The 56,714-nt window shown below is 56.3% G+C and carries 52 protein-coding genes and 9 pseudogenes (2 of these 61 running past the window's edge); 31 read left to right on the forward strand and 30 right to left on the reverse strand.

Annotated elements, in window-relative coordinates:
- The 4 genes in view from ACM5SV_RS01865 to ACM5SV_RS01880 are tightly spaced (at most 7 nt apart) and all read left to right on the forward strand, a layout consistent with a single transcriptional unit that may run on beyond the window.
- Window positions 1-849, forward strand: the 3' portion of a protein-coding gene (locus tag ACM5SV_RS01865) for a cytochrome P450 (RefSeq protein ID WP_419424972.1). Its footprint begins 636 nt before the window's first position; 849 of the gene's 1,485 nt are visible here — the last part of the coding sequence; its start codon lies off the left edge, out of view; its stop codon occupies window positions 847-849.
- Window positions 850-856: 7 nt separating this feature from the next.
- On the forward strand, window positions 857-1,180 hold the full coding sequence (locus ACM5SV_RS01870; protein WP_130663779.1) for a 2Fe-2S iron-sulfur cluster-binding protein: 324 nt from the start codon (window positions 857-859) through the stop codon (window positions 1,178-1,180).
- A complete protein-coding gene (locus tag ACM5SV_RS01875; RefSeq protein WP_419424973.1) occupies window positions 1,177-2,412 on the forward strand; it encodes an NAD(P)/FAD-dependent oxidoreductase in 1,236 nt (411 codons plus the stop codon). Before ACM5SV_RS01870 ends, ACM5SV_RS01875 begins: the two co-directional genes overlap by 4 nt.
- Window positions 2,412-2,948, forward strand: a complete 537-nt coding sequence (locus tag ACM5SV_RS01880) for a MarR family winged helix-turn-helix transcriptional regulator (protein WP_245510411.1) — start codon at window positions 2,412-2,414, stop codon at window positions 2,946-2,948. The genes ACM5SV_RS01875 and ACM5SV_RS01880 overlap by 1 nt, the downstream gene beginning before the upstream one ends.
- Here ACM5SV_RS01880 and ACM5SV_RS01885 read toward each other — a convergent pair.
- Window positions 2,920-3,342: an NAD(P)-dependent oxidoreductase gene (locus ACM5SV_RS01885; RefSeq protein WP_419424974.1), complete on the reverse strand. Its 423-nt coding sequence runs from the start codon at window positions 3,340-3,342 to the stop codon at window positions 2,920-2,922. The two genes, ACM5SV_RS01880 and ACM5SV_RS01885, sit on opposite strands and share 29 nt — an antisense overlap.
- Before the next feature lie 31 nt (window positions 3,343-3,373).
- Here ACM5SV_RS01885 and ACM5SV_RS01890 point away from each other — a divergent pair, with 31 nt between their 5' ends.
- A complete protein-coding gene (locus ACM5SV_RS01890; RefSeq protein WP_419424975.1) occupies window positions 3,374-3,820 on the forward strand; it encodes a hypothetical protein in 447 nt (148 codons plus the stop codon).
- Window positions 3,821-3,939: 119 nt separating this feature from the next.
- Here the strand turns inward: ACM5SV_RS01890 and ACM5SV_RS01895 are convergent, their stop codons facing one another.
- Window positions 3,940-4,494 (reverse strand): hypothetical protein, encoded by a 555-nt coding sequence (locus ACM5SV_RS01895; protein ID WP_419424976.1) that lies wholly within the window; start codon window positions 4,492-4,494, stop codon window positions 3,940-3,942.
- Between the two features lie 129 nt (window positions 4,495-4,623).
- Window positions 4,624-5,298 carry a transcriptional regulator gene (locus ACM5SV_RS01900; protein ID WP_419425046.1) on the reverse strand — a complete coding sequence of 225 codons (675 nt, stop codon included), beginning with the start codon at window positions 5,296-5,298 and terminating at the stop codon, window positions 4,624-4,626.
- Window positions 5,299-6,029: 731 nt separating this feature from the next.
- Between ACM5SV_RS01900 and ACM5SV_RS01905 the strand changes: the two are divergent.
- Both ACM5SV_RS01905 and ACM5SV_RS01910 read left to right on the forward strand, forming a co-directional pair.
- A pseudogene (locus ACM5SV_RS01905) lies at window positions 6,030-6,398 on the forward strand (IS66 family transposase); the annotation flags it as partial.
- Between the two features lie 617 nt (window positions 6,399-7,015).
- A complete protein-coding gene (locus tag ACM5SV_RS01910) occupies window positions 7,016-7,729 on the forward strand; it encodes a GntR family transcriptional regulator (protein ID WP_003549684.1) in 714 nt (237 codons plus the stop codon).
- A gap of 358 nt (window positions 7,730-8,087) precedes the next feature.
- Here ACM5SV_RS01910 and ACM5SV_RS01915 read toward each other — a convergent pair whose 3' ends face one another.
- From ACM5SV_RS01915 to ACM5SV_RS01980, 14 genes and pseudogenes are all read right to left on the reverse strand, one after another.
- Window positions 8,088-8,759, reverse strand: a complete 672-nt coding sequence (locus ACM5SV_RS01915) for a Crp/Fnr family transcriptional regulator (RefSeq protein WP_131586615.1) — start codon at window positions 8,757-8,759, stop codon at window positions 8,088-8,090.
- A 34-nt stretch (window positions 8,760-8,793) separates the two neighbouring features.
- Entirely contained in the window at window positions 8,794-8,952 is a 159-nt protein-coding gene (gene ccoS / locus ACM5SV_RS01920; RefSeq protein WP_003549679.1) for a cbb3-type cytochrome oxidase assembly protein CcoS, read from the reverse strand.
- Window positions 8,949-11,234, reverse strand: coding sequence for a cation-translocating P-type ATPase (locus ACM5SV_RS01925; RefSeq protein WP_131586617.1), 2,286 nt, complete (start codon window positions 11,232-11,234; stop codon window positions 8,949-8,951). Before ACM5SV_RS01925 ends, ccoS begins: the two co-directional genes overlap by 4 nt.
- Window positions 11,231-11,716, reverse strand: a complete 486-nt coding sequence (locus tag ACM5SV_RS01930) for a FixH family protein (RefSeq protein WP_131586619.1) — start codon at window positions 11,714-11,716, stop codon at window positions 11,231-11,233. The genes ACM5SV_RS01925 and ACM5SV_RS01930 overlap by 4 nt, the downstream gene beginning before the upstream one ends.
- Entirely contained in the window at window positions 11,713-13,281 is a 1,569-nt protein-coding gene (gene ccoG / locus ACM5SV_RS01935; RefSeq protein WP_419424977.1) for a cytochrome c oxidase accessory protein CcoG, read from the reverse strand. Before ccoG ends, ACM5SV_RS01930 begins: the two co-directional genes overlap by 4 nt.
- A gap of 176 nt (window positions 13,282-13,457) precedes the next feature.
- Window positions 13,458-13,642 (reverse strand): annotated as a pseudogene (locus ACM5SV_RS01940) (hypothetical protein).
- A gap of 11 nt (window positions 13,643-13,653) precedes the next feature.
- Window positions 13,654-14,517: a cytochrome-c oxidase, cbb3-type subunit III gene (ccoP, locus tag ACM5SV_RS01945; RefSeq protein WP_419424978.1), complete on the reverse strand. Its 864-nt coding sequence runs from the start codon at window positions 14,515-14,517 to the stop codon at window positions 13,654-13,656.
- 1 nt (window position 14,518) lies between these two features.
- Entirely contained in the window at window positions 14,519-14,671 is a 153-nt protein-coding gene (locus tag ACM5SV_RS01950) for a CcoQ/FixQ family Cbb3-type cytochrome c oxidase assembly chaperone (protein WP_017969139.1), read from the reverse strand.
- Window positions 14,672-14,679: 8 nt separating this feature from the next.
- Window positions 14,680-15,414, reverse strand: a complete 735-nt coding sequence (gene ccoO / locus ACM5SV_RS01955) for a cytochrome-c oxidase, cbb3-type subunit II (RefSeq protein WP_003549661.1) — start codon at window positions 15,412-15,414, stop codon at window positions 14,680-14,682.
- 8 nt (window positions 15,415-15,422) lie between these two features.
- Window positions 15,423-17,045, reverse strand: a complete 1,623-nt coding sequence (gene ccoN, locus ACM5SV_RS01960; protein ID WP_419424979.1) for a cytochrome-c oxidase, cbb3-type subunit I — start codon at window positions 17,043-17,045, stop codon at window positions 15,423-15,425.
- A gap of 401 nt (window positions 17,046-17,446) precedes the next feature.
- Window positions 17,447-17,938: pseudogene (locus tag ACM5SV_RS01965) on the reverse strand (IS5 family transposase); the annotation flags it as partial.
- Window positions 17,939-18,408: 470 nt separating this feature from the next.
- Window positions 18,409-18,555 carry a hypothetical protein gene (locus tag ACM5SV_RS01970; protein WP_155247461.1) on the reverse strand — a complete coding sequence of 49 codons (147 nt, stop codon included), beginning with the start codon at window positions 18,553-18,555 and terminating at the stop codon, window positions 18,409-18,411.
- A 324-nt stretch (window positions 18,556-18,879) separates the two neighbouring features.
- The gene (locus tag ACM5SV_RS01975) at window positions 18,880-19,713 is read right to left on the reverse strand and encodes a hypothetical protein (RefSeq protein WP_011654238.1); all 834 of its coding nucleotides are present in this window, start codon (window positions 19,711-19,713) and stop codon (window positions 18,880-18,882) included.
- A gap of 3 nt (window positions 19,714-19,716) precedes the next feature.
- On the reverse strand, window positions 19,717-20,388 hold the full coding sequence (locus tag ACM5SV_RS01980; protein ID WP_419424980.1) for a hypothetical protein: 672 nt from the start codon (window positions 20,386-20,388) through the stop codon (window positions 19,717-19,719).
- 1,056 nt (window positions 20,389-21,444) lie between these two features.
- Here ACM5SV_RS01980 and ACM5SV_RS01985 point away from each other — a divergent pair.
- The 9 genes and pseudogenes from ACM5SV_RS01985 (at window position 21,445) to ACM5SV_RS02025 (ending at window position 29,906) form a co-directional block, all read left to right on the forward strand.
- Window positions 21,445-22,296: an electron transfer flavoprotein subunit beta/FixA family protein gene (locus ACM5SV_RS01985; protein ID WP_131586627.1), complete on the forward strand. Its 852-nt coding sequence runs from the start codon at window positions 21,445-21,447 to the stop codon at window positions 22,294-22,296.
- A gap of 17 nt (window positions 22,297-22,313) precedes the next feature.
- Entirely contained in the window at window positions 22,314-23,450 is a 1,137-nt protein-coding gene (locus tag ACM5SV_RS01990; RefSeq protein ID WP_003551827.1) for an electron transfer flavoprotein subunit alpha/FixB family protein, read from the forward strand.
- Window positions 23,437-24,744, forward strand: coding sequence for an NAD(P)-binding protein (locus ACM5SV_RS01995; protein ID WP_131586629.1), 1,308 nt, complete (start codon window positions 23,437-23,439; stop codon window positions 24,742-24,744). The genes ACM5SV_RS01990 and ACM5SV_RS01995 overlap by 14 nt, the downstream gene beginning before the upstream one ends.
- A gap of 11 nt (window positions 24,745-24,755) precedes the next feature.
- The gene (locus ACM5SV_RS02000) at window positions 24,756-25,052 is read left to right on the forward strand and encodes a ferredoxin family protein (RefSeq protein ID WP_003551823.1); all 297 of its coding nucleotides are present in this window, start codon (window positions 24,756-24,758) and stop codon (window positions 25,050-25,052) included.
- A 195-nt stretch (window positions 25,053-25,247) separates the two neighbouring features.
- Entirely contained in the window at window positions 25,248-26,798 is a 1,551-nt protein-coding gene (gene nifA, locus ACM5SV_RS02005; RefSeq protein WP_131586680.1) for a nif-specific transcriptional activator NifA, read from the forward strand.
- A gap of 191 nt (window positions 26,799-26,989) precedes the next feature.
- Window positions 26,990-28,483: a nitrogenase cofactor biosynthesis protein NifB gene (gene nifB, locus ACM5SV_RS02010; RefSeq protein ID WP_131586682.1), complete on the forward strand. Its 1,494-nt coding sequence runs from the start codon at window positions 26,990-26,992 to the stop codon at window positions 28,481-28,483.
- Between the two features lie 15 nt (window positions 28,484-28,498).
- Window positions 28,499-28,693, forward strand: coding sequence for a 4Fe-4S binding protein (locus ACM5SV_RS02015; RefSeq protein ID WP_003551816.1), 195 nt, complete (start codon window positions 28,499-28,501; stop codon window positions 28,691-28,693).
- Window positions 28,694-28,828: 135 nt separating this feature from the next.
- Window positions 28,829-29,035, forward strand: a complete 207-nt coding sequence (nifT, locus tag ACM5SV_RS02020) for a putative nitrogen fixation protein NifT (RefSeq protein ID WP_017991528.1) — start codon at window positions 28,829-28,831, stop codon at window positions 29,033-29,035.
- Window positions 29,036-29,171: 136 nt separating this feature from the next.
- Window positions 29,172-29,906 (forward strand): annotated as a pseudogene (locus ACM5SV_RS02025) (hypothetical protein).
- 96 nt (window positions 29,907-30,002) lie between these two features.
- Here the strand turns inward: ACM5SV_RS02025 and ACM5SV_RS02030 are convergent.
- The 6 genes and pseudogenes from ACM5SV_RS02030 to ACM5SV_RS02055 all read right to left on the reverse strand — a co-directional run.
- A pseudogene (locus tag ACM5SV_RS02030) lies at window positions 30,003-30,304 on the reverse strand (DUF982 domain-containing protein); the annotation flags it as partial.
- Between the two features lie 3 nt (window positions 30,305-30,307).
- On the reverse strand, window positions 30,308-31,087 hold the full coding sequence (locus tag ACM5SV_RS02035) for an ABC transporter permease (protein WP_168285988.1): 780 nt from the start codon (window positions 31,085-31,087) through the stop codon (window positions 30,308-30,310).
- Window positions 31,088-31,090: 3 nt separating this feature from the next.
- Window positions 31,091-32,125, reverse strand: a complete 1,035-nt coding sequence (gene nodI / locus ACM5SV_RS02040; RefSeq protein WP_131586684.1) for a nodulation factor ABC transporter ATP-binding protein NodI — start codon at window positions 32,123-32,125, stop codon at window positions 31,091-31,093.
- Between the two features lie 37 nt (window positions 32,126-32,162).
- A complete protein-coding gene (gene nodC / locus ACM5SV_RS02045; RefSeq protein ID WP_131586633.1) occupies window positions 32,163-33,440 on the reverse strand; it encodes a chitooligosaccharide synthase NodC in 1,278 nt (425 codons plus the stop codon).
- A gap of 22 nt (window positions 33,441-33,462) precedes the next feature.
- Complete coding sequence (gene nodB, locus ACM5SV_RS02050) at window positions 33,463-34,113, reverse strand: chitooligosaccharide deacetylase NodB (RefSeq protein WP_131586635.1); 651 nt, start codon at window positions 34,111-34,113, stop codon at window positions 33,463-33,465.
- Window positions 34,110-34,700 carry a NodA family N-acyltransferase gene (locus tag ACM5SV_RS02055; protein ID WP_131586637.1) on the reverse strand — a complete coding sequence of 197 codons (591 nt, stop codon included), beginning with the start codon at window positions 34,698-34,700 and terminating at the stop codon, window positions 34,110-34,112. Before ACM5SV_RS02055 ends, nodB begins: the two co-directional genes overlap by 4 nt.
- Window positions 34,701-34,957: 257 nt before the next feature.
- On the opposite strand from ACM5SV_RS02055, the gene nodD1 reads away from it, so the two are divergent.
- From nodD1 to ACM5SV_RS02095, 8 genes and pseudogenes are all read left to right on the forward strand, one after another.
- Window positions 34,958-35,890: a transcriptional regulator NodD1 gene (gene nodD1, locus ACM5SV_RS02060; protein WP_131586639.1), complete on the forward strand. Its 933-nt coding sequence runs from the start codon at window positions 34,958-34,960 to the stop codon at window positions 35,888-35,890.
- A 656-nt stretch (window positions 35,891-36,546) separates the two neighbouring features.
- Complete coding sequence (locus ACM5SV_RS02065; RefSeq protein WP_077988156.1) at window positions 36,547-36,825, forward strand: acyl carrier protein; 279 nt, start codon at window positions 36,547-36,549, stop codon at window positions 36,823-36,825.
- Complete coding sequence (locus ACM5SV_RS02070; RefSeq protein WP_131586641.1) at window positions 36,826-38,037, forward strand: beta-ketoacyl-[acyl-carrier-protein] synthase family protein; 1,212 nt, start codon at window positions 36,826-36,828, stop codon at window positions 38,035-38,037.
- 379 nt (window positions 38,038-38,416) lie between these two features.
- Window positions 38,417-38,989, forward strand: coding sequence for a nodulation O-acetyltransferase NodL (gene nodL / locus ACM5SV_RS02075; RefSeq protein WP_003551796.1), 573 nt, complete (start codon window positions 38,417-38,419; stop codon window positions 38,987-38,989).
- Window positions 38,990-39,560: 571 nt separating this feature from the next.
- Window positions 39,561-41,387 carry a glutamine--fructose-6-phosphate transaminase (isomerizing) gene (gene glmS / locus ACM5SV_RS02080; protein ID WP_131586643.1) on the forward strand — a complete coding sequence of 609 codons (1,827 nt, stop codon included), beginning with the start codon at window positions 39,561-39,563 and terminating at the stop codon, window positions 41,385-41,387.
- A 77-nt stretch (window positions 41,388-41,464) separates the two neighbouring features.
- On the forward strand, window positions 41,465-41,950 hold the full coding sequence (locus ACM5SV_RS02085) for a MaoC family dehydratase (protein ID WP_003551781.1): 486 nt from the start codon (window positions 41,465-41,467) through the stop codon (window positions 41,948-41,950).
- Window positions 41,951-42,117: 167 nt separating this feature from the next.
- Complete coding sequence (locus ACM5SV_RS02090) at window positions 42,118-43,566, forward strand: efflux transporter outer membrane subunit (protein WP_131586645.1); 1,449 nt, start codon at window positions 42,118-42,120, stop codon at window positions 43,564-43,566.
- 202 nt (window positions 43,567-43,768) lie between these two features.
- Window positions 43,769-44,129, forward strand: a pseudogene (locus ACM5SV_RS02095) (IS110 family transposase); the annotation flags it as partial.
- Here ACM5SV_RS02095 and ACM5SV_RS02100 read toward each other — a convergent pair.
- The 4 genes and pseudogenes from ACM5SV_RS02100 to ACM5SV_RS02115 form a co-directional block, all read right to left on the reverse strand.
- Window positions 44,108-44,617, reverse strand: a pseudogene (locus ACM5SV_RS02100) (ATP-binding protein); the annotation flags it as partial. The pseudogenes ACM5SV_RS02095 and ACM5SV_RS02100 sit on opposite strands and share 22 nt — an antisense overlap.
- Window positions 44,538-44,882 carry a Mu transposase domain-containing protein gene (locus ACM5SV_RS02105; RefSeq protein WP_419425047.1) on the reverse strand — a complete coding sequence of 115 codons (345 nt, stop codon included), beginning with the start codon at window positions 44,880-44,882 and terminating at the stop codon, window positions 44,538-44,540. The gene ACM5SV_RS02105 and the pseudogene ACM5SV_RS02100, both read right to left, overlap by 80 nt.
- Window positions 44,883-45,238: 356 nt before the next feature.
- Window positions 45,239-46,093 (reverse strand): calcium-binding protein, encoded by an 855-nt coding sequence (locus ACM5SV_RS02110; RefSeq protein ID WP_003551775.1) that lies wholly within the window; start codon window positions 46,091-46,093, stop codon window positions 45,239-45,241.
- Window positions 46,094-46,406: 313 nt separating this feature from the next.
- Window positions 46,407-46,601: pseudogene (locus ACM5SV_RS02115) on the reverse strand (SfnB family sulfur acquisition oxidoreductase); the annotation flags it as partial.
- Between the two features lie 938 nt (window positions 46,602-47,539).
- On the opposite strand from ACM5SV_RS02115, the gene ACM5SV_RS02120 reads away from it, so the two are divergent.
- Window positions 47,540-48,190 carry an outer membrane protein gene (locus ACM5SV_RS02120; protein WP_131586686.1) on the forward strand — a complete coding sequence of 217 codons (651 nt, stop codon included), beginning with the start codon at window positions 47,540-47,542 and terminating at the stop codon, window positions 48,188-48,190.
- A 25-nt stretch (window positions 48,191-48,215) separates the two neighbouring features.
- On the opposite strand, the pseudogene ACM5SV_RS02125 reads toward ACM5SV_RS02120, so the two are convergent.
- Window positions 48,216-48,323 (reverse strand): annotated as a pseudogene (locus tag ACM5SV_RS02125) (IS6 family transposase); the annotation flags it as partial.
- A 362-nt stretch (window positions 48,324-48,685) separates the two neighbouring features.
- Between ACM5SV_RS02125 and ACM5SV_RS02130 the strand changes: the two are divergent.
- Window positions 48,686-49,429, forward strand: a complete 744-nt coding sequence (locus ACM5SV_RS02130) for a helix-turn-helix transcriptional regulator (RefSeq protein WP_131586647.1) — start codon at window positions 48,686-48,688, stop codon at window positions 49,427-49,429.
- Window positions 49,430-50,185: 756 nt separating this feature from the next.
- Here the strand turns inward: ACM5SV_RS02130 and ACM5SV_RS02135 are convergent.
- The gene (locus ACM5SV_RS02135) at window positions 50,186-50,773 is read right to left on the reverse strand and encodes a phage tail protein (protein WP_245505357.1); all 588 of its coding nucleotides are present in this window, start codon (window positions 50,771-50,773) and stop codon (window positions 50,186-50,188) included.
- Window positions 50,774-50,894: 121 nt separating this feature from the next.
- Window positions 50,895-51,590, reverse strand: coding sequence for a protein rhiA (locus tag ACM5SV_RS02140; RefSeq protein ID WP_419424981.1), 696 nt, complete (start codon window positions 51,588-51,590; stop codon window positions 50,895-50,897).
- Window positions 51,591-52,133: 543 nt separating this feature from the next.
- Here ACM5SV_RS02140 and ACM5SV_RS02145 point away from each other — a divergent pair.
- The 5 genes from ACM5SV_RS02145 to nifD all read left to right on the forward strand — a co-directional run.
- Window positions 52,134-52,700, forward strand: a complete 567-nt coding sequence (locus ACM5SV_RS02145) for an acyl-homoserine-lactone synthase (RefSeq protein WP_131586653.1) — start codon at window positions 52,134-52,136, stop codon at window positions 52,698-52,700.
- 336 nt (window positions 52,701-53,036) lie between these two features.
- Entirely contained in the window at window positions 53,037-53,195 is a 159-nt protein-coding gene (locus tag ACM5SV_RS02150; RefSeq protein ID WP_003551761.1) for a hypothetical protein, read from the forward strand.
- 73 nt (window positions 53,196-53,268) lie between these two features.
- Window positions 53,269-54,867 (forward strand): asparagine synthase-related protein, encoded by a 1,599-nt coding sequence (locus ACM5SV_RS02155; RefSeq protein WP_131586655.1) that lies wholly within the window; start codon window positions 53,269-53,271, stop codon window positions 54,865-54,867.
- A 589-nt stretch (window positions 54,868-55,456) separates the two neighbouring features.
- A complete protein-coding gene (gene nifH, locus ACM5SV_RS02160; RefSeq protein ID WP_003551759.1) occupies window positions 55,457-56,350 on the forward strand; it encodes a nitrogenase iron protein in 894 nt (297 codons plus the stop codon).
- A 96-nt stretch (window positions 56,351-56,446) separates the two neighbouring features.
- A protein-coding gene (gene nifD, locus ACM5SV_RS02165) for a nitrogenase molybdenum-iron protein alpha chain (RefSeq protein WP_131586657.1) crosses the window boundary here: on the forward strand, window positions 56,447-56,714 show its 5' portion. The gene runs 1,229 nt beyond the window's last position; the window shows 268 of its 1,497 coding nt (coding positions 1-268); it begins with the start codon at window positions 56,447-56,449; its stop codon lies beyond the right edge, outside the window.

The raw sequence follows: 56,714 nt of genomic DNA on the forward strand, positions 1-56,714 counted from the left end.
TTTCGTCAGAATGCCGAGATGATCATCGACGGTTTGATCGAGCGCGATAGCTTCGAAGCCGTCGCCGATTTGGCCGAAGCCTTCCCCGTCGCGGTATTCCCGAAAGCTGTCGGCATGCTGGACAGTGATCGGCGTAAGCTCGTCGATTACGGGGCCATGGTATTCAACGCGCTGGGTCCCGATAACAAGTTCAGGCGCAACGCGATGGCAATGGCTCCGGACATCGTGCCGTGGATTACGGCCGCCTGCGCTCGCGACCGCCTGACCAATGATGGACTGGGCGCATTGATCTACAGCGCAGCGGACGATGGCGAGGTGACGGAAGACGAAGCAGCCATGCTTGTTCGCTCATTCCTCTCCGCCGGCGTGGATACGACCGTCACGGGGATCGGCAACGCCTTGTGGTGTCTGGCATCCAATCTTGACGAATACGAAAAGCTGAAAGCAGATCACTCTCTGGCGCGTGCATGCTTCGAAGAGGTTCTTCGCTTTACGTCGCCCGTCCATACGTTTGCTCGCACGGCCAATCAGGATACCGAGGTCGCGGGTCACTTTGTTGGCGAGGGAACCAAGATCCTGTGTGTCTTAGCGTCCGCAAATCTGGACCCACAGAAATGGGGCGATCCGGAAGTCTTCCGGATCGATCGAAAGCCCGTAGGTCACATGGCTTTCGGAGCAGGCATTCATGGCTGCGTTGGCCAGAACTTGGCGCGTCTTGAACTGGAAACTGTTCTCACTGTTCTCGTCGAGAAGGTCGCACGCGTGGAGTTCGCCGGCGAGGCCGTATGGCGCCCCAACAATGCCATCCACGCGCTCGACCGCATGCCGCTTCGTTTCATTGCTAGATAGGGCTGCCATGACTAAGATTTTGTTTATCTCCTACGACGGCAGGGAAACTGCCGTGGACGCCGCCGACGGAGACAATGTCATGCGGGCGGCACTTGCCAATGACGTGGTTGGCATCGTCGCCGAATGCGGCGGATCAATGATGTGCGCCACCTGCCATTGCTATGTTGATGAAGCATGGTTGGAGGCAGTCGGCGATCGTGCCGATGGTGAAGAGGATATGTTGGAGAGCGCTGCCTGCGAAGTGAAGCAGACAAGCCGCCTTTCCTGTCAGATCCGCCTACGGCCGGAGCTTGATGGTCTCGTCATTCACCTGCCGGAGAGCCAGACATGAGCCATGGGGTCGTCATCATCGGAACCGGCCAGGGCGGCTTCCAATTGGCTTCCAGCTTGCGGCAGGAAGGATATAGATTGCCGATCACCATGATCGGCGATGAGGAAGCCCTCCCCTACCAGCGACCACCTCTTTCCAAGTCATATCTGAAGGACGGGCGTGCCGAGCTCGTACAACTACGACCGGCGAGCTTCTTTGAGCGAAGCGAGATCGAGCTGATAGCGCCAGAGCGGGTGATCGGCATCAACAGATCGTCCCAAACAGTTGAGACTTCGACAGGCAGGACTGTGCCTTATCAAGATTTGATCCTTGCCACCGGTGCGCGCAACTTTGTACCTCCCATACCGGCGTTGGACGCCGGTAATGTCTACAGTCTCAAAACGACAGGGGACGCGGACCGGCTCCGCGATGCTCTCACCGTACCACGGAAGGTGATCGTCATCGGCGGGGGCTTCATCGGCCTCGAATTTGCTGCGGTCGCTGTCGCTGCCGGTCATCACGTCACAGTGGTTGAAGCGGCATCAAGGCTTATGGCGCGAGCGGTTTCGGAAGCAATGTCTGAGACATTTCGCAGATATCATGAGCAAATCGGCACCGAACTCATCTTGGGTGCCTCCGTGGTCGAAGTCGAAACAGGTCACAATGGTCTGGCACGCGGCGTCCGGCTTTCCGACAGTCGCAGTATCAAAGGCGACATGATCCTGCTTGCCGCAGGCGTCCGTCCCAACACTGAGCTCGCCGAAACTGCAGGTCTTCAGGTTAACAACGGGATCGTGGTCGACAGAGCGCTGATGACGGCGGACGCATCAATTTCGGCTTTGGGCGATTGTGCAGCCTTTCCCTGCCCCACTTCAGGGACCCTCATAAGGCTTGAATCGGTACAGGCAGCAACCGATCACGCCCGTACCATTGCCATGCGGATTACCGGCAAGAGCATGGCGTACAACGCCTTGCCTTGGTTCTGGAGCGACCAAGGAAGCCTGAAGCTCCAGATTGCAGGTCTCGGTCAGTCGGCGGACGATGACGTCTCGGTGGAACGGCCAGGTGGGCGACAGCTTGTTTTTCGGTTCAAGATGGGCAAATTAGTGTGCCTTGAGACAATCAATGCCGCGGGCGAACATATGGCCGCAAGACAGCTTCTTCGACATCCGAATGGTGTGTCGCTGGACGCGCTCGCAGCTCGGGACTTCGACATTGTCGGCCTAGCAAAGGCGCTGAAAGAAACTGCCTGATGGATCGAAATGAGATGCGCGAGAAGCTTCAAGGTGCCGAACCCGATGCGATTTGCCCTGAGGCCCGGATCTCCCACCCGACAACGCTACGAGACGGGGTCGAGATTCTCGACATCACCAACTACATCCCGTTCTTTCTCTCGAGCATCAACAATGCGCTCTCGCGTGGTGCGTCGGCTATATATCGCGAACGATTTGGCATTGGCATTACGGAGTGGCGGACGATCGCGATGCTTGCCATAGAACCCGAAATCACGGCCGCAAGGATCTGTGAGGTCGTGAATCTGGACAAAGCTGCAGCCAGTCGTGCTTTGGCGACGCTCGATGAAATGGGCTTGCTCGGTTCGGTCACGTCGGAAAAGGACCCTCGTAAGCGGATCTGGTGGCTTAACGACAAAGGCTACGAACTCCACGCAACGGTCATCCGCATTGCCCTGGCGCGTGAAGACGCGCTGATAAAAGGCGTTGACCCGCAAGACCTCGAAGCAGCTATTCGCGCAATGCGGATCATGATGAGGAACGTGAGAACGATTTAGAAGCGAGTGAGACACCTGCTTTTGGTCTTAAGCAGATGAACGTAAAACAAGATCTCGATGCGAGATCGCCGGCACCCAGCCCAGTGATGCACACCAGCCGGCGGATATTCTGCTGCTCCATAACGCCGACCAGTGCGCGCGTCGCCGTGGAGAGCAGGGTCACCTCCCGGAACGGGCTCATGGCCGTGCCCAGCGAACTGACGACGGCATCACAGCCCGCGATGGCGCGGGTCAGCGCGGCGGGATCGCGAGCATCGCCTTCAACGAGCTCGGCGCCGGCGAGGTCAACGGCTTTTGCCTGGGAGCGAACGAGGGCGACGACCTCGTATCCCTTCGCATCGAGTGCCGAAGCAACCAACGGCGTTGAACTGAACGAGCTGGGATCCGAAGGCAAGAGCCTCGCGAGGCGGGTTGGGCTGTGGGATTTGACCGAGACCCGCTGGGCAAAACCGGGCGCCGAGCCCGAGACATCGAGAGGGCTTGTCGCCGAACGCCTCATGATGGGTTCGCTGCTTCAGGAAATCATCCGGCCAGCGGACGATATCTCGCGACGGGGCGTGAAAAGAACCGATCTCCTTACTTTCGACCGCGTTGAGGCCCGATGGCAATATGTCTCGTTCGATACACGTGATCCGGTCGGCCTGATGCCGGCCTGGAGCAGGAATGCTGGTGACGGCAAAACGATCGACCTGGATTTCTTCCCGATCGCCGCATGGAGCGACGGTGGAAGTGCCGGGACCCTCATGCGAATGCGTCAGGTGACACGGTTCGATGGCCCGGATTCTGATAGCAAGGATCAATATTTCACCCTGGCCGACGGGAAAGGCATCGAGTGGTTGGGGCATCGATATAGTTATAGTCGGCGTGGTTGAATCAAATCAGGCTGGCGTCGTAGTGAGGGCGGTTTGAAAGGACTCGACCGGCGACACCCTATTCAAATCTGAGATTGTTCACCTACAACAAGCTTAAAAGGGCAGGTAGCGCGCCACGCTCACCGTTCAAACCGCTCTAGCATTTTTCTCAACTGCGCGTTTTGCAACGTTAGCTTTCTGGCCAGCTGATCCCTGAGCACCCTGATCTCGTCATCGAGGCTCATCTCGTTTGCAGTGTGGATAACCTGGGGATCGTTCGCAGTTGCCACCGCTTCCTTGCTGCGGCTCCTTTGCTCGCGCGGTCCGACCTCGGCAGTTCGCTTGATCCTAGCGGCATCATGTGCAGCGGTGACGTCAATACCAGTACCACCGGATATAGCGAGATCAGCGGCCTCCACGATTTTGGCGACTTCGCCGTCGACCTTGTCGTGGACGTCGTTTTCAGCTTCTTCGGAATGCACAGGCTTGAGAGAAATTGCACCGGGTTGACCGTGACGAGGTTGGTCCTCGCCTGCCGGCCGACCATCGCTATTCAGGCTGTCCTCGGCAGGCGTTTCAGTCGAACCAGAACTCGGCGACGCCTCCCGCGAAACATTTTCGGTCGAGCCGTTTTCTCGCTTTTGTTCGAGTCTCGGTGAGACCAGTCGGGCAAGAAATTTCCAGGGAGACGCCATCTATCCGACCTCGCGTTTTATCCCGCAAGCGGGCAGTGAGCTTTAGTTCCGGCAACAGCATTCACTGTTGCCAAATTGTATCTCTTGATAAGCATGGAAATGCGGCCGGCGGTTGATCGGCTGCCTATATCAATCGAGCTTGAGCCGCTTGCGCAGATCGGCATTTTCAGCGCGAAGCTTTTCAGCCAGAAGCTTGCGCAGTCGCTGATTTTCCTCTTCCAACTGCAAAAGGTCTGCCATCTCGTCGATCGCCGTCATCGGTGCGGCCGGCGCCGGCTCCACGGCCTTTGGAGCACGGCGCACAGGTGCGCGTTTGGCACTCGCAGCAGCTTCGACCACCTTTGTCCTGCGCCCTCTCCTCTTCACACCACCGGCGCCGGCCAGAGCAGCTGCTGGCTCTGCCGTAGTATCAGCTGACGCGGTTTCGAGTGCCGCGGCTTTCTTGGCCCGGGGTTTGCGCTGTTTCTTCGGCGCAATTGGTGTTTCGACAACGGTCGGCACATCAGCCCTGGTTGCAGTATCGGTCTCGTCGGCCATGCCTATCTCCTGTGTATCCGATGCAGTTGTCGGTGGCCCGAGAGGCGGTGTCAACAACGACTCGGCCTTATCTGGTTTTGGTAAAGAAATTTCGCTGTAGGATTTGCCACTCTGAGAGCTATCCGACAGAAAAGGTATTGCCTCTGCGTCTAGGTCGCGAGCGACGGACTTTAGGTCCACGTTGCCCCAGATCGAGTTCGACCTGGTATCGAGTTTTCGTCTGCCGGTTTTGTATTCGACGGCAAAACTGCGTTGCACTTTTTTCAATATAAATGGCCTTGGAAAATCCACGGGATGACTTGGTGATGGGATGGTACGTCCGGAATAACGATTCCCGGACTGCCCGTCTATAGCCATGCTCCTATCAGATCCACCGCATCGTTTCCGGGCAGAATATATGGCTAGTCAAATGTGGGCTGAGCCGCGTGAGGCCACATTAGCGAAGTCGAACCGTACTGAATCAAAAGTCGCACGTGGGCGCACGGACTTATCGGCGAGCTTCCTTGTTGCGCATCGTCGAAGTCTTAAAAGATTTTCCGCAACCCCGACGTCGGTCTATGTAGCACATCCAGAGCTCCGGCGTTGCCGGCGCGCGCGGGCGAAGGCCCGCTCGATCGGCGCCACCGTCGTCACGCATGAACTGCCGAACCCTCATCGAAGAAGCAATGCGCCTGTCGACCTTATCTTTCTTTGCTCGCCTGTCGGGCCAGGTCCCTTCGATCCATTATGCGATCTTTTTAGCCAAGAACATCAACATCCTAGCAACAAGCCGGGCGCTGGCCTCGAAAGCGCCGTGCTAGAACCGTTGACCCCGCTATATCAGTGTTGTCGTGTGGGATAACACCGATTTATGGAACTAGGTTGTTCCCCCGACAATGCGGTATGCATGGCGGTTTGCCTGGTAGGAAGTGCGGGCGATCACGATTCTTTTTCAATCAACAGAAACAAAACGAAGCCGACGGTGACGCCGCTGTGAAGTGACGCGGAACGTCGGCATCTGCCCGACCTGTGGTGGCGCATCGTTCCTGAAGGCGGCCGACAGGGTGGTCCAGGTGTTGGAGCACGTGCCGGGGTCGGTTAAGATTGTCCGCCATGTCGAAAAGCGCATGATCTGCAGGGATGGCGATACGACGGTAGCTGGCGAGATGCCGATCCTGCCGATCGAGCGCGGCAAACCCGGGCCGGGACTGCCCGCCCATATCATGATCGCTAAATTCGACGATCACATTCCCCTCTATCGCTTATCCGAGATGTACGAGCGGTTAGGGATAGACATCTCGCGATCCGTAATGGCTGACTGGGTCGGTCGCGCATCCAGTCTGCTAGCTCCTCTCGTCTCGGCTACTAGGGCCCATAGTGCCTCCCTCCATTCTAACGAAAATAATGCACCATCAAATGCCGGGACTAAACACCCAGAGCTTTTTCGATCCGCCAACCGGAATCGCCAACTCGGAAATCCGCGCAAACCTTTCAGCGGGCTGGATAATGCGTCACTAATTAGACGCTGCCTGAGTTCTTTGCCAACAGCAGAAAAAACAAAACGTTAAGGTGGCGCGATAGGCCAAAATATATCAAAAAAAATATCAATGTTATGTGTTGATATATCGCGGAGCGCCGTCTAGATCTGGTCAACAAGCGGCACGGGGGTCTACCCCGGTCAGCGACGGGAGGCTTAGGTGAACCGACGTGACAACATGCACCCAGACAAAATCAGATCCGACAGGCCAGAGATGAAGATCGCCCTCCTAGATGGAGAACGTGACAGCTTCCTCTTGCCCCATTCCGTTGAACTCAGCGGCGAGAGAGTGCGATAGCGGCCAGCTGCGGCCGCGGCTGTTATAAAGGTCCCGAATCTCGCCTGGGTTAAAACGCGTGCCGATATGGTGAGGCCAATTAATTCGGCCTTGAATCGGAACGCCGCCCGATATCAATGAATAAGCTCCTGTAGGGTCCCCGAAGGACATCGACAGAGGAAAACCATCAAATGCGGTGTTGCAAGAACGCGCCCCCACAGCGTGGGGCTGACACAAACTTTTCTACTGAACCAGAACCTGCAAAGGCCGATATTGCCTACGATGCTATTCGACGAATTCTCCACAATAACGGCCGTGTGCCGGGGCAACATCTCAGGGAACAGGATCTGGCGTCTAATCTTGATCTTGGTCGAACACCAATTCGCGAAGCACTTCAGCGACTAGCAGCTGAAGGGAAGATCCAATACATCCCTCAGAAGGGCTTTTTCACCAGGCCGATGTTGGAGGGTACTCTGTTAGATTTTTATGTTGTTGGAAGTGAGACGCTAATCTCGGCGTTGAATCGAAAGCGGCCGCAGATCCCAGAGAGCTGGGCCGTGGCAGATAAATTGTCCCCCGACGAACTCGCCCTAACGGCAGAAGCGATATTTACTAGAATCGCCGAAGAAGCATCGAATTGCGAGGCATGTAAAATCGTTCAACGATTCTGTTTTTGCACTCACCCTCTACGAATGGAAATAACTGCGTCGGAACTTAGGCCCGCATTTGTCGAAAGCCTCGAGAAATTAATTGCCGCAATGTCTGAACTAGGCGCCGCGACAAACTTGGTGGAGTCCGCGTTGATGAACCACCTTGACCTAGAACGCGATGCCGTCCCAAGGGTCGTACAAGAGGTGAACGAACGTGGGTTAACAGGGCTTCCTGGGCACGCGAAAAGCTTGTGATATCGCCGTAATCTGAAGCACTCGGCTCGAGCATTTAAAGCCTATGTCGGAATAAATGCCCGCATCATTGCGTTACTAATAGGATCGACACTATTGGGCTAGTCGGATTCTTCCGGTTCCCCGAACTCCGCGATAGATAATAAAATGATTGGCACGCGCTGGATGTTTAGACCTGGCATTAGATAGAGCGAATCTGGTGAAGCGCTCGGGTTATGAAGCCCATGCTTTGCAAATGAACTCGTAGTGTGTGGAGGCCTTGAGAGGCTTGAGTCTGCGGCGAACAGGTACCCCATTGACATGGTAGTTAATGGCAGGAACAGCGCGGCGAACTTCAACATGTGGCCCGGTGATCCAATGGTTAACATGCCTCCCGCAGCAGGTCGACGCTATCGACGAGGACGACCTTGCCTCTGACTTCGACCCCCGACGGGGCGAGCGCCGCAAACGCGCGGGAAAGGGCTTCCGGCGCCAGTCCCAGTTTGCCGGCCAGGATTCGCTTTCGGTAAGGAAGGCGGAACGTAACCCGCGAGGTGGCCGCCGAGGCGGGGCAGCGGCTCATAAGGTAGTTTGCCACCCGTTGCGCGGCTGTGAGCAAGCGGTCTCCGGCAATACAATCCATCGCGCCCAGCAGGTGCCTGCCCATGATGCGCATGACGTTCCTGTGTACGACCGGATGTTGGTCGGCGAACGCCTGCAACTCCGCAAGCGCAAACAGCGCGACCTCGGCCCCGTCGGCGGACCGCGCGCTATAAGCGTAGGAGCCGCCCCCCGCGAGTAGATATTCACCAAAGGTGTCGCCCGGCTCGCACACGCAGATATCCGCCTCGCGCCCGGCGGATTCCGATTTTGAAAGTCGGACAAACCCGTTCATGACGCAGTAGACGAACGATGCCTGCTGGCCCACGGCTACGATCTTCTCGTCAGCGGCGAAGGCTCGAAACTCAGCCGTTGCGGTGAATTGCTCCACAGTCGCCTGATCCAAACCAGCAAACAGGTCAGACTGCAGAAGCATAGAATTTTTCGCAAGCATCCATCTTCCTTTCGTGTTTGGACCCACTGTGCGGTCAGGGTTCTCGTTGATCGGTTTCGTCCTCGGCGAGGATCCGCCAGGCGGCGCCTTGAAGGTCGTCATACTGGCCGCTCTTCAGCGACCAAAGGAATGCCAGGAGCCCTATTCCTCCCATCAACAGCGCGATCGGTATGAGATAGATCAACATGTTCATGCGGCTTTGACCTCCGCACTCCTGCCGATCCGCCCTCGAATGTGCATATCCCGACGCTTGCCGAAGGCGTTCAGGCGCAGGGCGTTCGTCACGACGATGATCGAGGATGTCGACATTGCCACCGCCGCTATCAGCGGCGTCGCCAATCCGGCGATGGCGATCGGCACTGCTAGAACGTTGTAACCGATGGCGAGAGCGAAGTTCTGCCGGATGAGGCTGGCGGATCGTCGCGCAACGGCGATCGCTTCCGGAACAGCGTCAAGGCGATCGTTGAAGAAAACCAGGTCGGCCGCCTGTCTGCCGATATCGGAGGCTGTGGCCGGCGCCATCGAGACATGCGCGGCAGCAAGTGCCGGGGCGTCGTTGATCCCGTCGCCAACCATGAGCACGCGACGACCTTCGCCATTCAGCCTCTGGCATTCCTCGACCTTCTGTTTCGGCGTCAGAGAGCCCAAAGCCCTGTCGATACCCAGGGCATGCGCCGTATTGTCGACGACGGTCTGCCTGTCTCCGGACACGATCAGCGTTTCAAGGCCGGCTGCATCGAGCCGGTCGATGGCCTCGCAAGCACCCGGACGAAGCGTGTCATCGAAGAAGAAGCGAGCAAGATCGACGCCATTCTTCGACAGGACCACTTCCGAGAACGGACTGTCGGCGGTGCGGGGCACGACGCTGGTTCCGCAGGCAAACGCCGCGTTGCCCAATCGATAGACATCTGCTCCGTTCCTGGCTTCCAGTCCCCCGCCGGGGATTTCCGTGACGATGTCGAAGGACATGAGGTCGGTCTCGGTGTCTCGTACCAGGGCCCGAGAAAGGGGATGCCGTGAATGCGCCGCCAATCCACGGGCGATCGCGGTGGCGCTCTCGTCCATGGCGTCCACTCTGACAAGGCGCGAACTGCCGATCGTCAAGGTGCCCGTCTTGTCAAAGGCCACGGTGTCGGTCTCGGCCAGTCTTTCGAGTGCTGAGCCGTCCTTCACCATGATGCCCTTCCGGAAAAGTTCGCCCGCGGCGACGACCTGGACCACGGGTACGGCAAGACCCAATGCGCATGGGCAGGTAATGATCAGCACCGCTACGGCGACCAGCATGGCCTGTTTCCAGTCTCCGCCCAGGAGGCCCCAGGCAAGGAAGGAGACCAGCGCCAGCAGATGCACGACCGGGGAATAGAGCGTCGCAGCGCGATCGGCGATCCTGCGATAGCGAGCTCTTCCGCCCTCGGCGGCTTCCATGAGGCCGATGATCTCCGAGAGAAGCGAATTCTTGGCAATTCTCGTCGCCCGCAACACGAGGGAGCCGGTCAGATTCATCGCCCCGGAACTCACTTCGCTGTTGCTGACGACGGCGACCGGGCTGCTCTCGCCGGTGACGATGGAGAGGTCCACGTCACTTTCTCCGCTGACGACGATGCCATCGACGGGAACCCGTTCGCCTGCGGCTATCGAGATTTCATCCCCCGCCGCGATCTCTTCTACCGCAATGTAGCGTCGCGACCCGTCCGGATTGATCAGCAATGCTCCGCGCGGCGCCAGTCTTGCGAGTCCGTTGATCGCCGCCCGAGCCTTTTCCCGCATGACATGATCGAGGGTTCTGCCGATCAGCAGGAAGAAGAGCAGCGAGACCGAAGCGTCGAACCAGGCATGCTCGCGGTGATGGACGGTCTCCCACAATGAAACGGCATAGGAGAGCGTCACGGCGAGCGAAATCGGAACGTCCATGTTGGTGCGCCAGTGCCGCAGCGCATTCCAGGCCGATCTGAAGAAGAAGCGCCCCGCATAAACCAGCGCGGGCGCTGCTATCATCGCCGAGATCCAATGAAACATGTCGCGCGTCGCAGCATCTGCGCCCGACCAGACCGATACCGAGAGCAACATGATGTTGGCGGCCGCAAAACCGGACACGCCGATCGCGAGGAGAAGTTGATTTCTGGTCTTGTCGTTCTCGGGAGCTGAGGGCGTGAAGAGATGCGCGCGATATCCGGACGAGTTGATCGCTGCCAGGATCTTGGACGGATCGGTTGCGCGTGTCTCCATCTCCTCCTGGTAGACGCAGCTCACCCTTCGAGCCGTGAGATTAACTCGCGCTGTCTTGACGAAGGAAAGCGCCAACAACGCCCTTTCGATGGTCGAAATGCAGCCACCGCAGTGGGCGTCGGGGACGCTCAGGTCCAGCTGGCGCAATCCTTCGCCGAGCGGCTGGCTGGCAAGGCGAACCTCTTCGGCACTGAATGATGTCGTGCTGAGGGCAAGCACGCTTTCCGCGTCCATGGTACAGCAGCTCACTGGCCTAACTCCGCGGTATCGATGCGTTTTGCCTCATGCATGACGACCACGCCGCCGTTTCGCGAGATGGCCTCGACGATCCAGTCACCGTCGGCTAGATCATGCTCCGCTTCGAACCGCCCCGCGGCTGTCTTCATGAGCGTAAGGAGGAAGTCCTCGTGGTCTCCGACCGGACGTTTGAAATTCAGAATGACGTCGTCGACGATCGCAGGCGATCCGCTCTTGTCGTGAATATCGTAGCGGATCTCGTGCCCCTTTATGGAGAGCTCGCCCTCGATGCCGGAAGCGGCCATTGCCTTCATCGCCGCCGCTTTGCGGTTGAACTCCTGACTGGCGACATAGGTGTTTTCCACGACCAGACCGCTCCAGCTGGAGGAGGCATAGAAGGCCATGGTGACGTTCACCGCGATCACCACGCCAAAGAATGCCGAGGTCGCAAGCAGCATGTGCAGGCCTGTAAAACCTTGAGCGGAGGTCTTCATTTGATGTCTCCCGGTGCATTGAACGCCGCGCGGTAGGTTGCCCGATCGGCATGTTCGGTATCTTCGATCACGAACAGAAATTCATTGATCGCGGCTCCGGTAGGCTTGCGCGTAACGAAGACCTTCAGCGTCGTGGCCGCGTCGGGTTCGGCATGGACCGTAAAGCTGCGAGCGTCTTCCTTGCCGAACTCGGGAATGCGCATCGTCGCCCCCTCCAGCCCGACCAGGCTTATGTTCACATCCCTCGGCTCCGGCACCATGTTCAGGACACGAAGCGTGTAGCCATTCCGCAGCGAGCCGTCGCTTTCCAGAACATATTGGGGGTTTCGGTCGTGAACGACGTTGAGTTCAAGGCGCTCCCGAAAGGTGAGATGGACGAGCATCGCCACGCCGACCGACGACCAGGCGATTGCGTAAAACACGGTTCTCGGACGAAAGATGATCCGCCAGTTGAAGTGCCGGATCGCCGGAACGAAGGTCCCATCCTCGTTTCGAACGCTGGACGGTTGGACGGCCGTTCGTCCTTCGTCGGTGGCAAGCGACATGTTGCCCGAGTATTCGCTTAGCGTGGCGTAGGCGATCAGGCCGCGAGGCTTTCCGAGCTTGTCCATGACACCGTCGCAGGCGTCGATGCAGAGCGCGCATGTGATGCACTCCATCTGCTGTCCGTCGCGAATGTCGATTCCCATCGGACACACCGCCACGCAGGCATTGCAATCCACGCAATCCCCGACCGATAGGCCATTGACCAAAGCCTTCTTGGCGTGACGCGACCGCTGCTCGCCTCGCCAGTCATTGTAGGTGACGACGAGAGAATTTTCGTCGAGCATCGCACCCTGGATGCGTGGCCACGGACACATATAGGTGCACACCTGCTCGCGCATGAGACCGCCGAGCACATAGGTCGTCGCAGTAAGGATGGCGACGGTGGTGTAGGCGGCTGCAGGAGCGTGGCCGGTGAACAGCGAAACAAGCAGGCTCGGCGCGTCGGCAAAATAAAAGATCCACGCTCCGCCTGTGACGATGCCGATCAGCAGCCAGATCGAGTGTTTGACGACACGCTTCCTCAGCTTGGCCAAGCTCATGGGGTTAGCGTCAAGCTTCATTCGCGCGTTTCGATCGCCTTCGATCGCACGTTCGACGACGAGAAAAAGATCAACCCAGACCGTCTGCGGACAAGCGTAGCCGCACCATGCACGGCCAACCGCGGAAGTGACGAGAAACAGCCCGAACCCGGCCATGACCAGGAGACCCGCTACATAATAAAATTCCTGAGGCCAGATCTCGATGAAGAAAAAGAAGAAGCGCCGTGAGGAAAGGTCGATGAGAATTGCCTGGTCAGGCGCGTAAGGACCGCGATCCCAGCGAATCCATGGCGCGAGATAGTAGATGCCGAGCGTAACCAGCATGACGATCCACTTGAACCGACGGAATTGTCCCTCTGCACGTTTGGGAAAAACCTTCCTCCGAGGTGCGTAGAGAGGCTGCCGGTTGCGACGGGCATTGACCGGCTCGACATTGAGCCGCTCGATGTTATCGGGATCTGGTGCAGTGTAGAGGTTCATGGGACCTATCCGATTTCACCCACCCTTGTCCCATCTGCCGCGCATTCGTTCCTTGATGCAGATCAAGAGACAAGGCCTTCCCGCGAAAGGAAAAGGCCACGCCCTGGAGAGAGGGCGCGGCCTGCAGGAGCTGCGGGGGAACAACCACCGCTGGGACGTCCTCGACAAGTCTACAGCTAGCGGCTTGTCTGCCCGTGGTCTTTGAGACAGGTCAAACTGACAATCGAACTGCCGATCTTTGCCGGGTCGTCCTGATCGGACGGGGCGGCGTGGCCTTGGCGCGCGCCGACACTCGCGATCGTATGGTGGCGCGCGGCGTGCCATAGAGATCGAGGATCGGGTTGTGGCCGTGAACTGCCATGGCTTTTCTCCTCACGTCCCGCCGCCAAGCGAATGCACGAAAATGGTAAGTTCCTTGACGGTCGTATCGCCGAGACGCCCTGTCCAGGCAGGCATGACGCCATGCTTGGGAGCAGCCACCTGACGGATGATCGCATCCTCGCCGCGTGCCTTCAGCCAGATCGCATCGGCGAGATCCGGCGCGCCCATTTCCGCTTTTCCTTTGGCGTCGTCGCCGTGACATGCGGCACAGTTATCGACGAAGACCTGTTTTCCGGCCTCTGCGAGGCCGGGGTCCGACGGTGTATTGGTCAGTCCCCAGACGTAAGCCGCGACCTGCCTTGTCTGGAGGGGATCCAGAACATCGGCAAAGGGCGGCATCTCGGAAGCATGAGTGTCCGTATCCTCGTCGAAGCGAATTCCATGCGCGATCGTCGCCTGGATGGCATCCAGGTCTCCACCCCACAGCCAATCGTCGTCGTTGAGGTTCGGAAATCCAGGGCCGCCGCTTGCTCCCGAGCCATGGCACGGCGCGCAGTTCACCTTGAATGCAGATGCGCCGCCGGCGACCGCGAATTCGCGAAGGGCTGAATTGGAATCGATCTCGTGCACCGTCTTGGCGGCGATCAGATCACCCAGCGTCGTCTGCGATGCTTTGGCCTGATCCAGGTTCTGCTGCAACTCGGCGCGGCTGGAATAGCCCAGCATGCCCTTCGTGGCGCCGGTAATCATCGGGATCGCGGGATATGCGATTGCATAGCCCAAAGCCCAGACGATGGTGGCGTAGAAGGTCCACACCCACCAGCGGGGCATCGGATTGTTGAGTTCGCGGATGCCGTCCCTTTCATGTCCGGTCGTTTCGACGCCGCTAAATTCATCGATATGTTTTTCCGACATCTCAGTCATCCTTCAAAGGAATATCGGCGGCCTCTTTCGCCGTTTGCTTGCTGCCCGGGCGAAGGGTGAACACAACGACGCCGACGAAGAATGCCGCCATTGCCAGGAGGCCCCAGCTGTCGGCGAAGTGTCTCATTGCAGTGTAGGTTTCCATGGATCACCTCATCGGTAGCCGGTCGCGTCGTCGTAGGTCGAGAAATCGACCAACGTTCCGAGCATCTGCAGGTAGGACACCAGGGCATCCATTTCGGTCAGCGCAGCAGGATCGCCGTCGAAATCCCCGGTCTTCGCCTTCGGATAGCGGGCAAGCAGGGCCGTCGTATCCGCGTTCGGATCGGCTTGGGCCTTCATGTCGGCCTCTGCGTTCGCCAGCATGTCGTCGTTATAAGGCACGCCCACATCCTCGTTGGCCTTCAGGTCCATTCCCACGTCCTTGACCGTCACCCTCTGTTCTTTGAGGAAGGCGTAACTCGGCATGATCGACTCCGGCACGACTGCCCGTGGATCCGCGAGATGCTGGACATGCCATTCGTTGGAGTAGCGTGCGCCGACACGGGCCAGATCCGGCCCGGTTCGCTTGGATCCCCACTGGAAAGGATGATCGTACATCGACTCGGCCGCGAGCGAGTAATGGCCGTAACGTTCGACCTCGTCGCGGAACGGCCTGATCATCTGGCTGTGGCAGAGGTAGCAGCCTTCGCGGATGTAGATGTTTCGTCCGGCCAATTCGAGCGGCGTATACGGCCGCATGCCTTCCACCTTTTCAATCGTGTTCTGCAGGTAGAACAGCGGTGCGATTTCGACAATGCCGCCGATGCTCACGACGAGCAGCGAGCCGACGAGAAGAAGCGTCGCGTTCTTCTCGAGGATCTGATGTTTATCTAGTATCGATGCCATGTCTCACCTCATTCGGCAGGCTGTGGTTGGGGCACGAAAGTGGTTGGGATTGCAGCTTCGTCGCGCAGATGGCTGCGGATCGTCATGAACACGTTCCAGGCCATGACGAGACCACCCGCCAGGTAAAGCGTTCCGCCGACCGCACGCAGCACGTAGTAGGGGAACATCGCCGCGACCGTCTCCGCGAAGGAATAGACGAGGAAGCCCTGGGAATTGTACTCGCGCCACATCAGCCCCTGCTGGATGCCGGCAACCCAAAGCACGGCGGCGTAGACGACGATCCCGAGGGTTGCGAGCCAGAAGTGCCAGTTGACCATCCGCAGGCTGTAGAGACGCTCGCGTCCCCATAGCTTCGGCGTCAGGAAATAGATCGCTCCGAAGGTGATCATTCCAACCCAGCCGAGAGCGCCGGAATGAACGTGACCGATTGTCCATTCGGTATAGTGGCTGAGCGAGTTGACCGTCTTGACCGACATCATCGGACCTTCGAAGGTCGACATCCCGTAAAAGGCGATGGCGACAATCATCATCCGGATGATCGGATCGGTGCGGATCTTGTCCCAGGCGCCTGAAAGGGTCATGAGACCGTTGATCATGCCGCCCCAGGAGGGCATCCAGAGCATGATCGAGAAAACCATGCCGAGCGTTTGGGCCCAGTCGGGCAGCGCCGTGTAGTGCAGATGATGCGGGCCGGCCCAGATGTACATGAAGATCAGCGCCCAGAAGTGGATGATCGAGAGCCGGTATGAATAGACGGGTCGGTTGGCCTGCTTCGGCACGAAGTAGTACATCATGCCCAGGAAGCCGGCGGTGAGGAAAAAGCCGACGGCGTTGTGGCCGTACCACCATTGGGTCAGCGCGTCCTGGACGCCCGAGAAGACAGAATAGCTCTTGGAGCCAAGGAACGAGGTGGGAACCGCCAGGTTGTTCACCACGTGCAGCATCGCGATGGTGACGATGAAGCTGAGATAGAACCAGTTTGCCACGTAGATGTGCGGCTCTTTGCGCTTCAGGATCGTTCCAAGATACACGGCGAGATAGGCGACCCAGACGATGGTCAGCCAGAGATCGACGTACCACTCGGGTTCGGCATATTCACGGGCCTGGGTGATTCCGAGAACGTATCCGGTCGCAGCCATCACGATGAAAAGCTGGTAACCCCAGAATACGAACCAGGCCAGGCTACCGCCGAAAAGACGTGCGCGACAGGTGCGTTGCACCACGTAGAACGACGTCATGATCAGCGCATTGCCGCCAAAGGCGAAGATGACCGCCGATGTGTGAACGGGCCGCAGCCTCCCGAAATTGAGATAAGGGGCGATGTTGAGGTCGGGAAAGGCCAGTTGCAGCGCGATGACCACGCCAACCAGGAAGCCGACCACGCCCCAGAATACCGTGGCGATCAGGCCATACCGTATCACCTCGTCGAAATAGCCTGATATGTCGACTTTCCGCCGTTGGCCTGCCGGCGAAAAATCAACATTCCTGATCAGCACAGCAGCGCCCGCGGCAAGGCAGAAGCAAAGTATCCCCATATGGACCGCAAAGAGATGATCATGCGCGAATGCGGCTAGTAGCAGCGCTAGAAACGCCGCGACCGCGATCACCATCGTTTCCGTTGTGTAATTCATGATGTCGTCCCCAGTACGCCGACGACCGCGTCGCGGCCGTCTTTCTCGCCAGGACTGTCATGAAGCGGCAAATTGCGCCTTGATCTGCGTCAACGAGAGGGTCGGTAAATGGGACAGCGCTACGCGTCTTAAGTCGTTGGCACATTCCGACTGTCATACCGTCACGCAGGGTGTTCTTGGTTCGATCTCGCGTTTTGCTGGTGGATCAGTTCTCTGGATTGCCGGAAGCATGTTGCTTTCAGCTTGTCGGTCATTCCAGACATTGCGCTGACCACGGCGATAATCTTATTTCTTCCTGCACCGCAACTCAGCTAAATGCCGAACAACTCGAGCGTAATGACAAAGATCTCGAAAACTCGACTCTCCGAATTTGACAATGGTCGTCTTTATGTTTCACCTAGAATATCGGCGCTGTGAACCACCAGGCCGACCATCAGTCCAAGCGTGTCGACGACGATATGACGCTTGCGTCCCTTAATCTTCTTGCCCGCGTCATAGCCCGAAATGCCGCCGCTTTCCGTGGTTTTTACGCTTTGACTGTCGATCACGCCCGCAGACGGCGAGGCTTCCCGGCCTTCCAATTCACGCGCCTCCATCACAAGATGATGGTTGATCCGACCCCATAACCCTGTCGCTCGCCATTCATAGAAATAGGACTGCACAGTTGTAAAAGGCGGAAAATCCTTGGGCATCATCCGCCATTGGCACCCAGTCGTGGCGATGTAAAGCAACGCATTCACGACCTCGCGAAGATCGGTGCTACGCGGCCTGCCCAGTCGCCTCGGTTCGGGCAGGCAAGGCGAGATCAATCCCCATTCCCGGTCCGTCAGATCGCTTGCATACCGCATTGCGCGTCGGGCATATTGGCGACGGGTGAAATCAGTCCAGCCCATTGTGGTCTCCGTTCGTCCTAAGCAAACAAACAGAACCACAACTGGCTGATTTCACTCAACTCTTTTTCGGTCAGGCTCTTAGAGATCCTTACAATGTTCTTATGAGAACTTTTACTCAAATCACTGCCAGCTTTATTCTATTCTAAGCTTTATGGCCGCCCAATGCTGGCGGGAATGCAAATCGTCAGCGTCTGGGCGGCGCGCATGACGAAGGGCTGGTTGACCGACGGAGGCCGCTGTCGCGGCCGCCGTCAACAAGACCCTCGGAGCAGGCAAGATTACATGCACGCCGGCCACCGCCTATGAACTGCTGATTAGCTGCAGTTTCTTTCATCCGCCGATTGCTTCGTAGCGTGCAGAATTGGGGCCTCAGGGTGACGAGCGCGCGACAGCGGGCGGAGGTGGATATTCGACTTTCCGCCTCAACCTTCGCGCAAGACCAGAAGAGAATTGTGGGTGTAGGAAACCCCTTACTGGCAGGCGGTCAGGCCGCCCGGATTTCGAATGGCGGCAAAACCGACGCCGTCGATCGTGTTGTCGTTACGGACAATGAAGCAGTAATTCATCGGCGGGAGGTGCGGCGACGATGCAGGAGTTGGCCCCAGCCGGAATGACATAGGTGTCCGCTCCGACGATCGCAAAGACGGAGGCCGTTCCATTCGGATGGGGCACCGGCTGCTTGGTGAACAGGATCGCATCGTTCGGCGGTGCGACCGCAATGGCCTGGTAGTTCCGGCAATCGGACGAAAATACGAGTTGTGCCGCGTCGGGCAGCGCTGTTGCGAGGATAGAGACGGTGGCAATGGCAGCCCGGCAGCGATTTTACCGCGACGTGCTGTTTGGCCAGTGGATTTCAATGTAATACGTAACGTTGCTATATTCCTTTTGTTCAAGGGTTTATTGGCTTGCTCAAGCGTCAGTGATGATCCGGATCTCTGGGTCTATGGTCCTCCTGTCGCCGAAAATGTTCCGTCAGCTTTGTAAGTCACGGTGTAGGCCGCGTAGCCCATGGTGAAATCGCAGCATGCCGAGTTGCTCTCGTCATAAGCGACGGTGCTTCCGACCGGCTGGTAGCCCATCTTCACGAAAAAGATCTGCTTCGGTATGCAGTTCATGACGGCGTTGGGGACAGGAGCGACAAAGCTCGAGAGTATAACCGCCTGATTGTTGTTCAGGGCGACGACGCCGCAATAGAGTTCGGGATGCGGCAACGGGGTATAGGAAGGCACGTTCATGCCAAACCCTCCGATCGCAATTCCGGCTTGATTGGCGGGCGCGGAAAGTCCGAGCGGATCGAGCGTCAAGGTCGTGCAGTTGTCCGGCGAACCGTCAACCGTGGTGAGCGTAACCGGTCGGAACGCCGATGTGCTACCGACCACGGATAGTGTGGCGGCATTGAGCGAGAGAAGCGCGATCAGCTGCGAGGGCGACGCCGCCTGTTTGGTGCTGAATGCACCTGCATAGACCTGACTGTCCAAACCGAAATTGACTTGCGCTCCCGAACTTGCGTAATTGCCGATGCTTTGGCAGCCGAGACTGCCGCTGAAGACGAGACCAGGGCTCGGCAGCAACGGAAATGCGGCCTGCTTCTGGAACACATAGAAATATTGCGTCGTCTGCGAAAAGTTCCGAACGATGATCTGGTAGGACGAACTGGTCATTGCGTGTGACAATCCCCTTAGAGATCCAGCCTGTCCGCGCCCGGGCGGCGGCGGCAACCGCGAGGATGGTGCGCAGGTGAAGAGGGGACGGTTCTTCACCTGCATGGGTGCCAAGGCTTACTGGAGCTGCGTGGTCCAGGTGCCGTCAGATTTCAGGCTGACGTTGCAGACGGAATAGCCGCCGGTGAAATCGGAAAGCGCCGCGTTCACGCTCGATTGCGTGAAGTTCATCACGACACCTGGCGTGTAGGCGCCGGTCTGGACATAATATTTAAGGATCGGCTGGCAATCGGTATTGCTGGCAGGGTTTGCCTGCACGAAGTTGGAGAGCACGATGCCGCCATTGACGGCAACCGCCGAGCCGACATTGAAATAGGGCGGCGCGTTGAAGACCGGCGTGGTGATGCGGAAGGCGCCAGGCTGCACACCCTCCCCGTAGATCGGCGAGGATAGTCCGAGCGGATTAACCGTCGCGGTCGTCCAATCGTTCGGTTTGCCGCTGCTACCGGAACTCGTAGCAAGATCGATGGCGCGGCTGGCTGACGAGTAGCCGGAAGAGGCGCCGATTTGCGGCGGTGTGCTCGCCGGCTGGATGCCGGCATAATATTGCAGGTTAACCTGGAAGGTCAGGATCGCGCCCGTGTTGTCATAGTTGCCGAGCGATTGCGAGAAAAGGCTATTCGAATAGACTCGCCCCCCGCCGGTATAAATGGCCGGCTGCTGGAAGAAGTAGAAGGTTTGCGTCTGGGGTTCGCAATTTTTCACGTTGATGGTCAGCATTGTAGACATGTCGGCAACCCTTCTGCCTGAGGGATTTTGCACTTACGTGCAACAGTCGATTTGTGAGATACTCACGGCTGGTCGGCGTGGCATGTTTCGTTCCTGTTGTTTGATCTGCGACACGTTTCAGGTGCTGTGGGGTGTTAAATGCCGCACCCGATCCTCCTTCTCATTTATTTTCCTCCACGTGTTCGAACCGATGCGGTTATCCCGCAACGCGGATGCGAAAGCCGTTCCGCTGCCTCGCAATAGCTCACAAGATTCGTGCCAAGCAGGCCGATAGAGATGACGAACAATAATTTACTGCGATTCCAGTTATGTGGGCGCAAAATGCGCGATTGAGAACAGGAACGCTTGTCACGTAAACGACAAAGGTGATGACAATGTCGCAAATTGTTGTATGCGTCTGAAGGACCACAAGCTGGCGCTGGCTCAGCAGTAAGGCGCGTCAGATCAAGTGGCTTCGGCTTTGGTTATGCGGTAGCTCGCCCAACCGATCAGAACGGCGTTGATGTAACGATTGAGGCGGAGAAAAGCCAAGACCTCGACGCGCTGCAGCAGCTTTTATGGACGGCTTTCGATTGATATTTCCAGCAAGGGTTACTCGACGCTTCTGGCAATCATCCTGTTCACGCCCGCAACATCAGCTAAACCGCTTGTCCAAGCCTCACTAGGCGCCCGCAGCGTTATTTTCTCGATCGCTGTGCTTCTGATCGCGCATACGGTGTCGCTAGTCAGATTATCAACGGCAAACCGAAGCGCGATACACGCCCACCGCACCAGAGCTTCAGTCCCCGTGCTATCTCCCGGGAGATTATTCGGCGTTGAAATCTTCCAACTCGTGGCGCAGCTATCATGGACTTGTCCGACCTGAAGGCTATCGAACCGCCCCTCCGGGGCGGATTGCGACACGACATGTCGGCAACCCTACAAAACCCCTTCGCATAGCGACAACGAAACATGTGCAATCTCGAAGGCTTACCGGCGCAACTTTATTGGCACGAGCAGTGCTCAGAGTTAGCCGGGTCCCTGAAGCCCGAATCCGATTGGGGAGCTTAAACGACTATGCACATCGTGGTCTGTATCAAACAAGTGCCGGACTCTGCGCAGATACGCGTCCACCCGGTGACAAATACGATAATGCGCCAAGGCGTACCGACTATCATTAACCCTTACGACCTGTTTGCTCTCGAAGAGGCACTTCAAGTTCGTGACCGCTATGGGGGCGAGGTGACCGTTCTCACGATGGGACCCCCCATGGCTGAGCAAGCGCTACGCAAAGCCCTTACCCACGGCGCAGATCGCGCAGTGCTTCTGACCGACCGCCTCTTTGCTGGATCTGACACGCTGGCGACGTCGTATGCTCTTTCTCAAGCAGTAGGGAAGATTGGCGAGAGCTACGGGGCGCCTGATATCGTCTTTACGGGAAAGCAGACAATTGACGGCGACACGGCCCAGGTCGGACCCGGAATTGCAAAGAGGCTGAACCTCCAGCAACTGACTTACGTAACGAAGATTGTCTCCATTGATCCCACTTCGCGCGAGCTCATGGTTGAACGGCACGCGGAGAGCGGCACGCAGATGCTGAAGAGCACGTTTCCATGTCTCATCACCGTGCTGGAAGGTGTCAATGCTATCCGCCGGGGCTCTCTCGATGACGCCTTCCGTGCCGCGCGAAGCCCGGTTCTTAAATGGGGGGCCGCTGACGCCGGCATTGGGGAGTTGACCAAATGCGGCCTAAGGGGATCGCCGACGGTCGTGAAGCGAGTATTCGCCCCTGGTCCGCGCGCCGAAAAAGCTATGCAAATGGACATTAACGACAAAACATTGGCGGAGGTCGCCGCGGACACGGTCGCTGCAATTTTTGCCTGCCAGCCTGTTTTGGAACGCAAGCTCACGTCCCATGGCAATCGGTGAGCAGCGAGGAGTAGATTTTGGTCGCTAGAAAAAATGAAACGCCGGCAAATGCGGTCGGCCGCGCCAGCTCAGGGAAAAAGCTGCTTAAGTGTTTCGAAGATCACCGGCACGTCTGGGTCTTCATGGAACTTGAGCGCGGCAATGTTCATCCCGTATCGATTGAACTCCTCGGCGAAGGCCGCAGACTAGCTGACAAGCTGGGTGTCCAACTGGCCGGGGTAATCCTCGGTTCGTCTGAAGGCGTGGGCACCAAGCCTGCGATCGAAGAGGCCTTCGCTTACGGAGCTGATGTCGCCTATCTGGTAGAGTCGCCCCTCCTCGCCGACTATCGAAACGAACCCTTCACCAAGGCTTTGACGGATCTGGTCACTACTCACAAACCAGAAATTCTCCTTCTCGGCGCGACCACGCTCGGCCGCGACCTCGCCGGTGCTGTAGCAACGACCTTACAAACAGGGCTTACGGCTGATTGCACCGAGCTGGATGTTGATGGAGATGGTTCACTCGCAGCGACGCGGCCAACTTTCGGCGGGTCCTTGTTGTGCACGATCTACACGCTGACCAGCCGGCCGCAAATGGCAACGGTGCGGTCCAGGGTCATGGCGACGCCGCAACGTGCGGATAAGCCAATTGGACGCGTTATCCAACATCAACTCCTAATGGTTGAGGAGGAGATCGTCACCAAAGTGCTCGCGTTCCTTTGTAACAGCGGGTCTGAGCAATCCGATCTGGCCAACTCCGACATCGTGATCGGGGGCGGTCTCGGCCTCGGCGCTGCAGGAAACCTGCAATACTTGAGAAACCTGGCAACGACGATCGGCGGGGGTGTCGGGTGCTCGCGCCCACTGGTCCAAAAAGGCTGGATGCCTGCTGATCGACAAATTGGTCAGTCCGGCCATACCATTAGACCCAAGCTCTACATCGCGGCGGGAATATCTGGCGCGGTCCAGCATCGCGTTGGAGTCGAAGGAGCCGATCTGATTGTCGCTATCAACCTCGACCAGAACGCTCCGATCTTTGACTTCGCCCACATCGGCGTTGTCGCTTGCGCGCTGGAGTTCTTGCCGGCGTTGACAGAAGCTTTCGCCAAGCGAATGCCACCGCACAACTCTATCAAGGGTATGGACCGAGGAAGGCTAGATGACCAAGAGTAAGTTCGACGCGATCGTGATTGGTGCCGGTATGTCCGGCAACGCAGCAGCCTATTCGATGGCTAGTCGCGGTCTAAAAGTGCTGCAGCTGGAGCGCGGAGAACATTCGGGCTCTAAGAATGTTCAAGGGGCTATATTGTACGCCAACATGTTGGAGGCGATTATCCCAAACTTCCGCGATGACGCTCCTCTTGAACGGCATCTAGTCGAGCAACGATTCTGGCTAATGGATGACTCGTCGCACACGGGCGTGCACTATCGCTCTGATGACTTCAATGAACTGAAGCCAAACCGGTATACGATCATCCGCGCCCAGTTTGACAAATGGTTCTCACGCAAGGTGCGCGAGGCGGGTGGCACAGTCCTTTGTGAAACGACAGCGACCAGACTCGCTTGGGATCTGAGCGGTAAAGTAATAGGCGTTCACACGGACCGAGAGGGCGGTGTGATCCTCGCGGACGTGGTCGTTCTTGCCGAGGGCGTGAACGGACTGCTTGGAACACGAGCCGGCTTACGCGATATGCCGAAGCCAGAAAATGTGGCCCTCGCTGTCAAGGAAATGCATTTCATGCCGGAAGAGGTGATCGCAGAGCGCTTCGGCCTCAGCGGTAGCGAAGGCTGTGTGATCGAAGCCGGCGGCACGATCTCACGCGGAATGGCCGGACTGGGCTTCCTTTATACCAACAAGGAGTCAATCTCGTTGGGGATCGGCTGCCTCGTCTCCGGTTTAGCGGAAGGCATGGAAAATCCGTACCGCATCCTTGAAGCCTTCAAGCAACATCCCTCGATCCGACCATTACTGGCCGGATCAGAGATCAAAGAATACGCCGCGCATCTTATTCCTGAGGGCGGCTTCAAGGCAATCCCTCCGCTCTTTGGCAACGGGTGGGTCGTCGTGGGCGACGCGGCGCAACTAAACAATGCCGTGCATAGGGAGGGATCGAACCTTGCGATGACATCCGGCCTCATGGCGGGTGAAGCGATCTTCCAGATAAAGAGCCGTGGCGGTCTGATGACGAAACGCAATCTCTCTCTCTATAAGGGCATACTGGACAAGTCGTTCGTCATGAAAGACCTGATCAAACACAAAGATCTTCCAAGCCTCCTCCACACCGACAGTCACAATTTTTTCATGACCTATCCAACGCTTATATCTCAAGCAGCGCAAAATTTTGTGCGCGTCGACGGTGCACCTAAAATCAACAGGGAGAAGGCTACAGCTGCCTCCTTTATCAAGGCACGATCCCGTTGGGGGTTGATTAGCGACGCGGTCCGCTCCGCCGCATCTTGGCGTTAAAGGAAAATTCGATGAAGGCGACCATCATTGAGCGCATTGAGGACAAGCTGTACCAAAACCGATATCTCGTCGACACTGGACGTCCGCATATAACAGTGCGACCGCACCGGTCGCCAAGCCCGAACCTGCTCGCCTTGACGCAAATCTGTCCGGCCAAATGTTACGAGGTGAACGAAATTGGTCAGGTGGCGATTGTTCCCGATGGCTGCTTGGAATGCGGCACATGCAGAGTGTTATGCGAAGCGAGTGGGGACATAAAGTGGAATTATCCCCGGGGCGGGTTCGGGGTCCTCTTCAAATTCGGATGAGGAGTCCCTACCTCCGGCGGGATAGCAGCGACCGATGCAGCTGCGTTAGCGGCGGCGATTGAATGTGCATCCACTCAACCTTTCGAAAGGCAAATTTTCTATGCCGCCGGGAACACGATTTTGACTTAGGAATATGCGTTTAGCATATTTCGCGCACCAGGGAAAAAAACAGTGCACCCTCCCCTGTTTGTAGGCATGATTAAACCAGAGGCGCGGCTCCATATACTCTACGACATATCCAAAGAGCTTATCTCTTCTTTTCCTCTAGACAACGTGCTGAAGGCTGCGATGAACGCCCTCGTCGAGCATCTGCGATTGCGCGATGGCGGAATCGTGATTCACGGCTCCGGAGGAGAGCCCTGGATAAACGTACGGGCTCCCATTGGGCACGACGTTCGCTCACGTTCGCTTACGATTGAACAGGCGGACACAATAAATCGTGTCATCGCTAGCGGAGAGAAGCACTTTGGGAAAAATTCTGTCGTTCTCCCCGTTAAAGTAAACCGGAAGACAATCGGCGCATTGTGGATTGATTTCGCGCAGAAAAGCGGAGATCAGGACGAAACCCTTCTGGCAATGATTGCCGTCCTGATCGGCTTAACCTGCCAGCGCTATCGCGAATTGTGCAGCGATGGCGGCTCAGTCGCCGAGGAACAACAAGCAGGACAGATTCCGAAAATCGGGCCGAAGCCTCATCCCACCCAACTCGATAAAATCGACTGGATCGTCGGGGAAAGCCCCGCGCTCAAGAGGGTATTAGCGACGGCCAAGATCGTGGCCGCGACGAACTCCGCGGTGCTCTTGAGAGGAGAGAGCGGCACTGGCAAGGAATGCTTTGCAAGAGCAATACATTCGTTATCGATACGGAAAAGCAAGGCGTTTATTAAGTTGAATTGCGCCGCGCTGTCGGAGACCGTTCTGGAATCCGAATTGTTTGGCCATGAGAAGGGCGCTTTCACTGGCGCTCTGCTTCAACGAGCTGGACGTTTCGAACTGGCCAATGGCGGAACGCTGTTGCTTGATGAAATTGGCGATGTATCACCACAATTCCAGGCAAAGTTATTGCGCGTGTTACAGGAAGGCGAATTCGAACGTCTCGGCGGAACGAAGACATTGAAAGTAGACGTTCGAGTTATATGCGCCACCAACAAGGACCTTGAAGTGGCCGTCCTTCGAGGGGAGTTCAGAGCCGACCTCTATTACCGGATCAATGTGGTGCCCATCATTTTGCCGCCACTTCGGCAGCGCGACGGAGACATTTCGCTTCTAGCGCAAGTGTTCCTCGAGCAATTCAACAAGTCAAATGATCGAAATTTCGACTTCGCGCCGTCGGCAATAGGCATTTTGTCGAAATGCGCCTTCCCCGGCAATGTTCGCGAGCTGGACAACTGCGTACAAAGGACCGCAACTCTCGCCAGTTCAAATACCATCGCTTCATCAGATTTTGCCTGTCAGCAAGACCAGTGTTCTTCAGCGCTCCTCTGGAAAGACGCCCCCGACGACTACCCGGTGCATAGTCTCAACCCGCGAGATACAATGTTAGGCGGACTGGGGGCCAACGCAGGTACTCCTAGCGGTTCCGCAGCCACAATCGAGGCGCCGGGTCTCACTGAGCGTGATCGGCTGATCAAGGCAATGGTGAAGGCTGGTTGGGTACAGGCCAAAGCGGCTCGTATTCTGGGTAAAACGCCGCGGCAGGTCGGCTATGCGCTGCGCCGGTTTGGTATCGATGTGATCAAAGAGTGAAGGTGAGCGATGTCAAGAACATCGTAAGCTTTGGTTGGTTGCTGGAGAAGCGACTTCGGGCGCGATCCTGCCTTGATTGCTACAAAACATCTACGACAGCGAGCGCGGAAACGGGCGGTAAAGGCGACATGTCGACCGGAATCTATCTTGCTTTTGGAGGTTTAACCTTTCCTCACCAATGGAACAATGCGATGTCGGAACCGGAAATAAAGGTCGGGACGACCAGCAGTGCTCTCTTCGACCGGGCGCCGATGGCTCCCGCTATGCCCGGTGGCCGCGCATCTTCGTCCCATGGCCTTTCGGTGACGGATGACATAGATGCGCGGATCTGGGAGAGAATCAAAGACCATCCCTGCTTTTCAGAGCAAGCCCATCACTATTTCGCTCGCATGCATGTCGCGGTCGCGCCAGCCTGTAACATCCAGTGCAACTACTGCAATCGCAAATATGACTGCACCAACGAAAGCCGTCCCGGGGTCGCATCAGTAAAGCTAACTCCCGACCAGGCACTACGCAAGGTGCTTGCCGTCGCCCGCAAAGTGCCGGAGCTTTCGGTAGTCGGCGTCGCCGGACCGGGCGACGCTTGTTACGACTGGAGGAAAACAGTAGCGACGTTTGAAGGAGTTGCCAGGGAAATTCCTGACATCAAACTATGTATCTCGACAAATGGGTTGGCGCTTCCGGACCATGTCGATGAGCTAGCTGACATGAACGTCGATCACGTGACGATCACTATCAACATGGTGGATCCGGAAGTCGGGGCGAAGATCTATCCATGGATACTCCACAGGCATCGTCGATACACTGGGATAGAAGGTGCCAGGATCCTTCACAAGCGCCAAATGCTGGGTTTGGAAATGCTGACCAAACGCGGCATTCTCACCAAGATCAATTCGGTTATGATTCCAGGCGTCAATGACACGCACCTCGTGGAAGTTAACCGATGGATTAGAGACCGCGGGGCTTTCATGCACAATGTGGTGCCCCTGATTTCCAAGCGTTCACATGGTACTTATTACGGTCTTACGGGTCAGCGTTGCCCGGAGCCGTTCGAACTGAAGGCACTTCAAGACTGTCTCGATGGCAACGTTAAGCTTATGCGACACTGCCAACAGTGCCGGGCCGACGCCATCGGTTTGCTGGGCGATGATCGCGAGCGAGAGTTTGCCCTCGACCAGATCTCCACCAAAGTTGAATTCGACACCAGCAAGCGCGAGGCCTATCGCAAGCTGGTCCAGCATGAGCGAGGGGATCAACTGGCAGCAAAATTGGACGCGAACAAAGCAGTCAAGTCACTGGGTTCTTCGGGAACCCTTGCAGTTGCCGTGGCGACTAAAGGTGGCGGCAGGATCAACGAACATTTCGGTCAGGCAAGGGAACTCCAAGTGTATGCAGTCTCACGAAAGGGGATCAACTTGGTGGGACACCGCAAGGTCGAGCAGTATTGCCTCGGTGGTATAGGCGAGAAGGCCACTCTCGATCACACCATCGTTGCACTCGACGGCATCGACATTCTGCTTTCTTCCAAAATCGGCGATTGCCCAAAGAAGCGGTTGGCAGAAACTGGCGTGCGAGCCAGTGACGCATTTTCCTATGATTACATCGAGACTGCGATTGGCGCGCTATACGCCGCCGAGTTTGGCGGCAAACCGGCAATGCCGACGGCTTTAGGCCCCTCTAATTGAATCAGGAGCTAAAACATGGCCTTCAAGATCATTGTATCCCAATGCACCCAGTGCGGCGCTTGCGAATTTGAATGTCCCTCAGATGCGATCAGTTTCAAAGGTGAGGGATATGTTGTGGATCCAAAAAAATGTACCGAGTGCAGGGGTGAGTTTGACACGCAACAATGCGCTTCGGTGTGTCCGATGCCGAAGACCTGCGTCCCTGCCTGATCGCCACCGGACTAAAGCGCAAAGACAGAGCCACAACGGAGATATCGGCCTGCGCATATGTCGTACTAAAATAGCAGGCTTTGATAGCGCTCGAATTCCGGAGCTCCAAAGCCGCCGCAGCGAGAAGGGACATGCATGAGAGTGACAATCAGCAGAACTGACGTCGGTTTATCGGCCTATATTCACAAGAAAGACCTTGAGGAACCGATCATTTCGGTTGAACACAAAAACCTATGGGGCGGCTTTATTTTGCTGAAGAATGGATGGCGGATAGCCCTCCCCGACCTATCGCAGAACAGGCGCCTGCCCGTTACTGTCGACGCGAGGAGGCTATCCAGTTAGGGCGTGCGCAGGTTGATAGATGAGCGTCGATGCCAAGCGCAAGCGGGCATACAACCCAAATAGAGGGCATCGAGTTCCCGATCCCTTGAGGGCGGCCATCGGCAAGGGGCCGCCCGTAAATCAGCAGGAATCCGACATGATGCAATTCAACGAAACAACGCTCAAGGACCCCGTGGTCCCCATCCTTAGCGATATTGGCGGAGCTGTCAGCGTGCCGCTGGTGCGGATCGGAGATGCTCACGGGCTATACAGGACGCTGAAGGCAGTCGGGCCGGTGAAGGCCGACGAACTTGCCGATGCCTCGGATGCGCACTCGTTATGTGCGGGAGTGGCTGGCGGCACGGGCCGCCTCAGGCTGTGTGCACCATGAGCGAGGATTGTTCTCGCTGGCACCCGAGCGGGCCCACGTGTTCGCCGAGCCGGGCAGCCCGGTCGACCTGATTGGCGCGTTCGATACGGCTGCCGCGATGGTCGAGAACCAACTGCAAGCCGCCTTCAAAAACGGCCGGGGGTTGCCTGGGGCGACCAAGCTGGCTGCATGTTCTGCGCCGTCGCGCGGCTGTTCCGCCCTGGTTACGTCGATGCCCTCGTCCTGGAGTGGCTGCCGGGGCTCGATGGTGTGATCGACAAGTGGAAAACCGGTGCTACGGTTGCCGACGGAGAAAACATCAATCCGGTTGAGGGGCTTTACTGCTTTACTACTCAGCCTCGACGATGATCTGCGTTCCGACCTCCATCGCACAAGAGACAGGGCTCGCGCTTGGTGCGCAAGCGGGAGAGAAGCGATTGACGGAGGTGATCCGGTCGGGCGGTTTCACTCATGTCCGGCGCTCAGCCCACGCCCCTCAACATGGTTCTCGAGGCGACCTGATGAGAAGGAGTGGCGGGTCGGGGTCCAGCCAGATGTGCAGGTTCTCGGTGCAAACATGACGCCGAAAAGCGGATAGTCCTTGAAATTCGGACTATCTTTGCACGCTTGAGGCAGATTCGGTGGTCGCTCTCCAACTCCCTGCTGGACGAGCGAAAGAGCGGGCGATACCCGCCTCATTGGCCGCACGCAGAAGCGATTCGGGGAATTGTTGCCGAGGCAATCTTCCCGCTCAATGCGTCGACGCTAGCTTTGATAGCAACCACGTATTCCTCGCCGTCATCGCAAGGCCATGCGTTGATCAGAAGACGCGCCGTGTCGCCCAGCGTCCATGCGATCTTGCGGGATGCCAGGCCTCGCCCCCAACCGGCGTGAGTGCTGATGATGATGTGAGGTGGCATTCATCACCGCATTAGTCGCCGCCGAAGCAATGCGGTCGACACGAGGAATGGTACGACTATGTAGATGCAGAGAACGCCGATATGCAGGCAGACATTGGCGATTGGTTGGCCCAGCATCGTCGGGCGGATAACATCTATCGAATGTGCCAAGGGCAGGAAGGCCGCTATCTGTTGGAATGCTACGGGCAATTGGTCTATAGGAAAGACTGCGCCTGACAAAAACAACATCGGTGTGATGACAAGGGTTTGGTAAAATATGAAGTAATCGTAGCTGGGCGCGAGGGCCGTTACGACCATTCCAAGGCTCGCAAAGGCTAAGCCAGTTAGAGCGATGACCGGAAGCGCATAGAGAAGGCACAACCAGTGTGTGTACCCCAGCGTGGCGGCGACGATACCAATTCCGGTGCCCGCCAGCGCCGCCTTAGTTGCCGCCCATGCCATTTCCCCAACGACTATATCCCCCAGCGTGAGCTGTGTGTACAACATTGCTTCCCAGGTGCGCTGGCCCTGCATTCGGCCAAAGGCCGCATAGATAGTCTCGAAGGTTGCAGCAGTCATCGCGCTTGTCGCGATCATTCCGGCCGCCAAAAATGCAGTGTACGATACGCCGTCAACGCGCCCTACCATCACTCCCAATCCAGCGCCGAGCCCGAATAGGTATATTATGGGATCGGCTAGATTTCCGAGAATGGATGCCAGCGCCGCTTTTTTCCAAGCCAGATAGTTTCTGCGCCAAACTGCGAGCCAGTTTAAACCGCCGGCGGGTAATGTTGCTACGCCCATCGTCTACTTCTCCATCTCGCGTCCGGTTAACCGCAAGAAGACATCCTCTAGATTTGGTGGACGCTCCAGCAAGCGCAGGCCCGAATATCTACGCAGTTGCGCGCGCACCTGCTCTGGATCAGGCGTGTAGCAGAACAGGGTCTCTCCGCTGATCTCCAGTCGCCTAGCATTCGGCCTGATCAAAAGACTAAGCTCCTGCGGATCGCCACCATAAATTTCGATCACGGGACAGCCAATCTGCTCCTCGATCAGGGCATGCGGTCGTCCTTCGGCGATCTTTCGCCCCGCTTCAAGCACGCACAGCCGGTCGCACAACCGCTCAGCCTCTTCCATGATATGGGTGGTCAGAAGAATTGTCTTGCCTTGTGCCAACAGCGATCGAAGTCGTTCCCAGATCAAGTGTCGCGCGTGTGGGTCGAGGCCAGTGGTCGGCTCGTCCAAAATGAGTAGCTGCGGGTCATTGATGAGCGCACGCGCCAAAGTGAGGCGCCGCTTCATCCCTCCAGATAGGTCAGCCACACGCGTATTCGTCTTGCTCTCAAGTCTCGCAAATTCAAGCAGCGACGGGATGACCGTTTCGATTTCTCGGGTGCTCATGCGGAAGTAGCGGCCGTATACTAAAAGGTTCTCGCGGACCGTGAATTCCAGGTCGAGATTATCGAACTGAGACACGATCCCGATTTTCGCTCGTGCCAAGCGAACTTGGCCCGGTTCCTGTACTCCGAGTACAGTGATCGTGCCCGCACTTGGCGACGTCATCCCTAGGATCATACGGGTGATCGTACTTTTACCTGCGCCGTTCGGCCCTAAAAGACCAAAACATTCTCCGGCGGCGATCGTAAACGACAAGTCATTGACGACAACTTTACCACCATATGACTTCGAAACGTCGGCCAAATCAATTGCAACTGGGGACAATGCGCCAGACTGCCAATCCACTGCCTTGCATTTCGAACCGCCCTGCCGCTCCGATAGGATGATATGATCCTGGTGCGGATCAGCGATCGTCGTCTTCAAATTCGCTAATTGCCCGTTCATTTCTTGTCCCAAATTTTGAGCTGCGGTGACGAGTTCATCACTCGCCACTATAAGCAATTTCAGATGTCGCCCGCCCTGGCATTTTAATAGCGCCCTGCTGACCAACAGCGGACGCAGTAGAGACTGATCCGCGCGACAGCCATGCGCTATTGGATAAGGTACAAAGGGCATAGGCCTTCAAGGGAATTAAGAGAAAGATGTTCAGGAGCGTGTGGAGAGCAAAACCCAGAAACCTAAGTTCGCGGGCACGATAGGCAGCCACGCTACACCGTACAAGGGTCATGGATCCAATGACCAGGATCGTCCACCAGGGTACTGTGGCGGTCAGCGCAAACTGACCAATTCCTGTCAATACCGACAGCGCAAGAAGTAAAAGGCCGACATTTTGCCCGATTGCGTCCAGCGTGAGATATCGATCGAGACCTGGTAGTACGGGAAGCGCAAGCAAAGTATCCCGAAAAGTGCTGCGTGCCCACCGTAGTTGTTGACGCAGATAAACTCCCATTGTGTCTGGAACGACTGTCGCCGCGATGGCGCTCGGAACATACTCAGTTCGAAAGCCTGCGCTCAGCATGAGAATCGTCAAATGGCGATCTTCGCCGAAGTCACTCGGCTTGCCGCGATAAAGCTGCGTCTCGTACTGATCAAGCAGCGAAAGCATAGCAGACCGACGGTACATCGCACATGGGCCGCAGCAACACATAACTGCACCGAAGCGAGCTTGCGCCGCGCGCTCCTCATTGCAGGCAAGCCAGTACTCCATGTCAATCAAGCGAGTTAGCCAGGTGTCCGCCTGGTTGCTGGCTTTCATTTGGCCCATCGCCGCACCGACTGCTGGATCGCGCATTTTATGGGCAAGCTTCGAGACGACGTCGGGGGCGATCGTGGTGTCTGAGTCCACATTCAAGATGAGGTCCCCAGAGGACTGGGTTATAGCGGCGATTTGCGCTTTGCGCTTTCCCACATTTTTAGGGAGAATTGTGAACTTGAATCTCTCATCGTCTGCATAGACAGCGCGCTGAGCCACAACCGCGTCGCGATTTTTGGAACCGTCGTCGACTACATAGATGCGCAATTTTCCGGCATAATCTTGCTCCGCAAGCGACGCGAGGCATTCCGAAAGAACGATTGGGTCCTCGTTAAAGCACGGCACAATGACATCAACGCTTGGCACGGGGGTGGCATTGATGTCTTTCGCAGGTGTTGTTGAGATCGTTGTCCGCCGAGCATGAAAGACCTGCGCGCTCTTGTAAACGGTGGAGAGCATTGCATAAAGCGAGACGGCGGCGATGCTGGTTGTTGCGAGCAGGGTCATGGTTTCTCGTTTGTCCAGTGTTTCAGGGAAGTGAACGAATCTCGAATCCGCGGCTATGCAGTGCCGGAATAATTCGAGAGAGTGCTAAAAGCGTCTGGTCACGCAGTCCGGCAAGCGAGCATTGCTCAACCTCATCGGGAGGACACCCGTCGTGCAAAAGCACGATTGCCCCAGGTCGAGCAGCAGCAAGCACCTCATCAACGATCACGTCGACGCCCGGGCAAGACCAGTCTCTAGGGTCGGCCGACCAGTGAACGGCTCCAAGTCCAGCCCTCATCGATGCTGAAAGCACGTCTTCAGTCCAAACCCCGTAAGGCGCTCGTAAGTGCCGGACCAAGGCTTGGGGACAGGCCGAGACAATAGCTTGATGCGCCTCGTCTATTTCACGTTTGACATCCTTGGGATCGCAGGTGGCGAGGTCGGGATGCGTCATGGTATGATTGGCGACATCATGACCTTCCGCCACAAGACGCCGAATGAGGTCGGGGTGATCCTTCACGTATGAACCGATAGCAAAAAATGTCGCCGGGACGCAGTGCTCAGCTAGAACATCAAGGATTTGCGGCGTGCAGAATGGGTTAGGACCATCATCGAACGTCAAGTAAACGCAGCGATCTTCCTGGCCGCTTGTGTGATTGACCGGTACTTCGCTCATATAGGCAGGCCGCTTCATAGTTCCGACCCGTTTCGTTCAATCAACGAGCCCGCAGGCCATTCCGTCATCGGACGGTCGACGGGAACTACCAATACGAGGACATCTTCAGTGCGCGTGGCTGGCAGGTCGGAATGCGCGTCTGGAAGCGTGGAGCGCACACGCAGCCCGGTCATGATATTGGCGGTACCGTCTCGGCAGTACCTTTCCATATGATTCCGCATGGCGTGGCGAACTGTTCCAAAAGCAAATGGAACGCTCAACTCGCGCAGAACCGGAAACATGGCGCGGACCGAGTGAGCGATGCCTAATCCTTCTAGATCCGGTCGCACTCCGTACAGGCCTAGCTCGGCCACAAGCAAATCAGTCGTACCGACCCTTATGAAGCGGCGTAACAAGCCCATGTGGCTAGCGACGCCGCGGGAGTCATATGCGATTGCGCGGCGTTCGGGTCTCGCACCACCCCAGCTTCGGCCAGTCTCGAACGGCTTGGCATTGAAAGCTCCCGTCGGCCCATAGGTCTTGCAAAAGAAATCAGCGAGTTCCGCGTGGTCTGAAGCTTCCAGCTCATTTTCCCAGCATATTTTCCACCGCACTTCAGAAGACATCCAAAAGCTCCACGTTGTTTCTTCACCCAGCCACGATCAAAGCTGCGCGAGATTGTTGCGCATGACGATTGGATTGTCGGTTAGACAATCGAGCGGTTAGGAGAAGTAAAGAATTGAAAACGGGCCCTCGCCCGGCATTTCGATTTTTCGTTCCCGGCCTTGATATTGATCAAGTTCCGGCTTTTCTATAAGCGATCCGAAAGATTGGTAAAATTGATTGTTTGGATGGCAATCATCTATGGAATGGATATACACTTATGCGTTTTAAAGGCCTTGATCTCAACCTTCTTGTAGCGCTCAACGCTCTAATGACCGAGCGCAAGCTCACAGCAGCGGCACGCAGCATCAACCTCAGCCAACCCGCCATGAGCGCTGCCATCTCCAGGTTGCGCGCCTATTTCAACGACGAGCTTTTTATCATGCAGAGACGGGAGCTAATTCCGACCCCGCGTGCGGAGGCACTCGCCCCCGCTGTTCGCGATGCTCTCTTGCATATTCAGCTCTCCGTCATCGCATGGGATCCAATAAACCCCGCTGAGTCCGATCGCCGATTCAGAATTATCCTTTCAGACTTCATGGCACTGGTCTTCTTCGACAAGATCATCTTGCGCTTAGCTCGAGAGGCGCCGGGGGTCAGCTTCGAGTTGCTGCCACTTGACGACGATCCTGAGGAGCTTCTCCGCCGTGGGGATGTTGATTTTCTGATCCTTCCGGATCTATTCATGTCTGGTGCCCATCCGAAGGCAAGGCTTTTCGAAGAGGAACTGGTGTGTGTCGGCTGCCCTACGAACGAGCAGCTGCCAGCGAAGCTCTCCCTGGAGCAATATATGTCCATGGGGCATGTTGCGGCTAAGTTCGGACGTGGTCTTAAGCCTTCTGTTGAGCAATGGTTATTGCTGGAGCACGGCTTCAAGAGGCGTATTGAACTCGTCGTGCCGGGGTTTAACTTGATCCCGCCGTTGCTCGCAGGCACCAACCGAATAGCAACCATCCCACTCCGGCTGGTCAAACATTACGAACAAACTATCCCCTTACGGATCATCAAGCATCCTTTGCCACTTCTTTCGTTCACTGAGGCTGTCCAATGGCCGGCTCTTCACAACACTGATCCTGGAAACATATGGATGCGAGAGATTATGATTAAAGAGGCTTCGCGCATGGAATCTGAGATGAAAGGTTGTACGTCGTAAGCGACCCCGCCGGGGTCATTTCACAGCTGCAGCAGTTAGATGGGCGCTGATCATTGGAACCTATGCATTCGGTCCCCAAACGAGGCATCACGTTACAGGCAGGCCCCGCTGCCTCAGCTCATCTAGCGTAGCCATTGTGCCGAGAGCGATCGTTTCTACCTGAGAAGTTGCCATTTGTCTGCTTTCCCTGGCTTAATGCAAAAGTGATCAGAACTTTATTCCTGTCACTTATGTTCGGCTCATTGCTGAAAACCAGCATCACGTCGCGGCGACTTCCCCGACCTCCCGCACATGCTTCCTGCGCCGCACTGACAACGCGCTGGCGCGGGAAAGCGGCCAAAGCTCAATGCTTTCGAACCGCGTAATCACGCTTTTCCTCGAGGATTAGCAACTGCGCTGGCGCATGAATTCAACTGCGGCAAAGCCCGAGCTAAATCCATAGCGTGGATGCTTTTGATCCACACAATCAATTTTACCAATCATTCCGTATGATCCATAGCAGGGTAACCGCGCGATGACGTTCCGGTAAGTTTATCGGTATCTCTCGTCACTTCGCAGACGAGCCGGAGCATCTTCCGATGTTAGCAGAAATTAGATCGAGCCTTCTCGCAAGGCCGTCGGCTTGTCGAAATTAGGCATGATGGAAAGGAATACAAATGGCTGATCAACTCACACTGGAAATTATCAGTGCGATCAATAAGCTCGTCAAAGCTGAAAACGGCGAGAGAACGACCGTAGCGCTCGGCGAAATAACGACTGACACTGAGTTGACTTCGCTTGGCATCGATTCGCTGGGTTTGGCCGATGTCCTTTGGGATCTGGAGCAAATCTACGGCATTAAGATCGAGATGAATACGGCCGATGCCTGGTCGAACCTCAACAATATCGGCGACGTGGTGGAAGCCGTCCGTGGCTTGCTCACCAAGGAGGTCTGAATGGACAGGCGCGTCGTTATCACCGGATTGGGCGGACTGTGCGGACTGGGCACCGATGCTTCCTCTATCTGGACGGAGATGCGCGAAGGCCGCTCCGCCATCGGACCGATCTCAAACTCAGAGATTCATGAGCTGAAGGGGATGATCGGGACCGAGATCAAGGTGCTGCCTCAACACGACATTGATCGCAAGCAGCTCATCTCCATGGACCGCTTCAGCCTGCTTGCCGTGCTTGCAGCTAAAGAAGCCATGCGACAGGCCGGCGTTTCGTGCGATGAAGGAAATGCCCACCGTTTCGGCGCGACAGTGGGCGTTGGCTTTGGCGGCTGGGACGCTACCGAGAAGGCCTACCGCACCCTCCTGTTGGGCGGCGCGACCCGCACTGAGCTATTCACTGGGGTAAAGGCAATGCCTAGCGCGGCTGCCTGTCAGGTAAGCATGAACCTCGGGCTGCGGGGGCCAGTCTTCGGTGCCACCTCTGCCTGCGCCTCGGCCAACCATGCGATCGCTTCAGCGGTAGATCAGATCAAGCTCGGTAGGGCGGACGTTATGCTAGCTGGAGGAAGCGACGCGCCACTCGTGTGGATCGTGCTTAAGGCATGGGAAGCAATGCGGGTACTCGCTCCAGATACTTGCCGGCCATTCTCCGCCGACAGGAAAGGACTAGTTTTAGGCGAGGGTGCGGGCATGGCCGTGCTGGAAAGCTATGAGCATGCTGCCGCCCGCGGTGCAACGATGCTTGCCGAGGTCGCCGGCATCGGCCTTTCCGCCGATGCCTACCACATAGCTGCACCAGCTGTACATGGGCCGGAGGCGGCGATGCGCGCCTGCCTTGTCGATGGGGGTTTAAATGCCGAGGATGTAGACTACCTCAACGCCCATGGCACCGGCACCAAGGCCAACGATCAGATCGAAACGACGGCGATTAAGCGCGTTTTTGGTGACCATGCTCGATCGATGTCCATCTCTTCTACCAAATCCACTCACGCTCACTGCCTCGGGGCAGCAAGTGCGCTCGAAATGATAGCCTGCGTGATGGCGATCCAAGAAGGTGTCGTGCCGCCGACCGCCAACTATCGCGAACCAGACCCCGATTGCGATTTGGACATCACGCCAAATGTGCCCCGGGAGCGCAGGGTGCGCGTGGCCATGAGCAACGCTTTCGCCATGGGAGGCATGAATGCTGTCCTTGCGTTCAAGCAGGTGCAATGAAGTGAAGACCGTCACGACTAACCGTTGTAAGACCAGCGGCACATGCTTGAAGCAGGCACCCCCGATTCCCGTCAGCAAGATCTAGCTCCAATTCCCCAGATACTCGCGCATCTGAAAAATGGTCCTCCGCTCAGCCACGTTATTCAGCTTTCACGTGTCGCGGGGGAGCTGGAGCCTGACTATTCTCGTCGCGGGAGTTCTCACTCGGCTCGCCGGTCGACTAAAGTTGACGCCTCATCCTTTCTGCCACGAACAAGGAGTGTTACTATGAATTCCACCTCCGCCTCCGCCCGATATCGTGCCAGGTGCTAGCTAGCTTGATCGCGAAGTAGTCGCATTCAAGTACCGTCCTCCCGCGAACAAGATGTGAGAAGTGACGATGACACGCAGCCAAAAAGAGAAGATGCTGGCAGGCGAAATGTACAACGCAGCGGACCCCGAGATCCAAGCCGAGCTGCTCCTCACCGGGGCTTGGTTGAAGCGGTATAATGACACGCTGGGCGACTCCGCCGAGCGGTGGAATGGGCTCCTTTTAGAACGACTGGGGGCAGTCGGGCTTGGAGCGGTTATTCGTCCTCCGTTCCACTGCGATTACGGGTTTAACATCCGGATCGGAGCTTGGGTTTACATCAATTACAACTGCGTCATTCTTGACGTGGCAGCGGTAACTATCGGTGACGGAACCGCAATAGGGCCTGCTGTGCAGATTTACACCGCGGACCATCCACATGATCCAGAGCAGCGCCAGGCTGGACTGCAGTTGGGACGACCTGTCAGCATTGGCAGGCACGCCTGGATTGGCGGTGGAGCAATCATTCTCCCGGGCGTGACAATTGGCGATCACGCTGTCATTGGCGCTGGTAGTGTGGTCACGCGAGATGTTCCTGCAGGAAGCACGGCCATGGGAAATCCAGCTCGGGTCAAGGCTGGTGGACGCTTGCCGAAATCATAAAAGCAGGCGTTGGGGTAAATCCGGCGGTAAAGGGGTAGCTTCTTTGCTTCTGCGAACGGACTTCTGGCCGCCATGGCCCTTTCGATTCCAACTGTCGGCACTTTCACTCTGACGCCCTCTTTGCAAATGCGGCTGGGCAGTCCTGCTGACCGATTCGTGATCACGTTTGCATGCAAAGCGGCAACTACGCCTTAGGGTCAGCCCGCAGACACATACCGCTTCACCTGCAGAAAGACGAATTGCCTTTCAGTCCGTGCGCCGACGAAAGACAATTGGCGGCATGTCGTCGGCAAATAGCAATTCCTGTTGGCGCGAACATTTTCAGAGGCAGGCGCCCAACACCCCGCGCGTAGCTTATCAGTCGACACTTTGCAGAAGGCATCGTTCGCTGCCCACAGCGTCTAACCGACGCAACCCGAGTGCGCGACATCCATATCGTGGATGATAGCTATCGCAACAATCAATTTTACTAATCTGGTTGGATTTAATAGCACCCGCTGGAGGACACGCACCGAGCGGCGTCCGCCTTCCTGATTACCGGTCGGGGGCTCTTGGGACTTGGGTGACGAGCATGTGTGGGATTGTTGGCATAGTGGGACGGAAGCCCGTGTCGGAGCGGCTGATCGAAGCCTTGGAGCGACTGGAATACCGTGGCTATGATTCAGCCGGCGTTGCTACGATCTTCGAGAGAGAATTGCACCGACGCCGCGCAGAAGGCAAGCTCGTGAACCTTAAAACGAGATTGAAAAAAGAGCCCCTGAGCGGCACCGTCGGCATCGCCCACACGCGCTGGGCGACCCATGGCGCACCGACAGAATGCAACGCACACCCGCATTTTGCCGATGGCGTTGCCGTTGTTCATAACGGCATCATCGAAAATTTCTCCGAGCTGAAGGACGGATTGGCAGAGGTAGGGGCCAAGTTCCAGACCGACACGGATACCGAGGTGATTGCGCATCTCCTGACAAAATTCCGTCGGGATGGCATGGGATGCCTTGAGGCCATGCATGCCATGCTGAAGTGCGTTAAGGGCGCCTTCGCTCTTGCCATCCTGTTTGAGGATGATCCCGCGACCATTATGGTAGCGCGCAATGGACCACCATTAGTGATAGGCCATGGCGATGGTGAGATGTTTCTAGGCTCCGACGCGATCGCTCTTGCTCCGTTCACCAATGACATCACATATCTGAACGATGGCGATTGGGCTGTTGTAGGCAAAACGAGTGTCCAGGTTTTCGATATCGAAGGCAAAGTCGTTACGCGCCCGCGGCACAGATCGATTGCTACCGCCGACCTGGTCTGCAAGGGCAATCACCGGCACTTTATGGAGAAGGAAATCTACGAGCAACCGGAGGTCATTGCCCGTGCTCTTGGTCACTACATCAATGTCAACGATAGTCATGTCACAACGCCTTCAACCGACATCGATTTCGCCGGGGTTGAGAGCCTCGCGATCGCCGCCTGCGGCACGGCATATCTTGCGGGGTTGATTGGCAAATATTGGTTCGAGCGCTACGCACGCTTAATGGTTGAAATTGATGTCGCCTCTGAATTCCGTTATCGAGAAATCCCGTTGTCGCCGCGGTCAGCAGCTCTCTTCATCTCTCAGTCTGGTGAGACGGCTGACACGCTTGCATCGCTGCGCTATTGCAAAGCACAGGGTCTGAGAATAGGCGCTATCGTCAATACCCGAGAATCAACTATTGCCCGCGAGGCAGATGCCATCTTTCGGATCCTCGCCGGGCCAGAGATCGGCGTTGCTTCTACCAAGGCATTCACTTGCCAGCTTGCTGTTCTCGCGGCGTTAGCCATCGGCGCAGGCAAGGCGCGGGGCACAATCACAGTCGACGAGGAACAAGTGCTCGTCCAAAGTTTGGCGACGTTGCCGAGCGTTATGCGACAGGTGCTGAACGACATCAAGCCGGGGATCGACCTCTTGTCACGGGAATTGTCGAATTACCGCGACGTGCTCTATCTCGGCCGCGGCACGAGTTTCCCATTGGCCATGGAAGGTGCGCTGAAGCTCAAGGAGGTTTCCTATATTCATGCTGAAGGTTATGCGGCAGGAGAATTAAAACACGGTCCGATCGCCCTGATCGATGAAAATATGCCAGTCATCGTCATCGCGCCACATGATCGGTTCTTCGATAAAACTGTCTCCAATATGCAGGAAGTGGCCGCGCGCGGCGGCCGCATCATTCTGATCACCGACGAGACGGGAGCTTCGATGTCAAAGCTTCCCACCATGCACACTATCGTATTACCCGATGTTGCGGAGATTATCGCGCCGATGATCTTTTCTCTGCCGCTGCAGCTTCTTGCGTATCATACCGCGGTCGTTATGGGGGCAGATGTGGACCAGCCGCGGAATCTCGCTAAATCAGTCACAGTCGAATGATTGTGACGATTGGTTAGATCGCAAATCGCCTCCGAGAAAATCCACGACTTGATCAGACATCAAATAAGTGAGGTCGTATGCACGAACTTTCGCTCGCCGACGTGCCGTCGCGAATTGGCCAGGAACTCGGTAAGTCCGAATGGATCACCGTCGATCAAACTACAATCGATCTCTTTGCCGATGCGACACACGATCATCAATTCATCCACGTGCACCCGGAACGCGCGGCAGTCGAAACCCCGTTTGGTGGCACCATCGCTCATGGCTTCCTGACACTCTCGCTTCTGTCGGCGATGAACTTCAGCGGCATGCCAAGGATCCGCGAGCAAACCTTGGGCCTTAACTACGGCTTAGACCGGGTACGTTTCATGTCACCGGTTAAGACCGGCAGCCGTGTGCGCGGTCGCTTCGTTCTCTCTGAATGTCAATTTCGCGGCGCAAGCATGCTGGTGACCACTTACGAGGTGACGGTCGAGATCGAGAACGAGAACCGACCGGCACTCACCGCTAATTGGATCACTATCATTCAGTTTGATCCGAACGACAGGCCTAAAGGGATTTGACGCCAGCTCGCGCCAGCGGGTGTCGACTTGTTGTTTTGGCTGCACGCGATTTTGTAGTGTCACGCCGGAATTCTCGATCTGCTGCGTCGGTAATTGCGCGCTGGCATCATCCTTCGGGCAGGCGAAACGGGTTTGACTTGAATTTCGCTGTAATAGAGGCTGATTGATTGCATTCGTTCCGTCTGGCCGCTGCGGTGTTGCCGCTACTTTTGTCATCTTGCATGCTCGGGCCCGACCATGCACCGCCGGAAACGCCTTTACCGGAGAAGTTTTCCGAGGGTGCAAAACAGAGCGCCGGCGATGTTGCGGTGTCGGCGTGGTGGGATTCGTTTTCAGATCGTACGCTCGACCAGTACGTTGCCTCCGGCCTGGATGAGAACCTCAGTGTTCAGCAGGCGCTCGAAAGGGTTAATGCCGCCGCCGCGGACGTCACCATCGCTGGCGCCGGGGGCCTTCCCAAGGCATCACACACGACAAGCGGCGAGATCGGCAAAGGGGGAGATGTCACGAGCACACAGAATGTCTCGAGCGTGCAACTATCGTTGACCTGGCTGCTGGACGTATTCGGTCAGTACCGGCGCAGCACTGAAAGCGCACTGGCTTCTCTTGATTCTGCGCATGCGGCTGTCGACGCCGCAAAGCTAGCTCTAATCAAAGATCTTGTTTCCTCCTACATCGACGCCCGGTACTACCAGCGGCGCATCTCGATTTCCCGAGCGAACCTGAAGTCGCGCCAGGAGACCTACGATTTCACGAATTTTCAAGTCGAAGCGGGAGCGGCTTCCCGGCTGGATGTCTTGCAAGCCGAAGGACTTGTCCGATCGACGATTGCCGAAATACCAAGGCTAGAACTGAATTTTCGCGTGTCGGCGCATCACATTGCGGCCCTCCTCGCTTTGCCGTCGGAAACAGTGATCAAGCAACTGCAGAAAAGTGAAGGGCAGCCGGTCTATCGCGGAAAGATCAATGCCGGCATTCCCGCCGATCTTATTCGCAATCGATTCGATATTCGCCAGGCTGAACGGGATCTCGCCGCCGCGACTGCACAGATCGGCGTGGCGGAAGCACAGCTTTACCCCGCGATAACGCTCTCCGGCTCGATCACCCCTTCCTATACCAAGCAGCGCGGCCGTCACGGGGGTATCTTGAAATGGTCCTTCGGGCCGAGCCTCGACCTACCAATTCTGGACGGCGGCCGTTTGCGGGCAAACGTGGAGACTTCTAAATCGGACGCCGCAGCAGCCTACATAAGCTGGAAATTAACCGTCCTGACAGCTGTGCAGGAAGTCGAGGACGCTTTGACAGCCGTCCGACGCGACGTTCACACAGAGAACTCACGTCGCAGGCAAGTAGAAACGATCGAAGAAGCACTGAAGCTTTCGACGGCCTCGTACATGGATGGCGCCTCTTCTCTCCTCGATGTTCTCGAAGCGCAAAGGCAGGTGTCCAGCGCTCAGGCGAGCCTCGCTGCGGCGATCCAACAACTGGCCAAGGATCACGTGCGGTTGAATGTAGCAATCCGCGGTGGTTTTGCGGCTCCCAAAGTCGCGTCACCCAGGGAGGCCTCGACGGTTGCAGCCGCAAATGCAAACATCCAATCCGCACATTCGCAATAGCCGAGCGCTGGATGCGGGATGGTTTAACCTGATCACGTCATTAGCGCGCCAGCGCCTGAGTTGTATTGGCGCCGGCCGGGAGGTCGTCCAATCGCGGCACATGCCCTTCACCACCTCCCGCTTACGAGCAGGGCTTAGAGCTAATGGGATGGTCCGCCCTGTCTCCCGAGAGCATAACGGAGGTGGGCAAAGGAGGGCTGAAATTATGGATCGCAACCAACTGCGCCAATGCGCCGTCTTCGGCATCGATATCGGAAAGAACCTCTTCCACGTGGTCGGCCTGGATAGTTCCGGCGCGAGACGCTACTGCAGTTCTTCGAACGAGCGAACAGAACGCTTGTCGAATGGAATCCCGTCCGGGTTCCCAATGGCTTGCGCCAAGTTGCAGACGATGGGGCATTCCGTCCGCATCATCCCGGCGCAGTGAAGTCTATGTAAAATCGAACAAGAATGACATCATCGATGCTGCGGCGATCGCAGAAGCTGCAAGGCGACCGACGATGCGCTTCGTTGGCATTAAGCAAGCCGATCAGGTCGATCTTCAGATGTTGCATTGGGTGCGTATTCCGATGAAACCGGCCACCGATTCCGATTTGAAGCCGGCCATTTTTCGGGCTGATCCTGGGTCTGTTTGATGTTTGGATCGGGTTTTGTGCCACGTCAAGCTTTGCTGTGTTTCAAGCGCCATCGGTGAACGCTGTTTGCGCATACTTTCGCCAATGAGATCGATGCCTCGGCGTTGTGAACGAGGCGATCCAGTATCGCATCGGCGGCGTTGGGTTTGAAATAATTTCCCACCAGCGATCCAGGGGCACCTGGCTTGTGACGATCGTCGAGCGACGCTCGTAGCGGTCTTCGATGATCTCGAGAAGATCGCGGCGCTGATCATCGCTGAGTTTTTCCGGTCCCAGTCATCGAGGATCAGCAGGTCGGTCTTAGCGATAGATTTGGGGATTCTGCCGTATCGCCCGTCACCCCTTGCAAGCGCGAGCGTGGCGAACAGCCGGGGAACGCGGTGGTATGCAACGGAGAAATCCTCGCGGCATGCTTTGACCGATGGATGCGCCCCAGCGCCGAAAGCGATCTGGTATCCACTCAGCGTATCGCCGGTGGGAACTGGGCATGTGATCTGGGTCGGTTCCATGACGACAGCCGCCATAGCGGCGCTGATGGACGGCGATGCGCTTGCCGCGGTAAAAGATCTCGATGGTTCGCGCCGTTGCTCTAAGATCGACCTGCTGGCGAATGAGGGCATGGGGGACGGAATAAAGGAAGCTTTTGAACTCGACGTGATAATCGGTCGAGACACGGACCAGACGCCATTCGGCGAATTCGTAGTTTCACCCGGGAGGCTAGCGAGCGCAGCACGTTCGACACGTTCAAATACTTGCCGCCGGGTAACACCCAATCGACGCATGAGGTGATCGTTGATGCGATCAAGTGCCAATAGCGGCATTGGCCTCAGCCAGCGAGAAGAAAGTCAGCTTGCGCAACCGCCCCAGGATGCAGGTGGCGCATGGCGCCGTCGTCATCGGCGACGAGAACTTGTTTCAATGGCGTACCTTTACTGGTGCAGTCGATCAATAAATCACGTCGTTTCTATTTTCAGTTCCCTGCGCCACGTTGGGAAAGAGAAGCGCCCCAAGGGTGGAACGCTCCTCGGATCTTCGAATTAAATGAAGCCGAAATTTTCCGCCGTAAGCGAGGTAAGATCCGACATGTCGTGCAGATTGTCGACATGAGCGAAGGCATGCGCGTGGTTCGCAGAATCGACATAGGCTAGTGTCGCACCGTGAGTTTTGCCATCTTGACCGAGAGTTTTTTCGTCATGGTAGACAATGATGTCACCGGGGACTTCGTCGTGAATAGCGGTCGCGGCGGCAGAGCCAGACGTGAACCCTCGATCCGTGATTACCACGACGTGCTGACCGTGCGCTTTCGCGGCCTCGCCATTGTAGAAAGTGTCCACAAATTCGCCTGGGAAACCCTTCGAGTGGTTGATGAAATTTGCGCCAAACAGATCCCCTTTGCCGAAGTCACCGGCGTCCATGACAAAACGGTCTTGCTTCGGGTCGAAATCCGTCACAGTCGTATACCAGTGCGTTGTTCCAACCATAGGATCGTGGAACCGGAACACGAAGGCGTCGCCGTCTTCGCCGCCAGTCAGAACATCTGCGCCGTCGCCGGCCACCAGGGTATCCCTTCCCTTACCGGCGTCGAGCCTGTCGTCGCTCTCGCCGCTATGTGGTATTACGCGGCGCACTTCGAAGGGGTTGAAGGCTTCGATTGAGCCGTCGCTATACAGGAGGTCGTCACCAGGACCAGCATGGACTATGTCTGAGCCATCCCCCGCATAGACAATGTCATGGCCGTCACCGGCCTCGATCGTGTCGTGGCCGCTTCGAGCCACAATCCGATCATCGCCGCCACCGGCTTTGATCCAGTCATTAAGATTGCGTGCATAAATTGTGTCGTCGTCATCGGATCCGTTAATAAAGGGGCTGTTATCAGTGCCTTTGATCATCATCTCAAATACTCCTTATGAGGCAACGGGTGCCGCCTGTGCCCCTTATCTTTTCCAAGAGCGATTTAGTGAAATCCATTGTTTTGATATGAACGATTTGAATGACGGATGCCGCAATGTTTATCTCGGCCGAACGGTGCGCTCTTCGTGGATGGCCGGGAATATGAAAAAGACTTGGGGCAATGACAATCGGCGGCCAAGCAGTGGCAACACTGTCCGAGACGCCTCGTGGCGAAGGCGAAACTTCCTCCCTCGTATACGCTGCAGACAAATCTGCAGAGCACCTGATCTCAGGGTGCTTTGCAGGTCGAAAACGTCAGCTCCAGGCATGGAGCGGTGGCTTCTCGCCATTCAGGAAATACTTACCCAAAATGGCGTACTTCCAGCGGACCGGGTCGTGCAGAGTATGGGTGCGGGCGTTGCGCCAGTGGCTATCAAGCCCGTGCTCTGTAAGTTTGAGCGCGTTGAGTATCTTCGCTTCGGCGGTAACGATCTGGGCTTCCGCAACGGTTCAGGAAGAACAAATTGGCGATGCTGATCACCAGCAGGAACAGCGCCGAGATACTGGTCTCGACGACGCCGTCAATGTTGTGAATATCCTCAAGCCGACCCGACGCGTCCCTATGACACGCTTCTCCACCACGGTGAGCCCAACACGGCTGGGTGGGAGTCGGACGGGCGTCTCACCCATCACTCGCGAGTTGCCCAGACGGCAGAGCCGGCCTCGGGATCGGGCATGGCACCGCAGGGTCGGCAGCCGCTCGGCCCCACCCAGTGGCTGACCGACGATCATATCACTGCGAAATACAGGCTCCTGGACTCGCTGCGGATTACAGGCTCCTGGACCAGGAGTGGCAGGGACGCTCTGCGGATCTGGCCGCCCGGACGAGCGTCGTGAATTCTGTCGTGGCATAAGCTCAGCTACAGTCGCGCTTTCGTTGTGCGAGCCTAATTTTGTTGGCGCGGCAAATGCTTGTGCCACCAGCTGGAAAATAAACCATAATATATATGAAAATATATTGTCGTATATTTTCCTTTAAACGGTGAAGTATCAATCCATTCCCGTTTTTGATATAACATAAACGAATATATTCTTAAATATATCCTCTGCGTCTCTTGTCTTAAATCAGGTAATTGTAGAGAGTCTGCTTATGAAAGAGGTTTGACAATGCTGAAATATTCAACAGGCGAAGGGCTGTCGCAGGGAGGAACGTCGGCTATGGTCCAGGGGGAAGGCTCCAGCACAGCAGGGACAACGCCTCCTATGTCCCAAAGAGCGTCGGGTCGACCCAAGACCCAGCGGACGCGATGCGAAACTTGATCCAGTCGAGCGATTTGGCTTTTCTCATGGAAGCTGATGATGCCCTCTCCGCGGGTAAGGCGGGGCCTGCAGACTTTGGGCGTCCAGCCCAGCACCGGATGTTAGTTTCGCTCGTTATGGAGTTACATATGTCGCTAATTAAAAGAAAAATCTTCTCCGTAGGTGTCTTGACGCTAATGGCATGCGGCGCGTCGGCGGCCGATCTAGCTGACCACAGCGTTCCGAGCGCCCCCTCTTATGACGCACCGGGAACCTTCTCGTGGGCCGGGGCTTACGCCGGTCTTCATGGAGGTGTCGCAGCCTCCAAATTCAACCCGTTCAACAATGGTCGCGCCCCAGCGGTGGGCGCTCAGGTAGGTTACAATTTCCAGGCTGGATCGGGCGTTTTCGGCGCCGAACTGGAAGGCTCTTACTTGAACAACGAAGTGCGTGTGCCCGGCGGCAACGTGGAAAGCCGCTTCCGCGGCGGCGCGAAAGCGAAGGCTGGCTTGGGCTTTGATCGCACTTTCGTCTACGGCACCGCGGGCGTCACAACGACCGAGTTCGAGGGCCGCCGCCTCGTATCCGGATCGGACAAACGGAAATCCGGGCCGGATAGCTGGAAACAGGGCTACCTCTTCGGTGGCGGCGTCGAGCACGCGTTTTCGGGCGGCGTGTCGGCAAAGATCGAGTACAACTACGTCATTAACAACGCCGTCCCGACCACGAGCGGAGGCATCAGCTCGAAGTCCGACCTCAACGATAATGTAATTGAGGCGGGCCTTAACTTTCGCTTCTGACGAACTCGTCTGAAGCCTTGAGCAAACGCAAACACCAGGCAACCGCCCGCACGATCGGCCATGCCTCGAAATGCCGGCCCTTGAAATCTTCTATCGGTTGCCGCTTCAGCTTTTCGGTAATCGCATTCAGAATCGTCGGCTCGCTCCACAACTTTTGGAGGGACAATCTCTCGTCCCATGGTCCACATACCGTTAAGCGCCCAAATTTGCCACAGGCCCTGCTTCGAAGTTGTCAGTCATCTGCCGTACGGTTCCGAGTCAATGCCAAGCTATAGCGATCGGGCTGACGCACTCGGTTAAAATTGACGGCTCGAATTGTTTTTCAGACGAGCGGCGCCAAACGGTTGCCGACGACGATCCCGTCTGGAAGATGCGCTTTTTGGTTGTATATATCAAGGGTATCTAATATGGTTTTCAGAGTTAGCCGCCCACCGAACTGGGCACTTACTGCTTAGATGTGACGAAGTTAATCTTGCGCCGAACCGGGAGGTTGTCGTGAAGGAAGAATCCTCAGCGGTCTCGAATCTGGTGTTCGATTTCCTGTCAGAGTCAGCCAGTGCAAAGAGCAAAGACGATGTGTTACTCCTACTTGGAAAAATTTCACAATATTTCGGGTTTAGTTATTTCGCGATATCCGGCATCCCCTCGCCTCCGGAGCGAATTGATCCCTATTTCGTATTGGGCAATTGGTCAGCCGGGTGGTTTGATCGCTATCGTGAAAACAACTATGTCCACGCCGACCCCATAGTGCAGCTTAGCAAGACATGTGATCACGCATTTGTTTGGTCGGAAGCTCTGCGAGATCAAAAACTCGCTCGGCAGAGCCGTCGTGTCATGAATGAGGCACGCGAATTCAGGTTGATTGACGGCTTTAGCGTTCCTTTACACACTGCCGCCGGGTTTCAATCGATTGTCAGTTTTGGAGCGGAAAGGGTAGAGCTCTCAACCTGCGACCGAAGCGCGCTCTATCTGATGGCGGCTTACGCGCACAGCTTGCTCCGCGCCCAAATTGGGAATGATGCCAGTCGAAAGATTCAGGCCTTACCCATGATCACAACGCGAGAGCGCGAAATCATCCATTGGTGTGCCGCAGGCAAAACAGCAACAGAGATCGCAACGATTCTCGGACGATCCCATCGAACCATTCAAAATGTCATTTTGAACATCCAGCGAAAGCTCAATGTGGTTAATACACCTCAGATGATTGCCGAAAGCTTTCGTCTCAGAATCATTCGCTGAAACATATGCAGATTCGGGCACTTCAAAGATCGGGCCTGTTGGATCACGACAACCATCATGATCAGATAGTAGCCCCGTTGAAATGCAGAGCTAAATTTGCGCCTGAATTGATAGACAGGCGCAACACAGTTTTCGGTGGCTCGAGCAGAGAGCATCCATTGGGTGGCTGCGAGGACGTGCTTTGAATTTGTTTCCTCAGAAGTCGTCCAATGACCACCTACCGCCAGACGGCCCCCCCGAATTGACCAGTCGCGTCTTTTGGGGTGATCCCCGACAGATCGCAGTGGTTGGCATTTTCTGGTCGGGCAGCTTGGATTAGCCGCGCACTTTTGACCGGCGCATTTATCATGCAATACGCGTTAAAGCGTGCGGGTAGCCCTGGCAATGTATTCGCCAGGTTACCATTTGGTCTGCAGTTGACGCTTGCCCCCTCCAAACGTCCGGATGGATCCACGGGCTCACCGCTGAAGTCGCATGTTTTCCCGGTTGACGTTCCCGGATTTCCAACCGGGCCGGCAAGCGTGACGCCGCGGATCACAATGCCAGTTTCTACGGGCTTCGCTGCGACCTTGCCTTTTTGATGCTCCTCAGCCGCGGCCGCCTGCGCGAAGGTGACCGTCAGAGCGAAAGCAGCTAGGCATCCGAAAGCTCTCAAAGTAGCAGTCATTAAAACTTCTCCTCTTTTGCCGGCCGGCAAGATGTCGCTTCCGGACCGATGTCTCTGAATCGAATGAAAGGACCTGCGCCCCTTTCAAGTTACCGAAATTTGATCAGGTAGTTCACGGCCACGTTCTTGGGACGCGTCTCAAGAGCGGTGCGTGCCGGACTTTCCGGCGCGCCTGTCGATTTGCTTGAAATGGAAGTTCCCGCGGCACTGCCCTGTTGCGAAATTCCCGACGGCGTCGTTATCTCATAGGGATGCAAATGAATTTGCAGAGCATCGCATTGGAGTGATCCAACAACATTTGCAACATTATTGCCAGTTGGATCTAGCCGTCGTTTCGCGTCGGGGTCCATACCGGCACCGGCATCGAAACCGCGCAGGAACAGTCCACGGTAGTCTGGAATCCGAAATTCCAGATCGGCCGTAGAATTCCGCTCTCCATAGAGTCCACCGAGAACGGCGTAGAGTTCTGGATAGGCGGCTGCCTTGAGATAGCGCCCATCGCAAAGTATCCATCCCTGGGCTTCGACGTAGCTGATAGGAGCTTCCGCATTTGTACCCGCAGCCACGCCAGAGCTTGCGCAGGGTGTGTTGCTCCAGATCGTATTGACCGAGCTCGAGATAGGGGCAACTTGCCCTGCAAAGGGACAAATCGCACCGATTGGAGGCCCTGCAAACATCGTTGGTTCCTCGGGCAATATTGATGTGTGAGGAAAGGAGTGCCAATTATCAGCAACAACAGGCACTCCCATGTATTAGTTCCGCCCTGACGGGCGGAGCTGAAGCCAATTCACCCTGCCATCAAGCCGGGTTGACGTCCCAGGTATTGTCCTCTTGGAGCACGCCTACGAGATTGAAGACGGCAGAGGGAAACTTGGCTTCCCTGGTCTGGGTGATCGTGTCGATGCTGAGCACCGACCCGATAGTGACATTCGTTCCCGCCGCAATCCAATAGCTCGGAGTTGGCGTGAACGTGTGGAGCAGATTGGTGCCCGCTTGTGCAACATAAGTCCCTGTTCCGGACATGCCGATGCCCACGGAGAACCGGTTGTTTGGCACATTGCCAGCATCGTTGATGACCAGTGATCCTGCAGGATCCCCCTTGATCGGCGCGGTCAGGCCAGGTCCATCGCTTAATGAAAAAGTAGTGGTGTTTCTCCCGCTGGGGCTGCAGTCCTCCACCCCGGAGGCAAAAAAGTCCACGCCAGGAATCAGTTGTCCCGTGTCGCTCCAGACGAAATTATAGGCGAGCTCCCAAGTGAACTTGATTTGATTGCCAACCCGAATTTGATACGGAGAGCAGAACCATGCCAAGGAGAAGACATTGGCAACAGGTTGAGTCATCTTTTGATAGACATAGAAGGTCCAAGGTTGCGCCGATTGATTCTTCAGCAATAACGAATATTGCGTTCCTTGGGCAAGCGCTGCGCTTCCCGGCTGTGATGCACGGGCATGATCCGTCATTTCCTTGTCTACGTAGCTGACATGCAAGGACATTTAACTCTCCCTTTCCATTGATTTTCTGTCTTCACGCCAGGACTGGTCCAATCGCTTGGACCGCTTCTTGGCCCAGCTCCAACTGAGGCGAGTGTTATTGGAGACACCAATTCAGCTATAATCATTTCCGGGTGACGTAAATGAGTAGATTTACTCCCTGACAGACCACGATTAACCCATAGGCATGCCCCCGAAACCCGGGACGGTAAGAGCGGCCGAAGTCTATTTGGTCGGTAGCAGATAAGCACCGGCCGAGATGGCTTTCTAACGTGATCCCATCAACGAAAAGCGGCCTGAGAGGCGGCTTGATCGAGTCCCTGGCGTCTTTGACGCACACCATATGCTCTGCAAATTTACTCTAGCGGTACGAGATGATGGCATTCTTGAGCCCGTTTTGGCGATCTTTCCGTTACCGCCATTTCCCATGCCGCGCGGATTGTCTGATTTCAAACTATGGTTCCGCGACCTGGCGCAGAGATGAGTATTTCTACTCATTTTGGAGGACAGTAAGATCGTGCATAGTGATCCGGGGGTCAGCGAGCGATGATCAAGATTTGCATTGGGCACTCTCGGGCTAACGCCGTAATCATGGAGAAAATCTGGCGATTTCGACACCAGCAATTTGTGGAACGACGTGGGTGGGAGGCGTTACGCAAGAGTGACAGACGGGAAATAGATCAGTTTGATCACGATTGCGCTATTCATTTTAGCGTTCTCAAGAACGATGCGGTGATCGGGTATTCTCGGCTCCTTCCTACTGTGCAGCCACATCTTCTATCAACCGTCTACCCGCAAATCATGCGAGGTCAAAAGTGGCCAAGGTCGCACGACGTTTTCGAATGGACGCGGTGGGCGATTGCAAGCGGTGACGAAAAGATTGACGGGATTCCAATATCGCGTGTTCTGATGATCGGGTTGATGGAGTTTTGCCGTGCTGCCGGAATCACCTCGCTCATCGGCGAAACGCACCCAAAGCTGATAAACTCGTTGCGCACCAATGGGTGGCGAACACACATCCTCTCAGAGCCTAGCATTTTCGAAAAAGAATTAGTCGTGCCGCTCGAAGTCATCCCATCGTCCTCTCCGCAGACGTTTTATGCAATTAGCTAGCATAGGGAATTCCGCTCGATGTTTGAACCTTACGGCTCAGGAAGTTTTGGTCACCAATTCGCCGCCAGTCCGGCTCATAAGCGAGCACGAGTCCCTGCCTGGATTTCTGTTGTACAAGCGGCGCCACATCACAATCAGACCCGCTTCTTTACCGGGCGATTGTCGTACGCTCAATGCTTAGGTCAGAGAGCCAACCGCGTAGCCGCCCGGATCGATTGCAGCCAAATAATTTCGCAGTCCATGCCACCCTAGAACGGCATGCGACAGTGTACCTCAGTCAATCGCGTCATTGGCCCCTTAGGGGGACGGCGAGGAAAACCAAAGGAGAGTCATAACATGGAAACGATAACTACCCGCAAGCCAATTGATCCAATCGGCAGCGAGTTGAGCGTCTTTGCCAAGACGCCGCGCGTCGGATCGACCCCTTCGACTACAGAAATTGCTGCCATGATCAAGGGGGGCAAGCCAGGCGACATGGACAAACTGGACGTTTAAGTTTCGTCCGTGTGACCGTCGCCAAGGCGGCGGTCACTGCCCCTTTAGATTTTCATCAAATAAGCGATCACTCATGTTCAAGGGAACGATTGACCGAGGTCATCTCGAGTGCGTGGCTGAGCCCCCGATGGACTCGCTGCCCTACCCCAACATCTCTATCAAGATCCTAGACCATCCTTTGCTCGAGAGCTTCCGGTGGGACACCACTGATCAAATCGTCCTGATCTGTCGCGAGCGTTCCGCCGAAGCGAATGGGCAGGTTGTGGCACTCAGGGATTGGCCGATAGAACGAGCGCATGATTTCTGTGCTTTTGGGCGATGGCCATTGGACTATCAGACAATTTCGATCAATCGCCATTCCGGCACGGTGACCTTCAGCGCCGGACATGGGGGTGTTGCGCCACTTTATATGAAGGTCAGCGGCGAGCGCATTGATCTCTCCTGGTCGATAGCGGACTTTTATTCGGGCATGACTCTCGCCGACGTCGACACGGACCGAGCTGGCCTGCGTCTTGTGGGGACGCTCCCCTATGCAACAACCACGATGTTTCGCGGTGTTTTCATGCTGACGGAGCGCGCGTCACTTTGCATCGACAGGATGGGAGCCGTGGAGACGAAATATCCCCCTCCGGCACCGTATTTCATTCCGACCCCACTTGTGGATGGGGCCGATGTTGCCGCCGCAGCATGCCATTTGATCGACACCCTGCTGCGTCGCTGGCCGCTCACGCCCGCTCTCACGGCTAGCGAATTCAGCGGAGGATTGGATTCGGCGGTCGTTGCCGCCATTTTGGCGGGGCAGCATCCTGACGCCCTGCAAACCTATGCCTTGGAGGTCGAGGGACCAGCTCGTAGTCAACAGACTTCGCGGCGCGAAATAGCAATCGAGCACTTCGGCTTTCGCGACCAAACGCTGCGTGTTGACACGATACCAATGGTTCCGTGTGGGTTCGAAGTGAGTAGCGACTACGTCCCCGCTCCCTACAATGCCGATCTGCAGCGGCCTCTCCATCAACTATTGAAGTCGCTCGCAACTGCCTCAGCCCCGCGGGCGGTCGCAACCGGTACAGGCGGTGATGAGTTGCTAATGGCCCATGCTTTCGAGCAAAATCACGAGCAGTTCGCTCGTAATGTTAGCGATGCATTCCTTCCTGCGATCTTTCCCTCCGCCATGACGCTGGTGCTCAAAAACCAATTGCCCGACTATGCAGCAAGCTGCGATCGGGCACCCTTTCCTATTCTGCCGATCTCGGTACTGGAGGCACACGCCGCGCGGGCTCCTTTGTTTGCGAGCCATGGCATATGGCCAATTAGCCCATTCGCCCAGCCAGAAGCCGTACGATTTTATCGGAGTTTGCCTTTGGCCTGGAGGCACGAAAAGGCGCTGCATCGCCGGATGTTGGAACGGCTTGGATATCCAAAACGGTTCTTCGGAGTTTCTACAAGAGAAAATTTCGAACACTATCTGACCGGCTCGCTGACTATCGGTGCTAGCGAGATCACTAGTCAATTATCCCGCCGTTGCCTGCTGCATGAACTGGGACTGATCGATGCTGACCGCCTGATCGCCACAATAGACGACATCCGATACGATTCTCCGCTTGGCGAGCTCGGCTTTATCTTCCACGCAATTAACGTTGAACACATGCTTCGGCGAATTGACGGAACTTGAAGGAGATCACCCGCTAACGCAGCGGGGACCTCAACACGCCTGGAATTGGTAACCCGTGCATCGCCGCGGAACGAGGCCGATGGGTTCGCTGCCACTTTGAAATGTCGTGCTTCTGGAGCGAGACTTATATGAACATTTGCCATCGCTCGCGCCCAGACGCCGCGTCAATGACATCTTCCTCGTGAAGTGGATCGCTAGCCGTGGCGTAGTCGAGTGACATGACGCTTGATCATCGCCGGAAACAGCCCTTTGCGGCAAGCGATCAGAATTCGTTACTGCTGGTCTGGTGATGGGATACAGGCTGTTCGAACAATGGTCCTAGAAGCTACACATGGATAAATGAGACATCTTGTCGGCTGGTCAGATATTCGACATTGTCATCACCTTTGTCGGTTACGTGACAAGCGTTCCTGTTCTCAATCCCGCATCTTTGCGCCCACATAACTGGAATCGCAGTAAATTATTGTTCGTCATCTCTATCAGCCTGCTTGGCACGAATCTTGTGAGCTATAGCGAGGCAGCGGAACGGCCTCCGCATCCACGTTGCGGGATAACCGCATTGCCTCGAACACATGAAGGAACGCCAAACATGGCAGCTCTGCGTCAGATCGCATTCTATGGAAAGGGCGGCATTGGCAAGTCCACTACATCCCAAAACACGCTAGCCGCCCTTGTGGACCATGGGCAGAAGATCCTCATCGTCGGCTGTGACCCTAAGGCCGATTCTACGCGCCTGATCTTGAACTCGAAGGCCCAGGATACGGTTCTTGATCTCGCTGCAACGAGAGGTTCGGTTGAAGATCTTGAACTCGAAGACGTGCTCAAGGTAGGCTATAAAGGTATCAAATGCGTGGAGTCTGGCGGCCCGGAGCCAGGCGTCGGCTGCGCGGGACGCGGCGTTATCACGTCGATCAACTTTCTCGAGGAGAACGGCGCCTACAACGATGTCGACTACGTGTCTTATGACGTGCTCGGTGACGTTGTGTGCGGCGGCTTCGCGATGCCGATCCGTGAAAACAAAGCTCAGGAAATTTATATCGTCATGTCCGGCGAGATGATGGCGCTCTATGCCGCCAACAATATCGCCAGGGGCATCCTGAAATATGCTGCAGGCGGCAGCGTACGCCTGGGCGGCCTCATTTGTAACGAGCGTCAAACCGATCGCGAACTCGACCTCGCCGAAGCGCTGGCTGCCAAACTCAATTCTAAGCTCATTCATTTCGTGCCACGCGACAACATTGTCCAACACGCCGAGCTTAGAAAGATGACGGTGATCCAATATGCGCCGGACTCTCAGCAAGCGGCCGAGTACCGGACACTTGCCCAAAGAATACATGACAATTCGGGCAAAGGCACCATCCCGACCCCCATCACCATGGAAGAACTTGAGGACATGCTTCTCGATTTCGGGATCATGAAAACCGATGAGCAGATGCTTGCCGAACTTCAAGCCAGGGATGCCAAGTTGATAGCTGCCCAGTGATCACACTGACGCGCAGCGACACGCAAGGCGCCCGCCATCCCGTGAGGGAGGTTTCGCCGATGTGGCTTCAGCCGGATTTTCCAAGGGGTTGGGTTAATGACCTTCAAATACGCCAATGACAGTGATTTACATGCGAAGCTTATAGCGGATGTGCTGTCGCAATATCCGGACAAAGCAGCGAAACGCCGAAGTAAACACCTTAGCCTGGCAACGAGCGAAAAGGACGCCGGCGAGGAACCAAACGCGATTAGCGAATGCGAGGTAAAGTCGAATATCAAGTCTGTTCCAGGCGTGATGACGATCCGCGGCTGCGCCTATGCCGGTTCGAAAGGTGTCGTCTGGGGACCAATCAAGGATATGGTTC

Source organism: Rhizobium sp. CRRU65 (genome assembly GCF_048551595.1).
GTDB classification, from domain to species: domain Bacteria; phylum Pseudomonadota; class Alphaproteobacteria; order Rhizobiales; family Rhizobiaceae; genus Rhizobium; species Rhizobium leguminosarum_J.

What these genes read in the sequence shown, in the direction of transcription:
- ACM5SV_RS01870 (WP_130663779.1), top strand. Translation starts at nt 857, where the DNA reads ATGACTAAGATTTTGTTTATCTCCTACGACGGCAGGGAAACTGCCGTG.
- ACM5SV_RS01875 (WP_419424973.1), top strand. Translation starts at nt 1,177, where the DNA reads ATGAGCCATGGGGTCGTCATCATCGGAACCGGCCAGGGCGGCTTCCAA.
- ACM5SV_RS01880 (WP_245510411.1), top strand. Translation starts at nt 2,412, where the DNA reads ATGGATCGAAATGAGATGCGCGAGAAGCTTCAAGGTGCCGAACCCGAT.
- ACM5SV_RS01895 (WP_419424976.1), bottom strand. Translation starts at nt 4,494, where the DNA reads ATGGCGTCTCCCTGGAAATTTCTTGCCCGACTGGTCTCACCGAGACTC.
- ACM5SV_RS01910 (WP_003549684.1), top strand. Translation starts at nt 7,016, where the DNA reads ATGCGGTGTTGCAAGAACGCGCCCCCACAGCGTGGGGCTGACACAAAC.
- ACM5SV_RS01915 (WP_131586615.1), bottom strand. Translation starts at nt 8,759, where the DNA reads ATGCTTGCGAAAAATTCTATGCTTCTGCAGTCTGACCTGTTTGCTGGT.
- ccoS (WP_003549679.1), bottom strand. Translation starts at nt 8,952, where the DNA reads ATGAACATGTTGATCTATCTCATACCGATCGCGCTGTTGATGGGAGGA.
- ACM5SV_RS01930 (WP_131586619.1), bottom strand. Translation starts at nt 11,716, where the DNA reads ATGAAGACCTCCGCTCAAGGTTTTACAGGCCTGCACATGCTGCTTGCG.
- ccoG (WP_419424977.1), bottom strand. Translation starts at nt 13,281, where the DNA reads ATGAACCTCTACACTGCACCAGATCCCGATAACATCGAGCGGCTCAAT.
- ccoP (WP_419424978.1), bottom strand. Translation starts at nt 14,517, where the DNA reads ATGTCGGAAAAACATATCGATGAATTTAGCGGCGTCGAAACGACCGGA.
- ACM5SV_RS01950 (WP_017969139.1), bottom strand. Translation starts at nt 14,671, where the DNA reads ATGGAAACCTACACTGCAATGAGACACTTCGCCGACAGCTGGGGCCTC.
- ccoO (WP_003549661.1), bottom strand. Translation starts at nt 15,414, where the DNA reads ATGGCATCGATACTAGATAAACATCAGATCCTCGAGAAGAACGCGACG.
- ccoN (WP_419424979.1), bottom strand. Translation starts at nt 17,045, where the DNA reads ATGAATTACACAACGGAAACGATGGTGATCGCGGTCGCGGCGTTTCTA.
- ACM5SV_RS01970 (WP_155247461.1), bottom strand. Translation starts at nt 18,555, where the DNA reads ATGTCATTCCGGCTGGGGCCAACTCCTGCATCGTCGCCGCACCTCCCG.
- ACM5SV_RS01980 (WP_419424980.1), bottom strand. Translation starts at nt 20,388, where the DNA reads ATGTCTACAATGCTGACCATCAACGTGAAAAATTGCGAACCCCAGACG.
- ACM5SV_RS01985 (WP_131586627.1), top strand. Translation starts at nt 21,445, where the DNA reads ATGCACATCGTGGTCTGTATCAAACAAGTGCCGGACTCTGCGCAGATA.
- ACM5SV_RS01995 (WP_131586629.1), top strand. Translation starts at nt 23,437, where the DNA reads ATGACCAAGAGTAAGTTCGACGCGATCGTGATTGGTGCCGGTATGTCC.
- ACM5SV_RS02000 (WP_003551823.1), top strand. Translation starts at nt 24,756, where the DNA reads ATGAAGGCGACCATCATTGAGCGCATTGAGGACAAGCTGTACCAAAAC.
- nifA (WP_131586680.1), top strand. Translation starts at nt 25,248, where the DNA reads ATGATTAAACCAGAGGCGCGGCTCCATATACTCTACGACATATCCAAA.
- nifB (WP_131586682.1), top strand. Translation starts at nt 26,990, where the DNA reads ATGTCGGAACCGGAAATAAAGGTCGGGACGACCAGCAGTGCTCTCTTC.
- ACM5SV_RS02015 (WP_003551816.1), top strand. Translation starts at nt 28,499, where the DNA reads ATGGCCTTCAAGATCATTGTATCCCAATGCACCCAGTGCGGCGCTTGC.
- nifT (WP_017991528.1), top strand. Translation starts at nt 28,829, where the DNA reads ATGAGAGTGACAATCAGCAGAACTGACGTCGGTTTATCGGCCTATATT.
- ACM5SV_RS02035 (WP_168285988.1), bottom strand. Translation starts at nt 31,087, where the DNA reads ATGGGCGTAGCAACATTACCCGCCGGCGGTTTAAACTGGCTCGCAGTT.
- nodI (WP_131586684.1), bottom strand. Translation starts at nt 32,125, where the DNA reads ATGAACGGGCAATTAGCGAATTTGAAGACGACGATCGCTGATCCGCAC.
- nodC (WP_131586633.1), bottom strand. Translation starts at nt 33,440, where the DNA reads ATGACCCTGCTCGCAACAACCAGCATCGCCGCCGTCTCGCTTTATGCA.
- nodB (WP_131586635.1), bottom strand. Translation starts at nt 34,113, where the DNA reads ATGAAGCGGCCTGCCTATATGAGCGAAGTACCGGTCAATCACACAAGC.
- ACM5SV_RS02055 (WP_131586637.1), bottom strand. Translation starts at nt 34,700, where the DNA reads ATGTCTTCTGAAGTGCGGTGGAAAATATGCTGGGAAAATGAGCTGGAA.
- nodD1 (WP_131586639.1), top strand. Translation starts at nt 34,958, where the DNA reads ATGCGTTTTAAAGGCCTTGATCTCAACCTTCTTGTAGCGCTCAACGCT.
- ACM5SV_RS02065 (WP_077988156.1), top strand. Translation starts at nt 36,547, where the DNA reads ATGGCTGATCAACTCACACTGGAAATTATCAGTGCGATCAATAAGCTC.
- ACM5SV_RS02070 (WP_131586641.1), top strand. Translation starts at nt 36,826, where the DNA reads ATGGACAGGCGCGTCGTTATCACCGGATTGGGCGGACTGTGCGGACTG.
- nodL (WP_003551796.1), top strand. Translation starts at nt 38,417, where the DNA reads ATGACACGCAGCCAAAAAGAGAAGATGCTGGCAGGCGAAATGTACAAC.
- glmS (WP_131586643.1), top strand. Translation starts at nt 39,561, where the DNA reads ATGTGTGGGATTGTTGGCATAGTGGGACGGAAGCCCGTGTCGGAGCGG.
- ACM5SV_RS02085 (WP_003551781.1), top strand. Translation starts at nt 41,465, where the DNA reads ATGCACGAACTTTCGCTCGCCGACGTGCCGTCGCGAATTGGCCAGGAA.
- ACM5SV_RS02110 (WP_003551775.1), bottom strand. Translation starts at nt 46,093, where the DNA reads ATGATGATCAAAGGCACTGATAACAGCCCCTTTATTAACGGATCCGAT.
- ACM5SV_RS02120 (WP_131586686.1), top strand. Translation starts at nt 47,540, where the DNA reads ATGTCGCTAATTAAAAGAAAAATCTTCTCCGTAGGTGTCTTGACGCTA.
- ACM5SV_RS02135 (WP_245505357.1), bottom strand. Translation starts at nt 50,773, where the DNA reads ATGTTTGCAGGGCCTCCAATCGGTGCGATTTGTCCCTTTGCAGGGCAA.
- ACM5SV_RS02140 (WP_419424981.1), bottom strand. Translation starts at nt 51,590, where the DNA reads ATGTCCTTGCATGTCAGCTACGTAGACAAGGAAATGACGGATCATGCC.
- ACM5SV_RS02145 (WP_131586653.1), top strand. Translation starts at nt 52,134, where the DNA reads ATGATCAAGATTTGCATTGGGCACTCTCGGGCTAACGCCGTAATCATG.
- ACM5SV_RS02150 (WP_003551761.1), top strand. Translation starts at nt 53,037, where the DNA reads ATGGAAACGATAACTACCCGCAAGCCAATTGATCCAATCGGCAGCGAG.
- ACM5SV_RS02155 (WP_131586655.1), top strand. Translation starts at nt 53,269, where the DNA reads ATGTTCAAGGGAACGATTGACCGAGGTCATCTCGAGTGCGTGGCTGAG.
- nifH (WP_003551759.1), top strand. Translation starts at nt 55,457, where the DNA reads ATGGCAGCTCTGCGTCAGATCGCATTCTATGGAAAGGGCGGCATTGGC.